The following is a 49,092-nucleotide window of genomic DNA, read 5'->3' on the forward strand; positions in this document are numbered from 1 at the left end:
CCTGATCGTCTGTACCGGTGGAATGAGTGTGGATCCGGATGACAGGACTCCGCTTGCAATCAAAAATGCCTGTACGGAAGTGGTGACTTATGGGGCACCGGTTCTTCCGGGAGCTATGTTTATGCTTGCTTATTATGAAAAAGAAGGCAGGCAGATTCCGGTCATAGGTCTTCCGGGATGCGTGATGTATGCAAAACGGACGATTTTTGATCTGGTTCTTCCAAGGATTATGTGTGATGAAAAGCTGCATGAAAAAGATTTCCAGATTCTTGGACAGGGAGGACTTTGTCTGTCCTGTCCGGTGTGTACGTTTCCAAACTGTGGATTTGGAAAAGGAGGATATTAAAATTATGAGAAAGAATAATTTATTTAAGAAAACAGTGGCAGCAGGTCTGGTTCTGCTGATGACAGCATCACTTGCTGCATGTGGCGGTAAAAAGACCGACACAAAAACAGAAGACAAAAAGACAGAAACAAAGGCTGATAAAGAAGAGGATGTAGAGCTTCAGGTATTTATCGCAGCCAGCCTGAATACAGCAATGACAGATATTGCAGAGCGTTATGAAAAAGAGCATCCGAATGTGAAGATCGTCTATAATGCAGACAGTTCAGGAACTCTGCTGACACAGATCGAAGAAGGATATGAGTGTGATCTGTTCTTTTCCGCAGCACAGAAACAGATGGATCAGCTTGAGGCCGATGGACTGGTAGTAGAAGGAACCCGCCATAATGTAGTGAACAATCAGGTAGTTGTTATCACATTAAAGGACAGTGGTACAGCAGTAACCGGGCTTGAAAACTTAAATGAGGCAAAGAGCATTGCACTTGCAGGCGGAAGTGTACCAGTTGGAAAATACACCCGTCAGGCGTTGATGAATCTCGGAATTCTGGACAAAGCAGACGATGCGTCTACCATTACAACAGAACAGGTTTCTGAAGCTCTTGGTGGAGCAGAGATCAGTGAGCAGGCAAATGTAAGCAAGGTGTTGATCGCAGTTACAGAGGGTGCATGCGAAGTTGGAACAACTTATTATTCAGATATATACGGATACGAGGATCAGATCAAGATCCTTCAGACAGTAAGCTATGATCTGACAGGTAACGTGATTTACCCGATCTGCCGTGTAGAAAATAAAGAGGCAGATGATGCAAAGAAAAAAGCAGCCGATGATTTCCTTGCATATGTAACATCCGATGACACAAAGAAGATCTTTGACAGCTACTATTTCGATACAAACGTAGAGTAAAAGAGGAACGATATGGAAGAAATAAGACAGATCCTTGCAGGGCTTGACTGGAGTCCGCTTTTCATTTCAATCAAAACAGGAATCGCAGCAACGATCGTGTCATTCTTCCTGGGAATATGGGCAGCAAGAAAGGTGCTGAAAGCGAAGACGGGCCTCAGGGCAGTGCTGGATGGAATTCTGACACTGCCGCTGGTGCTCCCGCCGACGGTTGCAGGATTTTTCCTGCTGCTCATTTTCAGTACGAGAAGAACCGTTGGATCGTATCTTTATACGACATTTGATATCAAGATCGTACAGTCCTGGGCAGGATGCGTGATCGCGGCAACGGTGATTGCATTTCCACTGATGTACCGGAATGCAAGAGCAGCATTTGAACAGGTGGATGTGAATCTGATCTATGCGGCGCAGACGCTCGGTATGCCGGAATGGAAGATTTTCTGGAGAGTGATCATGCCGGCGGCAGGTCCTGGAGTTGCATCCGGTACAATTCTTGCATTTGCAAGAGCACTTGGAGAATACGGTGCGACCTCCATGCTTGCGGGTAATATTCCCGGAAAGACGGCAACCATTTCCCAGAGGATTGCAATGGTCATCCAGGACGGTGATTATCAGACGGCAGGCGTGTGGGTCGGAATTGTAATCCTGATCGCATTCGGAATAGTAGTACTTATGAATCTGGCATTTGGAAAGGGAATGAAACATACAAAGCAATGGTAGAACTTGAGATAAAAAAACAGTATGGAAAATTCAGGCTGGATGTTGCCTTTAAAAGTGAAAAAAAGCGGATCGGCATTCTGGGTGCTTCCGGATGTGGGAAAAGCCTGACCTTGAAAAGTATTGCCGGGATCGAAAGACCGGAAAAAGGGCGGATCGTGATCGATGGAGTTACTCTTTTTGATGCCGGAAAAAATATTTTTCTGAAGCCGCAAAAAAGGAAAGTCGGTTATCTTTTTCAGAACTATGCGCTGTTTCCGAACATGACTGTGGAGCAGAATATCGGGATTGGATTTACCGGGAACAAAGAAGACAAGCAGAAAATGGTAGAACAGCTGATCCATCATTTCCAGCTTGACGGACTGGAAAAACTTTATCCGTCAAAGCTTTCCGGCGGACAGCAGCAGAGAACGGCACTGGCACGGATCATGGCATATGAACCGGATGTGATCCTTCTGGACGAACCATTTTCAGCACTGGATGCGTATCTTCGGGAGCGGATGCTGACCGAGCTGATGGAAATGCTGAGTGATTATGAAGGTACGGTGATCATGGTGTCCCACAGCAGGGATGAAATCTACAGCTTCAGTGAAGATGTTCTGGTAATTGAAGATGGACATGGGATCTGCCTGGGCTCGGTAAAAGAAGTATTTAATGCACCGCGCTATAAGACAGCGGCAAGACTTACCGGCTGTAAAAATATTGCAGATGTTTGCCGGATGGATGCGCAGACGGTGTATGTGAAAGACTGGGATGTGCAGCTGACTTTTAAAGAACGCACTGTGCCGGAGAATGTGAAGGCAATCGGGATCCGAGCTCATGATCTGATTCCGGTGTATGGAACGTTATCCGTGGCTATGTTGAAAGTCAAAGAATGGAAAAGTGTGGATTATCCATTTGAACGAAAATATTTTATCCAATGCGAGTCGGGATGTGAGGACTTCTGCTGGTTTGTCCAAAGAGAGATTTCTGCCACTCTGGAAGAAAAAGGAATGCCGGATGCACTAGCATTTCCGGAAGAAAAAGTGCTGTTCCTTGAAGGATAGCGTTACAGATGCTATAATGGACAAATAGAGAAAACGGGCAGAAGGTGACAGCATAAATGCAGAAAGAACGAGACAGGGAAGCGATTTACCGGAGCATTTTCTTCTGTGATATGGATCGGAAGAAGGCGGATGAGATCATTAACCGGTTAGGCGGCAGAACCGTAACCTATGACAAGGGCGAAATCATCATAAGAGAAAGAGAAAAACTGAACAATATCGGAATCCTGCTTGACGGGGTGCTCTGTAAAGTGCAGTATTACCGGGATGGAACCGAACAGCTGGTCCAGAAGCTGGTCAGCTCGTTTGTTGTGGGAGTGGAGATTGCGGTCAGTGAAAAAAAGACGAGTCCTTATAATATTTATGCATCGGAACAGGCGCACATTTTCTGGTTCCCTGTACGGGCGATGGAAGAAGAGGGTGTTCTGGATCTGCGTGAGAGGATTGAGTTTTATAAGAAGACGGTTCATTTCCTTGCAAATGAAGATATCCGCAAGTGCAGGAAGATCGAACTGCTGTCGATCAGAGGAATCCGGGAAAGAATCGAGCAGTATCTGAGAATTCAGCAAAGCCGCCACAAAAGCAATGCCTTTGATATTGAATTTAACAGAGAACAGATGGCGAATTATCTGGGGATCAACCGGAGTGTGCTGTCACATGAGTTGAAAAAAATGGAAAAAGAGGGGATTTTGAAGGTCAGAAAGAATCATTTTGAGCTGACTGATAAAGAATAAAACAGAATTTCTGCTGAAAATATCGAAAAATGGTTGGTTTTTATCAGAATATAGTTTATAATGAGAAAAGGATTAGGCGGCAAGGAGGTTCTTTATGGCATCGTCAAAAAATTATACAGAAGTTTTGATAGGCGGCAAAGTATTCACCCTGAGCGGATTCGAGAGTGAAGATTATCTGCAGAAGGTATCCACCTATCTGAACCATAAAATCGAGGAATGTACAAGCAGCGATGGATACCGCAAGCAGAGTGCGGAAGCCAGAAGTGTGCTTCTTGCTTTAAATATAGCAGATGATTATTTTAAAGCCAAGAAACAGGGCGGCGCATTAGAAAGCGACATCGAAGCAAAAGACAAAGAAATGTACGATTTAAAGCATGAACTGATCTCAGTTCAGATCAAGTATGAGAATGCAGAGAAAGCACTGGATAAGTTAAAAGCAGAGAACCAGGAACTGCAGATGAAGATCGTACAGCTTGAAACAGAAATGAAAAATCACCACAAAAAATAGACTGTCCTGAGGCAGTCTATTTTTGATACCGGAGTATTTGATGAAGCTGCAGGTGGCAGCCCTCGGATATGCATGCCGGTTTGGAATAAAGGAGTTATATGAAAGACAGAGTTGAGATTCTTGCACCGGCGGGAAGTATGGAGTGTCTGAAAGCAGCGGTCGCGGCAGGAGCGGACGCGGTATACACTGGCGGCGCTCATTTCGGGGCACGTGCCTATGCCCATAACCTGACGGAGGAAGAACTTTTAGAAGCAATTGATTATGTGCATCTGCACGGGAGAAGACTGTATCTGACGGTAAATACACTGATCAAGGACCGGGAGATGGAAAGACAAATGTATGATTATCTGCTTCCTTATTACAGACAGGGACTGGATGCGGTGATTGTACAGGATATCGGACTTTTCCGGTTTATCCGGAAGCATTTCCCGGATCTTCCGATCCACGCAAGTACCCAGATGACACTTGCGGGAGTTGATGGAGCAAAGTTTCTTGAAAAAGAAGGCGCACAGCGCATTGTTACTTCCAGAGAACTGAGTATGGCAGAGGTGAAGAAGATTGCCGGTGAGACGGAGCTTGAGATCGAAAGCTTTGTCCATGGGGCACTCTGCTACTGTTATTCGGGACAGTGCCTGTTCAGCAGCTTTATCGGTGGCAGAAGCGGTAACCGGGGACAGTGTGCGCAGCCGTGCAGACTGCTCTATCAGACACCGGACGCCAAGAAACCGCAGTATCTGCTGAGTCTTAAGGATATCTGTACTCTGGAACTGATCCCGGAGATGATCGAGAGCGGGATTTATTCCTTCAAGATTGAAGGACGGATGAAGAAGCCGGAGTATGCGGCGGCAGTTGCGTTCCAGTACCGGAAGTATGCAGATCTTTATCTGAAATATTATGAAGAATGCCCGGAGGGAGAAGATCCGGCTGAGTATGCGAAAAAGAGGTACCGTGTCCGTGAGGAAGACAGGCAGATGCTTCTGGATCTCTACAACCGTGGCGGTTTCCATACGGGTTATTATCATACACAGAATGGACGGGAGATGGTTTCCTTAAACCGTCCGAACCATGCAGGAGTGCCGGCAGTAAAGGTACTTGCTAAAAAAGGCAGAACTGTGACGGCAAAAGCACTGACGGATCTGTATCCACAGGATATCATTGAGCTCCCGATGCGCAGAGGCAGGGAAAAGGCAGATAATTATACCTGTAAGGATGCAGTCAGAAAAGGAATGAATGTGCAGATCCCGGTATTTGCAGACACGCCATTCAAGAAGGATGAGATCTGGATGCGTACAAGGAACAGTGCGCTGATCGGAAGACTGCATGAAGAATTTGTGGATGCAAAAGTAAAAGAGCGGATCCGGGGAACTTTCCGGCTGTATCCGCAGGAGACGGCAGAGCTTACTGTACGGTGCCGTGACACAGAAATTACGGTTACGGGCGAGAAAGCACAGGAAGCCTTAAGTCAGCCGATGAGCAGAGAACGGATCGAGAAGCAGCTCCGCAAGACAGGCAATACAGAGTTTGAATTCTCTTTTTTAAAAGTGGAGATCGGAGAGAAAGTATTTCTTCCGATGCAGAGCCTGAATGAGCTTCGCAGGGAGGCTCTGGAAGTGTTGGAGAATGCGATCTGTGAGAAATACCGAAGAGGCAGAGAAGTGGAAGATCCGGAAGAAGACCAGAATGTATTCGCAAAAGAGGAGCCATCTCTTTTGGGATGGACAGCATCGGTAAGAACGGCAGAGCAGATGAAAGTGCTTGTGGAAGAAGAAGCAATCGGAAGAATCTATGCGGACTGTACCATGTTCCCACGGATCTGGGAGAAGGACAGCTATTTGGAATGGATTGCAAAAGCACATGCAGCAGGAAAAGAACTTTATCTGGTAATGCCTTATATTTTCCGGGAGAGAACCAGGAAGCAGTACGAAGGTGCGTATGACCGGATCTTCGGAGCCGGATGGGATGGCGTCCTGATCGCAAATTATGAAAGCTATGCCTTTCTGAAAGCGCATGGCTATACCGGAAAGATCATGACGGATTATAATCTTTATGAATTTAACCAGGAGAGCCGGAAATTCTGGAAGGAAAAAGGTGTTTCTGAATTCACAGCTCCGGTGGAACTGAATGAAAGAGAACTTCAGGATCTCCGGGTGAAAGACGGGGAAGTCATCGTGTACGGTTATCTTCCGATGATGGTTTCCGCAGGCTGCATCCAGAAGACAATAAAGGGATGTCAGCAAAAATCCGGACAGACGACAATAACTGACAGATATCGTAATCCGTTTGTGGTAAAAAATGAATGTGATTACTGTTATAATATCCTTTACAATTATGTGCCGCTGTATCTGGGTGACCGGATGGAGGAGGTATACCGGACTGGTCCGGGACGGATCCGTCTGATGTTTACTACCGAAAGACAGCAGGAGGTAAGACAGATTTTAAGTGCGTACTTTGAAGGAAAAGAGCTTCCGGAGGGAACGTATACCAGGGGACACTGGAAAAGAGGAATAAAGTAGGTGGAATTTTGGTCAATATAATTGTAGAACTGTCAAAATATCTGATGATAGCCCTGATGCTGGTCTATACATTTGAATGTTTTGCGGTGTTTAATTATGCAGATGAGTATACACAGAGAAGTATTTTCCGGAAGCAGAATGTGCTGATGTTTCTGCTTCATATGATCGCATTTCTGGTGATGTATCTGCAGACAAATGAGACAAAGATGGTTGGCTTTTACGGGATGCAGGTGGTTCTGTTCCTGGCGGTCATTTTGCTGTACACAAAAATTTACCCGCGTGTATCACGGCTGGTCGTGAATAATATGTGTATGCTGATGGCGGTCGGTTTTATTATGATCACAAGGCTTTCGTATTCGCTTGCGGTGAAGCAGTTTATCATTGTCAGTATATCGGTTGCACTGAGCCTTGTGATTCCGGTGATTATCCGGAAAGTGAAGGTTCTGTCAGAATGGAAATTATTTTATGCGATCGCCGGTGTTGTCATGCTGGGTGTTGTTATCGTGGTAGGACGTGTGACCGGAGGCGCAATGCTGAACGTGGCGATCGGAGGATTTACCCTTCAGCCATCCGAGCTGGTAAAGATCATTTTTGTATTTTTTGTTGCAGCGAGTCTTAAGGAAGATACTTCCTTTAAAAATATTGTGATCACAACGGCAGTTGCAGCCATGCATGTACTGATTCTGGTCGTATCCAAGGATCTAGGTGCGGCGCTGATCATCTTTGCCGTATATCTGGTGATGCTTTACGTGGCGAGCAGACAGCCCCTTTACGTGCTTGCGGGACTGCTTGCGGGAAGCGGGGCATCGGTTGTGGCGTACAAGCTATTTAACCACGTCCGTGTGCGTGTACTGGTATGGAAGGATCCATTTGCCATTTACAACGAGGGTGGCTATCAGGTGGCGCAGTCTCTGATGGCGATCGGCACGGGAAGCTGGTTTGGAATGGGACTTTTTCAGGGGGCGGCAGATCAGATACCGGTTGCAGAGTCGGATTTTATCTTTTCGGCAATCGCGGAAGAGATGGGACTGATCTTTGCACTCTGTCTGATTCTGGTATGTGTCAGCGTTTATATGATGTTCCTGAATATTGCGATGCAGCTTCGGGACAGCTTCTATAAACTGGTGGCACTGGGACTTGGAACCTGTTATATTTTCCAGACATTTCTGACGGTCGGAGGCGTGACCAAATTCATTCCGTCTACCGGAGTGACACTTCCACTGGTAAGCTACGGCGGAACGTCCGTCCTCAGTACGATCATTATGTTTGCGATTATTCAGGGACTGTATGTATTAAGAGAAGACGAGGAAGAGGACATTGAAAGAAAGAAATTACAGAAACGGCGAACTTCCAGATCTGGATCAGCAGCTGGAGAGTCTGCCCGACGAGAGCGGACATCGCGACCAAAAGAAGAAGGAACAAGGAAAAAGCCGCAGCAGACGACCGGACGGCGAACCGAAGAGAAAGGCCGCACGCAGCAGTCAAAGAGACGGACAGGGGCGTCAGAAGGAAGCACAGGCAGAAAGAAGCGGAGCCAGTAAGAAAAAAGAAAAACGGATGACCAACAAGGAACTGACGAGGGTTACTTATATTTTCGTGACACTGTTTCTTGTGCTGATGGGATATCTGGTTTATTTCAATGTGGTAAAAAGCAAAGAGGTTGTCAACAGCACTTACAATATCCGTCAGGATCTTCTTGCGGATCGTGTGCTGCGCGGCAGTATTACGGATAAAAATGGAGAAGTGCTTGCACAGACTGTGACGAATGATGATGGCTCGGAGACCCGGGAATATCCGGAAGGAGAAGAGTTTGCACATGTTGTCGGATATGCCGCAAAAGGAAAATCCGGACTGGAATCTTCACAGAATTTCAATCTTCTGACTTCAAATGCCTTTTTCCTGGAAAAGCTGGCGAATGAATTTAAAGACCAGAAGAATACGGGAGATACGGTGGTCACAACCCTGGATGTGAACCTGCAGAATGCAGCATATAATGCACTGGGAGATAACAAAGGTGCAGTTGTCGTGATGGAGCCAAGTACAGGGAAGATCCTGGCAATGGTATCGAAGCCGTCTTTTGATCCGAATAATGTTTCGGAAAACTGGGATGCACTGAACAATGACGAGAACAGTTCGCTTCTTAACAGGGCTACACTTGGACAGTATACACCGGGGTCGACATTCAAGCTGGTGACAACACTTGCTTTTATGCGGCAGAATCCAGATTATAACAATTATTCGTTTGAATGTAACGGAGAATTTTCACAGAATGGGGCGACGATCCACTGTTATAACAGTACTGCCCATGGGGAAGAGAATCTGACGGATTCGGTTGCAAATTCCTGCAACTCTTCGTTTTCGAATATCGGGCTGCAGCTGGATAAGGCAGAATGGAGAAAGACTGCCAAACAGATGCTGTTTAACAGCAAGCTTCCGGGTGATGTGAAATATAATGAAAGCAGTTTTCGCCTGAAAACAGATGCAGGAGATGCAGATACGATGATGACTGCAATTGGTCAGGGAGAGACACAGGTCAGCCCGTACCATATGGCGATGATCGTATCGGCGATCGCAAATGGTGGAAAGCTGATGAAGCCGTATCTGGTAGACAAGATCACCAACTATGCCGGAACGACTGTGAAGAAATACATGCCGGAAAGCTGCAAAGAGCTGATGACATCTTCTGAGGCTGCACAGCTTACCGAATATATGAAGGCGGTTGTGGATTATGGTACAGGAGCTGCGCTTTCAGGTGCGTCTTATACTGTGGCAGGGAAAACCGGAACTGCCGAGGTCAGTGAAGATGGAAATACAGTACATTCCTGGTTTGTCGGATTTTCCAATGTGGATAATCCGGAGCTGGCGATCAGCGTCTGTGTCGAGGATGCGGATACGGCGACCATTACTGGTGTCAGTGTCGCAAAGCAGGTGTTTGATTCTTACTATAATAATTAAAGGTCAAGGTGACAGCGCACATGAGGTTTTACAAAAATCTTTATGTCAGCGAGAGCATGACAAAAAAGAAAGAAAAAGTGATTGCAAAACTGAATAAAAAAAAGTATCCGTTGAATACTTATGTGATCACGCTGATCGAAGAAGGGGAAAATCAGCTGGAATTTTATTCGACGTTGATGTTCCGCCAGGGAAGTGTGATCGATGATGACATTTTCGTTGTCGGCATAGCGGGTGGATATGATGATGCGCTGTATCTGGTAGAAGAGATCGCGAAGGAAGTTTATGAAAAAACAGGGGATCTGGATATCCGGTCCTACATCAGAGAGCGGGAGAGGGAAGAAGCATGATTCTACATATCATTGGATTGATTTCGAAGATTATCGGGATTCTTCTTCTGGTGATTCTTGGAATTCTGCTACTTGTGATCGGTGTCCTTCTCTTTGTACCGCTGAGGTATGAACTGCGTGCCGAGTTTCCGGGGAAGCTGGAAGATGCGGAGGGGAATCTTAAGATTTCATGGCTGCTTCATCTGATTGCAGGAAGAGTGGAGTATCGGAACGGCGATGTGAAATGGCAGGGGCGGATTGCCTGGAAGAAGTTGGGAGATGTTCTGGAAGCGGAAGATAAACCGGTGAGAAAGAAGGAGAAAAAGCCGAATGGCAGGAAAAAAGCCGGTGCGGAGAATGCCAGTGAGAGAACGGCGGAAAGAAATGATGCGGTAGATGTAAAGAAGCCGCAGACGCTGCCGGAAAAGAAAGCCGAAAGCGGAACGTATGCAAAGCCAGAGCATGCGGACGTGAAAGATGAGAAGTCCAAAACAGAAACACAAGGAAATCCTGACACGAAGGTGAAAACATTTTTAGAAAAAAAAGAAGAGAATGCTACACCGGAAAAGGAAAGTGAATCCAGAGAAAAAAAGGATGTTCATGACGAGAGAGAATCCGGAAAAGCTCACAAAACTCCACGAAAGCGAAAGAAACCGGTCAAAGCATTTGGAAAAATGATCCGGAGGATCAGTCAGAAACTCCGGAATTTTCTGGAAAAGATCAAATGTACATGGAAGAATTTATGTGATAAAATAAAAAATATCGCAGATAAAAAAGACAAAATTCTGGAGTTTCTGGAAAAAGAAAACCATAAGGCAGCTTTTGCGCATGGCAAAAAAGAGCTGGTATGGGTGAAACGTTTTCTAAAGCCGAAAAAGCTTCGCGTAAAACTGCATTTCGGTTTTGAAGATCCTTATCATACCGGACAAGTACTTGCGCTTTGCGGAATGCTTTACGCGTTTGTTGGAGAAAATATGGATCTGGAACCGGATTTTGAAAAACGGGTACTTGATGGTACAGTTTATATAAAAGGCAGGATCAGGGCAGTTCATATGGCAATATTTGCAGTGAAATTGCTTCTGGATAAGAATATCCGCAGCACCTATCATGATATCAGGGCGTTTAAGTGGTAAATGTTTCGACAGAGAATAACAGGAGGAATCGAAAAGATGGCAGCAGACAATCAGTTTAAAGAGACAGTAGATGCATTATTTAAAGGGATGAACGGAGTGGTTTCATCCAAGACCGTTGTGGGGGATCCGATCCACATCGGGAATACGATCATTCTTCCACTGGTGGATGTATCCTTTGCAATTGGTGCAGGTGCATTTCATGCAGATAAGAAGGACAGAGGAGCAGGCGGACTTGGCGGCAAGATGATTCCAAGTGCAGTGCTTGTGATCCAGAACGGGACAACAAAACTGGTCAATATCAAGAATCAGGATACCATGACGAAGATACTTGATATGGTTCCGGATGTGATCGACCGTTTTAAATCTCCTTCTGAGGATAAGATGACGGAGGAGGATGTGGCAGATCTGTTAAATGAAGCAGATACTCCGGAAAATCAGGAATAGGCGTAAGTTTCCGGCATATATTTATTGTAAAGAAGAGGAAAAAGCAGGAACGAAGATGAAACGGGTATGTGGATTTGCGCTGTTTTTTGTGGCACTAGGTATGGTGATCATGATGTTTATTCCGAGCATATTTATCGGAATCCTGATCGTTCTGCTGTGCCTCCTTGTAGGATATCAGCTTTTTTGCTGCTGATTCTGAAAAAATATGAGAATTGCAGGGAAAACCCTGAAAAAAGCCTTGCGTATGCAGGGCTTTTATGATACAATGCTAACGTTGCAAAAAAACACGTGTGTGGTTTATCCCGGTGGTGCCAAAGCTGAAAAGCATGGTTCGCGGACATAAGCACACGGAAGTAAAAAACCAATGGAGGAAAGAAACATGAGCGTTATTTCAATGAAACAACTTTTAGAAGCAGGTGTTCATTTCGGACATCAGACAAGAAGATGGAACCCTAAGATGGCAGAGTACATCTACACAGAGAGAAATGGTATCTACATCATCGACCTTCAGAAATCTGTAGGTAAAGTAGATGAAGCTTACCAGGCAGTATCTGACATCGCAGCAGAAGGTGGAAAGATCCTCTTCGTAGGAACAAAGAAACAGGCTCAGGACGCTATCAAGACAGAAGCAGAACGTTGCGGAATGTACTATGTTAACGAAAGATGGCTTGGAGGAATGCTTACAAACTTCAAGACAATCCAGAGCAGAATCGCTCGTCTGAAAGAAATCGAAGCTATGTCAGAAGACGGAACATTCGATGTACTGCCGAAGAAAGAAGTTATCGAAATCAAGAAAGAATGGGAAAAGCTTGAAAAGAACCTTGGCGGAATCAAAGAAATGAAGAGAATCCCGGACGCTATCTTCGTAGTAGATCCTAAGAAGGAAAGAATCTGTGTTCAGGAAGCTCACACACTTGGAATCCCGCTGATCGGTATTGCTGATACAAACTGTGATCCGGAAGAACTTGACTATGTAATTCCAGGAAATGATGACGCAATCAGAGCAGTAAAACTTATCGTATCTAAGATGGCTGATGCTGTAATCGAAGCAAACCAGGGCGAAGCTGAAGAAGTTTACGAAGGCGAAGACGTAGAAACAGCTGAAGAAACAACAGAAGAATAATTCGAACAATCCGAAAGATCATATTAAAAGATGGAGGAAAAAATCATGGCAATCACAGCAAGCATGGTAAAAGAATTAAGAGAAATGACAGGCGCTGGTATGATGGACTGCAAAAAAGCTCTGAACGAATCTAACGGAGATATGGATGCAGCAATCGAATACCTCAGAAAGAACGGCGAAGCTAAGGCTGTTAAGAAAGCTGGACGTATCGCAGCTGAAGGTATTGTTATGGCAGACGTTAAAGAAGATAAGACAGCAGCTATCGTAGAAGTTAACTCTGAGACAGACTTTGTTGCTAAGAACGCTGATTTCCAGGCATTCGTAAAAGCAGTTGTTAATCAGGCACTTACTACAAAAGCTACAGATATGGAAGGATTCATGGCTGAAGCCTGGAACGAAGATGCTTCTAAGACAGTTAACGATGCACTTACAGAAAAGATTTCTGTAATCGGAGAAAAGCTCAGCATCAGAAGATTCGAAAAGATCGTTACAGACGGTTGTGTAGTATCTTACATCCACGGTGGCGGACGTATCGGTGTTCTTGTAGAAGCTGATACAGCAGTTGTTAACGACGCTGTTAAAGAAGCTCTGAAAAACGTAGCTATGCAGGTAGCAGCTTTAAATGCTAAGTATGTAAGCCAGGCAGACGTAGATGCTGATTACATCGCACATGAGAAAGAAATTCTTCTTGCTCAGATCATGAACGATCCGAAAGAATCTCAGAAACCGGAAAAGGTTATCCAGGGAATGATTTCCGGACGTATCAACAAAGAGATGAAGGAAATCTGTCTGTTAGATCAGGTATATGTAAAAGCTGAAGACGGAAAACAGTCTGTAGCTAAATACCTTGACGAAGTTGGAAAAGCTAACGGAACAACTATCACTCTGAAGAAATTCGTTCGTTTCGAGACAGGTGAAGGTCTTGAAAAGAAAAATGAAGATTTTGCAGCTGAAGTTGCAGCTCAGATGAACGCATAATCTTACAGTTCGCATAAGAATTTGAACCGTATTATTATCATGTAAATCAACGAAAAACCTTGAATTTCCTATGAAAATGGGATAATTCAAGGTTTTTTTGCGTGTTGGGGAGTAGTGTAACTCCCCAATATTTCCCCAACTTTTGATGTATCATAGCGTGAGACTTCTCAGCTTTCCGTAAAGTGTTATACGGAAAAATTGCTGATTGCTGAAAACGTGTAAGAAGAATATAATAAAAACATTAGATGGACTGAACAGAAAGCATGTAATCGCGGTAATTAAAGAATAGTTATAGAAGAATAAAATATTAACAATACTTATAGGAAAAAACAATTAGACTTATAAATATAGTTGATGTATACTACAAAAGGTGTTAATTATATGACAATTTTAGGAGGAAAGAATTAATGAAAAAGAAAACACTTTCACGTGTTCTTGCTTTCTCTTTATGTGCAGCTCTTCTTGCAACAACAGGTTGCGGGGGATCAGACAAGAAAGATGGCAGCACAGATGCAAAGCAGACAGAAGCAGCAGCGGCAAAAGATGAAATGCACATTGCAGTATCAGCAAACCCGCCAACACTTGACACACAGATCAGCAACTCCAACATTGTAGGACAGATTGCGTATCATATTTTTGAGCCACTGTTTGCAATGGATGAAAACTATGAGCCGCAGCCGGTTCTTGCAGAATCTTACGAAGTAAGCGAAGATGGTCTTGAATATACCATTAAACTTCGTGAAGGTGTGAAATTCCATAACGGCAACGAGATGACTGCAGATGACGTTGTTGCATCTATGAACCGTTGGATAGAAAAATCACCAAAGGCAAATACATTGATCGGTGGATCTACATTTGAAAAAGTGGATGATTATACAGTGAAGATGACAGCTAACCAGGCTTCTTCTGATATTATTACCGTTCTTGCTAACCCGATCATGTTCGCAGCTATTTATCCGGCAGAGATTGTTGAAGCTGCTACAGATGAAGGAATCAGCGAATTCATCGGTACAGGTCCGTATAAACTTGCTGAGTGGAAACAGGATCAGTACATTAAGTTAGAGAAGAATGATGATTACCAGGGAAATGAAAATGCAACATCTGGTCTTGCAAGCGAAAAAACCGCTGCAACAAAGACATTGGTATTTGATTTCGTTACAGATGCATCTACACGACTCGCAGGTGCACAGAACGGACAGTATGATGTTGTTGAAGAAATTCCGTTGGATAACTATGATGATCTGGCAAATGCTTCTAACGTAACACTTAGCATTACAAAGGGTGGTACACTTAACCTTTTCCTTAATACAACAGAAGGAATCATGGCTAACCAGGATATGAGACAGGCCGTGCTTGCTGCACTTAACTGTGACGATATTCTTCTTGCATGTTACGGTAACGAAGACCTCTACGAAGAAAATCCGGGATGGTTCAACCCGTCAGATACACAGTGGGGAACAGATGCAGGAAAAGAATATTACAACCAGAATGATGCGGATAAAGCAAAAGAGCTTCTTAAGAAAGCAGGATATAATAACGAAAAACTTGTACTTGTAACAACACCGGATTATCCGGAAATGTACAGTGCAACACTGGTTGTTCAGGAACAGTTAAAGAAAGTTGGAATCAATGCTGAAGTTGAAAGCTATGATTTCAGTACTTTCATGGAACATCGTGCAGATCCGAAACAGTTCAGCATGTATGTGACAAGTAACAGCTACAACGTACTTCCGATCCAGTTATCCGTGCTTGATAAAGGATGGGCAGGACTTGATGCACCGGAAGTTACAGATGGAATTACAGCGATCCGTTCTGCTGCATCTACAGAAGATGCTTCTGCTGCATGGGCAGATCTACAGGAATTTCTTTATGAATATGGTGCAGCATCTGTTATCGGGCATTACACAGGTGTAAATGCTCTTAGCACAAAAGTAGAAGGTTATGATTACTTAAGATTCCCGATTTTATGGAACGCAACAGTTTCAAAATAATCCGGAGATGGTAACGGCGAGCAGCAGATGCGGCTCGCCGTTTTTTAAAGAAGGAGTACAGTATGTTATCTTATATCGGAAAAAGACTTTTATCACTGATCCCGGTTATGTTTGTCGTATCAGTTGTTGCTTTCCTGGTAGTTTACATGATCCCGGGGGGACCTGCAACGGCAATTCTTGGTATGGAAGCAACTCCGGATCAGATCAGTGCACTCAATGCACAGCTTGGTTTTGACAGACCATTTCTGGTACAGTATCTCGATTGGTTTGGAAATGTGTTACACGGGGACTGGGGAAATTCTTATTTTCTTCAGACATCTGTTCTTTCGGCAATCGGAGAGTATTTTGGACCAACCTTAAGTCTGGCAATTCTTGCACAGATTTTTGCACTGATCCTTTCCGTACCGCTTGGAATCCTTGCGGCTTACAAAAGAGGAACAGCCATTGACGTAACAGCCGTTTCAATTTCACTTCTCGGTTCTGCACTTCCGGGATTTTTGCTCAGTATGTTTCTGATGCTTGCTTTCAGTGTGTATAACCACTGGTTCCCGGTTGCAGGCTATGCCACACTTTCTGCAGGATTTGGCGAACATCTGAAATATCTGTTTGTTCCGGCTCTGTCCCTTGGAATCGTACAGGCAGCATATCTTACCAGAATGACAAGATCTTCCCTTCTGGATGTGCTTTATAAAAACTTCATCCATACAGCCCGGGCAAAGGGACTGAAAGAGATGAAAGTGGTTCTGGTCTATGGACTTAAAAATGCAGCGCCGATTATTTTAACAGTGGTGGGACAATCATTCGGAAGTCTGATCACAGGTACTATCGTCACAGAAACGTTGTTTAACATACCGGGGCTTGGTATGCTGACCATGACTTCCATCAACAGAAGAGATGTCTTTGTAATTCAGGGAGTTGTACTATTTGTAACCATGTTGTATGTACTTGTCAATCTGGTGGTGGATGTTCTTTACGGTTTCGTAGATCCAAGACTCCAGCCAGGACGCAAATAGGAGGAAAAAAAGATGTATTTTACAAGAAAAAGTATGTCTGAAGCCAGTGAAGCGATTTTTAAAGAGCAGAGACAGCTTCGGAAAGAAAAACTTCTTGCAAATCCGGCACTGATCATCGGTGCAGTCGGATTTGTCGTAATTCTTATTGTAGCTGTCCTGGTTCCGCTTCTTAGTAAGGTTGATCCAAATGCCATGACGGTCACAGAACGTTTTAAAGCGCCGTGTGCAAAATATATTTTCGGAACAGATGAATATGGCCGTGATATATTCATCCGTCTGATGTATGGAGCCAGAGTATCCCTCTGGGTAGGCGGATGTGTTGCTGCTTTTTCCTGCATCCTTGGCACGATCATCGGTGTGTATGCAAGCTATTTCAAAATTCTTGACCAGATCCTGATGAGAATCAGTGATGGTCTGATCGCCATTCCGGGAATTCTTCTTGCAATCGCCCTGATCGCAGCACTTGGTACTTCCAGCTGGAATGTGGTGCTTGCCCTGACGATCGTTTATACACCGAGTGTGGCGCGTACTGTCCGTGCAAGTGCGATGGTCATCAAAGAGCAGCCGTATGTGGAGGCTGCAAAGGTGCAGGGGTTCAGTAACTTTAAAATCCTCTGGAAGCTGATCCTTCCGGGCGTTATTTCACCGCTTACCGTGCAGGCCTCTTTCATTTTTGCACAGGCAATCATTTCCGAAGCATCCTTAAGCTTCTTAGGTGCTGGTATTCCGGCTCCGGCAGCAAGCTGGGGAAATATGCTGCAGGACAGCAAGCTGGTATTTTCAAAGGCACCGTGGACCATGATCTGCCCTGGTATTGCAGTAGTAGTCTGTGTACTCAGTCTGAATCTTCTGGGCGACGGTCTCCGGGATTTCCTTGATCCGAGAGTAAAAGGAGGAGCGAAGAAATAATGGAAAAGCAGTGTAATGAATGTAAAAATCCAATTCTGGAAGTCAAAGATCTGCGGGTAAAATTCTCCGTTCATAAGAAATGGCTTCCTGCAGTAGACGGAGTAAATCTCTGTATCCAGCCGGGTGAGATCATCGGAGTTGTAGGAGAGTCCGGATCCGGAAAAAGTGTCATGTCACAGTCCATTCTCCGTCTTCGTGATCACGACACCGCAGTGCAGTACGAGGGAGAGATCCTGTTTGAAAATGAAGACCTGTTAAAGCGACCGCTTTCCAAGATGAGAGAGATCCGTGGAAATGATATTTCTGTTATTTTCCAGGATCCGCTGAACTCTTTAAGCCCGGTACATACCGTTGAAAAGCAGCTCAGCGAAATCGTGCTTCTTCATAAAAACGTAACAAAGGCAGAGGCAAAGGCACGTTCAATCGAGATGCTGAAGCTGACCGGGATTCCGAATCCGGAAGACTGCATGAAAAAGTACCCGTTTGAATTATCCGGTGGTATGCAGCAGCGAGTGATGATCGCAATGGCACTTGCCTGCGAGCCGAAGCTTCTGATCGCAGATGAGCCGACGACTGCCCTGGATGTAACAATCCAGGAACAGATCCTGCATCTGATCAAAGAGCTGAATGAAAAGCTTGGTATGTCCGTGCTCTTTATCACGCATGACATGGGGGCGGTTGCGCAGCTCTGTCATAGTGTGAAGGTTATGTATCTGGGACAGGTAGTAGAAGATACTACGACAGAAGAACTTTTTGCCAATCCACTGCATCCGTATACGGAAGGGCTTCTTGCCTGTATCCCGCATCTTGGAGTGGAGAGAGGTAAAGAACTTCCAACTATTCCGGGAACCGTACCGCCGCTGACCAAGATCCCAGTCGGATGTCATTTCTGTACCAGATGCAAATACGCGGATGACCGCTGCAAGAACACACAGCCGCCGCTTGTGGAAGCAAGAAAAGGGCATCTGGTAAAATGTTGGAAATATGCAGATCAGGCAGTGAAAGAGGAGGTATAGACAGATGAGTGAATATTTACTGGAAATTAAAAACTTAAAAAAGTCTTTCCCTCTGAAAACCGGAAAGAGTAGCCTTTTCGGGAAAACATCCCGGATGTGTGCAGTAGATAATATGTCCCTTTCCATAAAAAAGGGTGAGACATACGGACTGGTTGGGGAATCCGGATGTGGAAAATCTACCACAGGACGTGCAATTGTAGGTCTGACAAAACCAGACAGTGGTTCCATTCTTTACGATGGAAAGGATCTTTGCAAATTAAGTGACAAAGAGTTCAAACCACTTAGAAAAGAATTGCAGATGGTATTCCAGAATACCCTTTCTGCACTGAATCCGCGTCAGAGAATCGGAGATATCCTGGAGGATATCCTGAAGATCCACAGCAATCTGGATGCATCAGAAAGAAGAGAAAAGGTAGTAGAGGTCCTGAAGAAGGTAGGGCTTTCCGAAGACCATTATTTCCGTTTCCCGCACGAGCTTTCCGGTGGGCAGGTACAGCGTCTCGGTATTGCAAGTGCCCTTGTTATCGGGCCAAAACTGATCGTCTGTGACGAACCGGTATCTGCACTTGACGTATCCATTCAGGCACAGATCCTGAATATGCTGATGCAGCTTCAGAAGGAACTGGGACTCAGCCTTTTATTTATTTCACACGATATCGGTGTTATCCGTTTTATCTCAGACCGTATTGGGGTTATGTATCTGGGGACACTGGTAGAAGAAACCGATACCGAAGAATTGTTTGCAAATCCACTCCATCCGTACACTAAAGGACTTTTTGCTTCTGTGCCGGATCCGTATATTGAGAGGGATGGATTTTCAGAGCTTTCCGGAGAACAGCCGGTCAGAACCGAAGATTTTAAGGGTTGTGCGTTCTCTACACGTTGTCCGCATGCGACAGAAAAATGCAGACAGGAAGCACCGGTCTTCAGAGAGGTGAAACCGGGACATAAAGTAGCTTGTCATATGGTAGAAGAATAGAGGTATGTAAAAGAGTACACCGCGGGAGATGGGGAATCCTGCGGTGTTTTTTATGCAAGGGGACGAAGGGCAAGTAGGAGAAGGTTGTGAGGTCGACCGGACGAAAAGAATTTTCATAGATTCCATTACGCAAACCATTCTGATGAACCCCTTAGGGCGGGAATCGTGTTCAGCAGAGGCTTCCACGATTCCTGGGTTTCATCTCCATTGCGTAATAAGTGAATCTACGACAATTCTTTTCGCCCGGTCGACCATTCTACTTTGCTGGCGTTGCCCTTCTGTGTGTTCAAAAAAGACAGGGATTCCTTGAGGGGAAGTGAGCGGTGTACTTTTTTGGGGGAAGGGGATGCTGTGGCGAGTTGGAGGGGATGGGTGAAGTTTAGAGGAATGGAAGATGTATCTAGTTACTGGTCTAATGTGTTTGGATAAGGGATGTATATATAAAGAATGAAAATTCAGTCAAAAACAAAATGATACAAAAAATGAATGAAAATTAAGAAAAAATAAATAGTATTCAACATTGTTTTCCAGTATACTGAATATATGATTGAATATCAGAAAGAAGTTATGGGGCGATGGTATAGTGCGATAACTTGGAGGGACAAAGTGTATATAGAAAGTGCTGCGGCTTCCTTATTGAGGCAATGGAGAGGAAACTCAGGAATCGTGGAAGCCTTTGCTGAACACGATTCCCGCTTTCAGAGGTTCCTCGGAATGGTTTGCCGAAGGGAAGCCGCAGCACTTTCTATATACACTTTGTCGGACTAACTTCAACAAACTTTTACACCTTAAAAGTAGAATGATGAGGAGGGAATGAGAATGAATTTCAAAGAAAATCTGACGGGGAAGAAAAAGGTGATTTTTATTGTATGCTTTATTTTAGCAGTCGCTCTGATTGCCGCAATCCTGCACATGGTTTCGGGAGGGGGAAAGGATTCCGCGAAGAACATCCTCTACGCGGATAAGGTCAGCGTGATCACCGGCAACGGAAGCGGAACCGTGAACCGCTTTGCAGGTGTTGTGGAGGCGCAGGATACTTTGAAAATCTCACTTTCAGAAGGACAGAAAGTGAAAGAGATTTTCGTGGAAAAAGGGCAGGAAGTGGAGCCTGGGACGAAACTCTTTGAATATGATACAGAGGAGCTTGCAATGACACTGGAGCAGGGGAATCTGGAGCTGGAGAAGATAGGGAACAGTATTTCCAATCTGAATTCACAGATTGCGGCTTTAACGACAGAGAAAAAGAATGCACCGGCAGGTGAGCAGCTTTCTTATACAACGCAGATCCAGGAGCTGCAGACGAATGTAAAACAGGAAGAATATAATTATAAAGTAAAAGAACTGGAAGTGAACCGGACGAAGAAGAGTCTGGAATCATCCACGGTGACATCCACGATTGCAGGAATCATCCAGGAGATCAATCCAGATCCTGGTTATGATGATTACAGTGGAGAAAAGCAGGCATTTATGAGCATTCTTTCTACTGGAAAATACCGAATTAAGGGAAAAATCAGTGAACAGAATATCGGTGAGCTTCAGCCGGGAATGGATGTGACGGTGCGGGCAAGGAATAACCAGGAGGAGATCTGGAAAGGATCTGTGGATGTGATTGACACGGAAAAACCGGAGAGCAGTTCACAAAGCGAGATGTATTCCGGTTCAGATTCTTCTGCCCGGGCAACTAAGTATCCATTTTATGTAACGCTTGAAACCAGTGATGGTCTGATGCTGGGACAGCATGTATATATCGAACCTGGAACCGGCGTAAATACAGAGGGATTACATCTGATGACTGCTTATATTGTAGATGCAGATGGGAAAGAGCCTTATGTCTGGGTAGCAAATGAAAAGGACAGACTGGAAAAGAGAAATGTAAAGCTTGGTGCTTATGATGAGGAGCAGGATACATGGGAGATCACGGAAGGACTGAAAGAGACGGATTACATTGTCTGGCCGGATGGAGAATGTAAAGAAGGAGCAGCCGTTCAGAAGAACGAAAATGTACAGGCAGGAGGCACGGAAGAGGGGGAATAAAGGATGGCTTTTCAAAAAAGAAATAAGAAAAAAATTCTTCAGATCGGGATTGCTGTGGCTGTCTGTGTATGTGTCATTGGAGGCGGCACTTTATTTGCAATGAAAAAAAGCGAAAAAGCGGTCAAGGTTGCACCGGTAGCCAGTATGAGTAATGGTGGATGGTATTCAGAATCGGATATTTATGATTATGCGAAGGTGCAGGCAGGTGCGAGCCAGGACATTTACCATGATGATACCCTTACGATTAAAGAGATTTATGTCAGGGCAGGGGATACAGTGAAGATCGGTGATCGTCTGGTTGCTTATGATACCACGCTTGCAGGACTTGAGCGGGAAATGAAGCAGATGGAGATTCAGGGGATTGAACTGAATATTCAGAATCAAAAGGCAGAATTAGAGCAGCTGAAAAATGCAAAGATTGTTGCGTCTGTTGAAAGAAGCCAGGATGAGCTACGAAAAATGACTGCAAAAGGAACCAGACCTGGAATAATGTGGACTGCGGATGCAAAGAAAAATGAAGGGGAAAATCCGGATACTTCCGAAAATCCGGAGCAGCCGGAGACACCAGAGAATCCGGAAGGACCGGAAAAACCATCAATCGGGAAACCGTTTCCTGAAGAACTGAAGGACAAGATTATTTATAAAGAGATTACAAAGGACGCAGCTCCTTATAATGAGGATGGGGATGGAACAAAAGAAAAGCCGTATCGCTATCTTTGTGCGCCGGGGGCAACGGTGAATGCGGAGTTCATGCTGAAAATGCTGGAAGAGAGGGCTGTCTGCGTATTTGATGTAGTGGATCAGGAGAAGGAACCGACGCTTCTTTTATATTCCTGGACGCTGGACGGAAAGACCGGACAGGTGATAAAGCCCGAAAATCCGGAACAGCCGGTGACACCGGAAGAGCCGAAAATTCCGGACGAACCGGATAACCCTGGTGGAGATGAAGAGCCGGATCCGGGAGATTCAGATGGAATGACCAGGGAAGAGCAGGCAAAGCAGATCCAGGAAAAAGAACAGAAGATCAAAGATCTGGATCTGGAGAAGCGAACAGCACAACTGGAATTGAAAAAGCTGGATAAAAAAGTAAATAATGGTGTTGTAAAGAGTACAGTGGAGGGAACGGTAAAAGCTGTACTTGACGAAGAAGAGGCAAAGCTGGAGAATAAACCGGTTATATCTGTGACCGGAAAAACCGGTTATTATGTAATCGGAGGGATTGCCGAAAGCAGTTATGATAAATTAAAAGAGGGTATGACTGTGATGGTGACTTCCTGGAATACGGGGAACTTTTATGAGGCAACGATCACCAGTGTCGGTAATTCACCGGTTGAAAGTATGAAGAGCAGCGAGAATCCTAATATGTCCTACTATCCGTTTACTGCAGTGGTTGAGAAAGATGCAGACCTTTCATCTGGTGAGGGTGTCAGTATTTCCGTAGACGGACTTTCGGGTGACAGTGGAGATTTGATTTACCTGGAACAGATGTTCATAAGAGAAGACGGAAACCGCTCCTATGTATACAAGAAAGGAAAAAATGGAAGGCTGGAGAAGCAGTATGTAGAGGTTGGGAAAAATATGTACGGTTCCATTGAAATTGTTTCCGGACTTACCATGGAGGATGAGATTGCATTTCCGTATGGAAGAAATGTAAAAGAGGGTGCGAAGACAAAGACAGTGGAGTCACTGTATGATTATAATTAATGAGGGGGTGAGGAGATGCTTGAAGATATCAGGCTGGCATTTCAGGGAATCTGGAGCCATAAGCTGCGGTCTGCGCTGACGATGCTTGGTATTATTATCGGAATCGGATCAATCATTGCAATTGTTTCGACAATCAAAGGAACCAATGAGCAGATCAAGAAAAATCTGGTTGGCGCGGGAAATAATGCGGTCAATATCCAGCTTTATCAGGGAGACTGGACACTGGATCTGTCTTATCAGGAGGTTCCAGATGGAATACCGGAGATTTCAGATCAGGCACTTGGTGAGATCCAGGCACTGGATGAGGTGGAAAGTGCAGCCCTTTATCACAAACGGAATGAATATGATGCTGTATATGCAGGCAGTCAGAAGCTGGCAAGCTGTAATATTCTTGGGATAGATTCCAATTATCTGAATGCCTATGGATTTCAGATCACAAAAGGGCGTGGCTTTTCCGAAAAAGATTTTACTGCAAACCGGAAAGTTGTGCTGCTTGATAAAACGACAGCCACAGCTCTATTCCCGGATGGAAATGTGATCGGAAAGATTATTGAGGTTAAAGGGGAGCCATTTACTGTGATCGGTATGATGGCGAGAAAAGAAAATTCGCAGCCGGTGATTAATTCGATGGAAGACTATTACCGTTATGTATCCACGGATGGAAGCGGAACGATCTGTATTCCGGATACACTGTGGCCGATTATTTATCAGTATGATGAACCGCAGAATCTGGTTGTCCGCGCGACAAGCACAGATGAGATGACAGCGGCAGGAGAAAAGGCGGCAGATATCCTGAACAGTTATCTGACGGTGTCCGATGATACGATCAAATATAAAGGGGAGGATCTTCTGGAACAGGCAAACCAGATCCAGGAGATCAGTAATTCTACGAATCAGCAGCTGATATGGATCGCAAGTATTTCCCTGTTGGTTGGCGGAATCGGTGTCATGAATATTATGCTGGTATCCGTAACAGAAAGAACTAGGGAGATCGGACTGAAGAAGGCGCTTGGCGCGAGAAAAAGAAGGATCCTGACGCAGTTTCTGACGGAAGCGGCAGTGCTTACCCTTCTCGGAGGTCTGATCGGTGTGGCAGGAGGGATTGCGCTTGCCTATATTATTTCCGCAGTCTCGGCAGTTCCGGTGGCAATCAGCGGAGTGTCTATTCTGGTCGGAGTAGTATTTTCCACACTGATCGGAATTATTTTCGGACTTCTTCCGTCGGTGAAGGCGGCGAACATGAATCCGATCGATGCACTCAGAAGTGAGTAGGTTTATGTAGAGTAGAAATATTTGTCGGATCCAAGATTGCAGATGAATACAAAGTATCTGTTCTACAGTCAAGTGGCGTGCCTTACTGGCACGCCATTTTTAAAAATTCTTCCATTGCTCTTGTCTGGTAGCGACCATTTTTCCAGTAGAACCGGATGTCACGGCTGCTTTCGCCTGCAGGAAGCTTATAGTACACCACATCAGAGGTAAGAGGTACTTTTGAGAGCATGATATCTCCGATAAAAGAGATCCCCATGCCGGAGCAGGTGATGTTGTAAGAAGTCATCTGCTGATCCATTTCCAGGATGATATTTGGTTCAAAGAGATTGTTCTGACAGATCATACGGGCACGTTTCCCTGTGTCGTTTTCCGGTTTCAGCATAATAAATGGCTCACTTTTAAAGCGTGTCAGAGGAACGGGAGGACAGGATTCTTCCAGAAATTTTTTGCTCAGGATATCTTCTACAGGAAGCTGATAGGAGCGCAGCCTATTATTGATCGGGAATGCTCCCGGAACAGCAAGGATCAGGTGCTCTTCCTGAAATTTACGGCAGCTGTAGATGGCGGCATCCAGAACGCTGCTGTCCAGCATCAGATCCAGTTGCCCGTGTCGCAGCATACGGGCAAGATTGGCAGTGGTTTCTTCAATCAGGCTGATCTGGATCAGAGGATATCTGCGGGCAAAATCCGCAATCAGCGGAGGCAGGATCCAGGAGGAAAACAGGTTGCTTCCTCCGAGGATGAGTGTTCCTTTTCTCAGATCGCCCCAGTCGTTTACAAATCCTTCAAATTCATTCTGGATACTTTTTATTTTTTCTATCGCTTTGATATACTGTACCCCACATTCGGTAAGGGACAGTGGTTTGGTACTCCGGTCAAAGATCGGATATCCGATGTGGTGCTCGACACGCTTTACGTTGGCACTGAGTGAAGGCTGTGAGATAAATAACTTCTCAGCTGCCTTGGAAAAGCTTTTTTCCAGATAAACTTCATAGACATATTCCATTCCCTGAAACATAGGTATTCTCCTTTGATATAGTTTTAAAATTATAGTTACTATAAAAATATATGTATTAGATTATATTATAACACAGAGCTATAATGAGAACAACAAAGGCAATACGCCAGAGAAAAATGAAAAATTGAGGGATTTTTGAGATGGAAAAAGGAAAAGAAAACAAGACAGGTTATCGTGTAGAACAGGATTCAATAGGGGCAAAGGATATTCCGGGAGATGTATATTACGGGGTACAGTCCCTGCGTGCTGCGGAGAATTTCCGCATTACCGGGCTGAATATGCATCCGGAGATCATCAACAGTCTTGCGTACATAAAGAAAGCATCTGCGATCACCAACTGCGAGAGTGGGATTCTGGAAAAGAAAAAGGCAAAAGCAATCGTACAGGCATGTGATGAGATCCTTGCAGGAAAGTTGCATGAGTACTTTATCGTAGATCCGATCCAGGGAGGTGCGGGAACTTCTCTGAACATGAATGCAAACGAAGTCATTGCCAACCGTGCGATTGAGATTCTTGGCGGAAAAAAAGGAGATTATTCAGCAGTAAATCCGAATGATGATGTAAACTGCGGACAGTCCACAAATGATGTTATTCCGACAGCCGGCAAGATGACTTCACTCAGACTTCTTCAGAATCTGAAAAAAGAACTGCTCAGACTTCACGGAGCACTCTGCAAAAAGGCAGAAGAATTCGACCATGTGATCAAAATGGGACGCACCCAGATGCAGGATGCAGTTCCGATTCGTCTGGGTCAGGAATTTCAGGCGTATTCCGATGCCATCATGCGTGATATCCACCGTATGGATAAGGCGATGGATGAGATGCGTACTGTCAACATGGGTGGAACGGCAGTCGGAACCGGAATCAATGCAGATGAAGCCTATGTAAGCCGCATTGTTCCGAATCTTTCAAAAATATCTGATATTCAGTTTGTCCAGGCCTTTGATCTGATTGATGCAACCCAGAACCTGGATCCGTTTGTGGCAGTATCCGGTGCAGTGAAAGCATGTGCAGTCACACTTTCCAAGATCGCCAATGACCTGCGTCTGATGTCATCCGGACCAAGAGCCGGATTTGGCGAGATCAACCTTCCGGCAAAGCAGAATGGTTCTTCGATCATGCCGGGAAAGGTGAATCCGGTCATCCCGGAAGTAGTGAACCAGGTCGCATTTAACATCATTGGAAATGATGTGACGATCACGATGGCAGCAGAGGGCGGACAGCTGGAACTGAATGCGTTTGAACCAATCGTATTCTACTGCCTGTTCCAGTCCATCGATACCCTGGCTTATGCAGTCCAGACTTTCGTAGATAACTGTGTGACAGGAATCACAGCCAATGAAGAGAGATGCCGTCAGCTGGTAGAGAACAGCATTGGCGTAATTACTGCAATCTGTCCGCATGTAGGCTATGAGAAAGCAGCGGAGATTGCGAAAAAAGCAATGAAGACCGGAGAATCCATCCGTAATCTGATCCTCAGAGAAGGGCTTTTAAGTGAAAAAGAGATGGAAACCGTTCTGGATCCGGTCAATATGACAGAGCCAGGTATTTCAGGAAAAGAACTTCTCAGAAAATAAAGACTAAAAAGAATTAAATTTTTCTAAAAGACATGATTTTCTCCTTTTAAGGGTGTACAATGAAACATACGTGTTTCATGAGTTACAACTTAAAAGGAGAATTTTTATGCTTCAAATTCAACATATCTGCAAAGAATACCGTACAGGTACGCTGGTACAGAAGGCACTGGATGATGTAAGCCTGAATCTCAGGGACAATGAATTTGTTGCGATCCTGGGACCGAGTGGTTCGGGAAAGACGACGCTTCTTAACATCATCGGTGGACTGGATCGGTACGATAGTGGTGATCTGATCATCAACGGGATTTCCACGAAAAAATATAAAGACAGAGATTGGGATTCCTATCGGAATCATACCATTGGTTTTGTATTTCAGAGTTATAATCTGATTCCGCATCAGACAGTGCTTGCCAACGTGGAGCTGGCACTGACTATTTCCGGGATCGGGAAGGAAGAACGGAAAAAGAGAGCGATCGAGGCTCTGAAAAAAGTTGGTCTTGGAGAGCAGTTGCATAAGAGACCGAGCCAGATGTCAGGCGGACAGATGCAGAGGGTGGCAATCGCCCGTGCACTGGTCAACGATCCGGATATCCTGCTTGCTGATGAGCCGACCGGGGCACTGGACACGGCGACCAGTGTGCAGGTTATGGAACTTTTAAAAGAGGTGGCAAAGGACCGGCTGGTTGTGATGGTCACACATAACCCGGAGCTTGCCGAAGAATATGCAACCCGTATTGTCACACTCAAGGACGGAAAGATCCGCTCGGATACGGACGAATTTTATGTCAATGAAGCGGTCATGAAGGAGCCGGAGCATAAGAACATGGGGAAATCATCGATGTCCTTTCTGACGGCACTTTCCTTAAGTTTTAATAACTTAAAGACAAAGAAAGCAAGAACCCTTTTGACTTCGTTTGCCGGATCCATCGGAATCATAGGAATTGCACTGATCCTGGCACTTTCCAATGGAGTGAATGCCTATATTAAGTCGATCGAGGAAGAGACCCTTTCCGAGTATCCGCTTCAGATCCAGAGCACCGGATTTGACATGACTTCCATGATGGTGGGGAATATGGACAGCGGTTCGGGCAGTACTGATAAAAAGGAGACAAAAAAAGACGGGGAAGTCAAGGTCATGCAGGTGATGACCAATATGTTTTCCACGATGGATTCCAATGATCTGAAATCCCTGAAAGAATACCTGGATGACGGCAAAAGCGGGATTGAGGATTACACCAGTGCAGTGGAATATTCCTATAGCATTTCCCCGCGGATCTTCCGGCAGAATAAAGATGGTTCAGTCCGGCAGGTGAATCCGGACAAATCCTTTGAAGCACTGGGAATCGGTTCCGGTGCAAGCACCAGCAGTCTGATGTCGTCTATGATGAGCACCAATGTGTTCTATGAGATGCCGAAGACAGAAAGCCTGTACGAGAATCAGTATGATGTGAAAGAGGGACGCTGGCCACAAAGTTATAACGAATGTGTGCTGGTGCTGACTCCAAATGGAGGCATGAGTGATTTCCTCCTCTATACACTGGGACTCAGGGATCAGATGGAACTGGACGAGATGATCCAGGAGTTTATCAACGAGGAAGATGTAAATACGCCGGCGGATATTGGCGATTACACATATGAGGATATTTTAGGGAAGACCTTCAAGCTGGTCAACGTATCGGATTGCTACGAATATGACAGCCAGTATAAGGTCTGGAAGGACAAATCCGATAATACGGATTATATGAAAAAGCTGGTTGATAACGGGGAAGCCCTGAAAATTGTCGGTATCGTGCAGGCATCGGAGGATGCAAATGCGTCTGCCCTGACACCGGGGATTGGTTATCCACAGAGTCTGACAGAGCATGTGGCAAAAGAGGCGGCAAAAAGTGAGATTGTCAAAGACCAGCTGAAAAATCCGTCAAAGAATGTCTTTACCGGAGAGCAGTTTGGAAGTACAGAAGAGAAGAACGGACTGGATGAGAACAGCCTGTTTACGGTCGATGAGGATGCACTTCAGAAAGCCTTTGGATTTGATGACAGTGCGCTTTCAGATGGATTTTCTGGTAATCTTTTAGCGGCAGACTCCCTGAATCTGGGAAATGCATTCCAGATGGGCGGAAATTCCCTGGATCTGTCCGGTATGGTGAATCTGGATCAGATCGATCTGGATGTGTCCGGGATGCCGCAGATGAATCTGGGAGATATGATCGGTAGTCTGGATCTTACCGTGAAACCGGGCGGGATGCAGAAGCTGTCCGCAAGCGTTCTGGAAGGGTATCAGGAGTATGTAAAATCCCATCCGGAGGCAGATTATTCCAATCTGGCAGGGGATTTTATGGATTATCTGACCACAGATGATGCACAGAAGATCCTGAAAGAAAATTTAAGAGAAATCATTGAAAATGCTGGTGGTTTTCAGATTACGACTGATCAGATGCAGGAGCTGGTACGGCAGGTAATGGCTGGTTATCAGGAATATGCGAAAGCGAACGGCTATACGGATCCGGATACCTTTGCAGAGCATCTGATGGAATATCTGCAGACACCAGAAGCCAAAGCGATTATGGATGCATGGCAGCAGGAGACGTTCGGGGATACGGTGGTAAATATTACTTCGGATCAGCTGACAAAGCTGGCAAGAGAACTTGCCGGCGGTTATTCGGCATATGCTGCGGCAAATGGAAAGGCAGATCCGACGAAGATGGGAGAGCATTTTCTGAATTATCTTGCCACGGCAGATGGAAAGCAGCGTCTGATGAGCGGGCTTTCCGAAGTGATCGACCTGAATCAGCTGGAGAGTCAGCTTGGTGCGGCGATGGGAAGTTACATGTCAAAGGTAATGGGAGCTTATACCGGAGCGATTTCCGGTGCGATTGAAACGCAGATTACTTCAGCAATGAACCAGATTGTCACCCAGATCACAGGTGGAATCGGAAACGCCATGCAGGCGGCAATGGGAAATGTAGGAACCCAGCTGCAGAATATGCTTGGAAGCTCGATGAAAATTGATACGGAAGCATTTGCAAAGGCATTCCAGATGAATATGACGACGGATGATCTGGCAGAACTGATGACATCGATGACGATGAGTGCAACTGCTTCTTACGACAATAATCTTCAGAAGCTGGGATATGCGGATTTTGACAATCCAAGCCAGATTTCCATCTATCCGACAGATTTTGAGAGTAAGGAAGAAGTAGTAAAGATTCTGGATTCCTATAACAGTCAGATGGAAAAAGAAGGGAAAGAAGAACAGGTGATTACCTATACCGATATCGTCGGAACGCTGATGTCCTCGGTGACGAATATTGTGGATATCATCAGTTACGTGCTGATTGCGTTTGTGGCGATTTCCCTTGTCGTATCTTCGATCATGATCGGAGTGATCACCTACATCAGTGTACTGGAGCGAAAGAAAGAGATCGGAATCCTGCGTGCGATCGGGGCATCCAAGGGAAATGTGTCCCAGGTATTTAATGCGGAGACCTTTATCATCGGGCTTTGTGCCGGACTGATCGGGATTGGACTGTCACTGTTGCTTCTGATCCCTGGAAATATGATCATCCATGCGGTGGCAGATAATAACAAAGTCAATGCGTTTTTACCGGTACTTCCGGCGGTGGTGCTGATTCTTTTAAGTATCGGACTGACTCTGCTTGGCGGAATCATCCCTTCAAGAAAGGCGGCAAAAAGTGATCCGGTGACAGCACTTCGGACAGAATAAAAGGGAGAATGAAGGAAAAAGGAAGATGGATAAAGAGAAAAATACAAAAGCGGTGAGAGAGGAAAATATTTACTGTCTGAACGGAAGAGTGCCGGTTAAAAAGGCGATTCCGTTCGGACTCCAGCATGTGCTGGCAATGTTTGTGTCGAATCTGGCACCGGTACTGATCGTGTGCAGTGCGGCATTTGTGAGAGGATCGGAGAATCACTTAAGTGCTGCTGAAATTACACAGCTTCTGCAGTGCGCGATGTTTGCGGCGGGGATCGGGACCTGTCTGCAGCTTTACCCGGTATGGAAGATTGGTTCCAGACTTCCGATCGTTATGGGAGTCAGTTTTACCTTTCTTGGGAGTCTGCTGATGATCTGTACCAATCCGGAACTTGGATATGAAGGAATGGTTGGTGCGGTGATCGCCGGAGGTATTTTTGAGGGACTGGTAGGAATGAGTGCCAAATACTGGAAACGGTTCCTGACGCCGGTAGTATCGGCATGTGTGGTAATTGCGATTGGACTTTCCCTTCTGTCGGTAGGAATGGATTCCTGGGGCGGTGGAAATGGGGCAGAAGATTTTGGAGCGTGGTACCATCTTATGGTCGGATTTTTCACACTGGTTGTGTGTCTGGCTGCCCGTTATCTGTTAAAAGGCGTATACAAGAACCTGAACGTACTGGTTGGTCTGGTCTGCGGTTATCTTCTGTCAATTGTATTTACTGTGGTGGGGATTGCGCCGATGGTCGATTTCTCAGGAATTACAAAGACGATTGAACAGGTCGGTGTGTTCAGCCTTCCAAAGCTTGTATTTTTTACTTCCCATAAACCGGTCTTTGATCTGGGAGCATTCTTTACCATTGCAATTGTTTTCCTGGTATCGGCAGCAGAGACAACAGGTGCAACTACCGCAGTGTGTACCGGTGCGCTGGGGCGGGATATCAAGATGGAAGAACTGCAGGGGTCTCTTGCCGTGGATGGATTCTCCAGTGCGATTTCAGGATGTTTTGGCTGTCTGCCGCTTACTTCTTTCAGTCAGAATATCGGGCTTGTCACGATGACAGGAGTCATTAACCGTTTTACCATTCTGATGGGCGCGCTGATCCTGATCCTCGCCTCTTTGTTCCCACCACTGGGTGCATTTTTTAACTCACTTCCGCAGGCAGTGCTTGGAGGCTGTACGGTTATGATGTTCGGATCGATCATGTATGAAGGGATCAAGATGCTCAAAGAGTGTGTGTTTGATGACAGAACCATGATCATCGTATCGCTGGCATTCTGTATCGGTGTCGGACTGACACAGACTTCCGGAAACTTCTTTTCCGCATTTCCGAAGGAGGTAGGAGATATTTTTAATGGAAATGCAGTTGCAGGTGTGTTTGTGGTGTCATTGATCTTAAGTCTCTGTCTTCCGAAGAAAAAAACAACAGATTTGTAAACGTGATAAAATATCCCCTATCCAATCTGCACAGTCGCAGGCACCATTTGCAAAGCATTCCCGGTTGTAGGAATGATGTGTATATTGAAAAGTCAGACCGGAATGTGATGGCAAAAGAACTGAAAAAACGGTTTGAACCGGTAAGGTTCTGGAACGATTTTTTTATGTAAAAAAGGACGGATGCTTATGATTGTAAGAATAAAAATGAATGCTATACTTACGACAGACAAAACTGAGGAAATGAGACAGCAAAGGAGAGGCATATGAATTCGAATTTTGAATATTATAAAGTTTTTTATTATGTGGCAAAGTATGAGAATCTTACGAAAGCATCCAGCGTATTAAAGACAAGCCAGCCGGCGGTGACGAGAACGATACACAATCTGGAAAATGAATTGGGCTGCCGGTTATTTACCAGAAGCAAATCCGGAATGAAGCTGACACCGGAGGGAAGAACCTTCTACAGCTATGTGGCGGCAGGATGTGCCCAGTTCTTTAAAGGGGAGAGTGATCTGAGCAATCTGATCAGCCTGGAGAATGGAACGATCTATATCAGTGCGACCGAGACAGCCCTGCATTGTTTCCTGTTCCGGGCAATGGGGGAGTTCAACAGCATTTACCCGAACGTGCATTTCAAAATCTTAAATAACAGTACCATGGATTCGGTGAACGCTGTAAAAGAAGGAAAGGTAGATCTGGCGTTTGTGTCAACGGATCTGCAGGTGAATAAGCCGCTGCGTATGAAGAAACTGCGGGAATATCATGAGGTTCTGATCGGAGGGAGTCGTTATACAGAACTGAAAGGGAGAAAAGTTTCTTTGGAAGAATTGTCGGCGTATCCCTGGATCAGTCTGACTTCGGAAGCACTTACGAGAAAATTCCTGAATGATTATTTCGCAGAACATGGCCTGCAGTTCTCACCGGATATGGAGCTTGCGACGACAGACCTGATCTTACCGGCAGTCCGGCATAATCTTGGGATCGGTTTTGTTCCGGAAGAATTTGCCGAAGAAGAAAAACGGGCGGGAAATGTATTTGAGATTGAGGTGGAAGAAAAGCTTCCGACCAGAAACATCATTCTGATCTATGATATGGAGTACCCGCAGAGTATTGCATCGAAGGAGTTTCAGAAGTTCTTAAGTAGTCAGAACTAAGAGAAAAGGGAGTTCAAAGCAGATGTCTGCCGTGTGGGTGTGGCAGCATGTAAAGAAAGGTAACGCTAAGAAGAATGCCCCGGAATTTTATGTGTGGATCATAAAATTCCGGGGCATTTCTATATTTGTAAGTATAAAGTAGAATTTTGGATTGAAAAACGATTGGTGTTATTTATGCCATTCCCAGTTTCTGATTTCTTCCAGATCCTGTCCGTATTCAGCAATGTACTGTTTGTGTTCAACCAGTTTGTCGTTCATCTTCTGAATCAGGAATGAGCCCTTGTTACCAAGCTGTGGCAGATGCATGATTGCATCTTTTACCAGGTTGAAACGGTCGATCTGGTTCTGTACACGCATATCGAATGGTGTTGTGATCGTACCTTCTTCCTGATATCCATGAACGGAAATGTTGTGGTTATGACGTTCATAAGTGAGCTCATGGATCAGTGTCGGATATCCGTGGAATGCGAAGATAACCGGTTTGTCTTTTGTGAAGATTGCATCGTATTCTGCATCACTTAATCCATGTGGATGTTTGTGGTCAGATTCCAGTTTGAACAGGTCGACTACATTGACAACGCGGATCTTGAGTTCTGGCATTTCATCGCGAAGGATGGTAACAGCAGCCATGATTTCAAGTGTCGGTGTGTCACCGCAGCAAGCCATAACAACATCCGGTTCTTCACCGCAGTCATTACGTGCCCATTCCCAGATACCGATACCCTGTGTACAATGCTTAACAGCCTGTTCCATAGTCAGCCACTGGCAGCTTGGATGCTTAGATGCTACGATTGCATTGACATAGTTCTTACTCTTGATGCAGTGGTCGAAGCATGAGAGTAAGCAGTTCGTATCCGGTGGTAAATACATGCGTACAACGTCTGCCTTTTTGTTGGCAATGTGATCCAGGAATCCCGGATCCTGATGTGTAAATCCATTGTGATCCTGCTGCCATACGTTGGATGTCAGGATAAAGTTCAGAGAAGCAATTGGCTGTCTCCATGAAAGCTGGTTGCAGACTTTCAGCCATTTTGCATGCTGTGCTGCCATAGAGTCAACGATACGGATGAATGCTTCGTAGCTTGCGAAGAATCCGTGACGTCCTGTCAGAAGATATCCCTCTAACCATCCTTCACACATATGTTCACTTAACATACCATCCATGATACGTCCGTCTCTTGCAAGACAGTCGTCTGTGTCAAGCCAGGTGTTTTAGTGAAAAAGGTTAATTTATCGATTGAAAAGAAAAGCTACGGGGTGCGTGAAGCAATCCGGACATTGCGTACCAATCTGCAGTTTTGCGGAGATGATAAAAGAGTCATTCTTGTAACAAGCTGTGTGCCGGGAGAGGGGAAAAGCTCTGTTTCTGTTGCGCTGGCAGAATCAATTGCAGACATGGGAAAATCTGTGATCCTTGTTGATGCGGATATCCGGAAATCTGTTATGACATCGAAACTTCAGATTACCGGTGCAGATAAAGGGCTGTCACACTTCCTCTCCGGACAGTGTGTGCTTGCAGATGTGATTATGGCGACAAATATTCCGAAATTTCATATTCTTCTTTCCGGACCGGAGGCTCCGAATCCGACAGAGCTTCTGGAATCCAAACGTTTTACCGGTATGTTGGAGTCCATGAAGAATGTCTATGATTATATTATCATTGACTGCCCGCCGCTTGGTCTTGTTATTGATGCGGCAATCATTGGACGGCAGAGTGATGGCGCTATTATTGTTGTCGAAGCAGGTAAGACAAAATACCGTCTGGTGCAGAATGTAAAAGACCAGCTGGAAAATTCGGGAGTTTCCGTTCTTGGTGTTGTCCTTAACAAGGTAGAGCGTAAGAACCAGAAGGGATATTATAACAAATATTATGGCTCACAGAAGTATGAGGGCTATTATGGACACAATGAAGAAACAAAAAATGCATAAAAGTGAAAATAACACTTGCAATTGTTAAAAGTTTCTGTTAAAATAATTATTGTTGTGAGTCTGCAAGATATGTAAGCAGACATTTCAGATCGTTAGGAGGTGCAATCATGGGTAAATGTGCTATTTGTGAAAAGGGTGCTCATTTCGGAAATAACGTAAGTCACTCTCATAGAAGATCATCTAAGATGTGGAAATCTAACGTAAAATCCGTTAGAGTTAAAACGGAAAACGGCGGAACACAGAAAATGTACGTATGTACAAGCTGCCTGAAATCCGGACGCGTTGAAAGAGCTTAATCTGAGCGGAATGATGAGAACCGAAGCTTTTAAGCTTCGGTTTTTTGCGTATATGATGAGCCAAATACAAATCCGGATTTGTATTTGGCGAATGTACGACAGTGAGCTGTTAAGCGAGCTGCCGTACATTCAGGATGCATTGGTTGTAAAAGCATTGGAAATAGAGTATAATATTTTCAACGTTTAAAAATAGATTTATTGATATGAATTTTGAGAATTGGAGGATGGCATATGAAGGGAAGTATGAGTACTGATTTAGGAATCATCACGATCGATCCGGAAGTGATCGCAAAATATGCAGGATCTGTAGCAGTTGAATGTTTTGGAATTGTCGGTATGGCAGCTGTCAGCATGAAAGATGGTCTGGTAAAACTTTTGAAAAAAGAAAGCCTTACGAAGGGAATCCAGGTTGGAATCTCTGATGAGAATAAGATTACACTTAATTTTCATGTGATCGTAGCTTACGGAGTAAGTATTTCAGCAGTAACAGACAATCTGATCAGCAACGTGAAGTATAAAGTTGAAGAATTTACAGGTATGAGCGTCGATAAGATCAACATCTATATCGAAGGCGTCCGCGTGATCGACTAATTAAGGAGGAACTTGTTGTGGCAACAAAGAGTATCGATGTAGAACTGCTTGCGAAGATGTTTCTTGCAGGCGCACAGAATATAGAAGCAAAAAAGGAATATATCAATGAACTGAACGTGTTCCCTGTACCGGATGGTGATACAGGAACCAATATGTCTATGACAATTATGGCGGCAGCGAAAGAAGTAACTGCACTGGAAGGCATGGATATGGCTTCTCTTGCTAAGGCAATTTCATCCGGTTCTCTCCGTGGTGCAAGAGGTAACTCCGGTGTTATTCTTTCCCAGCTGCTTCGTGGATTCACAAAATCCATCAAGACGGAAAGTGAAATTGATGTACCTGCACTTGCAAGAGCAGCTGTACGTGCAAAAGAGACAGCGTATAAGGCTGTTATGAAGCCGAAGGAAGGTACGATTCTTACCGTTGCAAAAGGGGTGGCTGAAAAGGCTCAGACACTTGCAGAGGAGACAGATGATCTGGAAGAATTTCTTCCGAAGCTGATTGAAGAGGCAGAGACTGTTCTGGCAAAGACTCCGGATATGCTTCCGGTATTAAAGGAGGCAGGTGTTGTAGATTCCGGCGGACAGGGACTTCTGGAAGTACTGCGCGGGGCATATGATGCATTCCTCGGCAAAGAGATTGACTACAGTGCACTTGCACCGGCTTCTCCGGCTGTTAATGCAACAAAGGTTGAAACTGAGAGTACAGTGGATATCAAATTTGGATACTGTACCGAATTTATTATTCTCCTGGACAAAGAATTTACAGATAAGGATGAAGTAGAATTTAAGGCTTATCTGGAATCGATTGGTGATTCTATCGTATGTGTAGCTGATGAAGACGTTGTTAAGATCCATGTTCATACGAACGATCCGGGACTTGCAATCCAGAAAGCACTTACTTATGGACAGTTATCCCGCATGAAGATTGATAATATGCGTGAAGAGCATCAGGAAAAGCTGATCAAAGATGCAGAAAAGCTTGCAGCAGCCCAGAAAGAGAAAGAAAAAGCCAAAGAGCCACGTAAAAAAGTCGGATTTATTGCTGTTTCGATCGGAGAAGGATTAAATGAAATCTTCAAAGAACTTGGCGTGGACTACATTATCGAGGGTGGTCAGACCATGAACCCGAGTACGGAGGATATGCTGACAGCGATCGATCATGTAAATGCAGACTATATTTACATTCTTCCGAATAATAAGAATATTGTAATGGCTGCAAATCAGGCGCGTGATCTGACAGAAGACAAGGATATTATCGTAATTCCGACAAAGACCGTTCCGCAGGGAATCACAGCAGTTCTGAATTACAATGCAGAAGAAGATGTAGATACAAATGAAGAGACGATGCTGGAAGCAATCAAATGTGTAAAGACAGGTCAGGTAACTTATGCTGTCCGGGATACCCACATCGATGATAAAGAAATCCATGAAGGTGATATCATGGGAATTGGTGATGCAGGTATCCTTGCAGTTGGCAAGTCTGTCGATGGCACTACAAAGGACATGCTGGCACAGCTGGTAAATGATGATTCTGAACTGATCAGTCTCTATTATGGAGAAGAAGTTTCCGAAGAAGAAGCAGAAAAGCTGACAGCAGAGATTGAAGAATTATATCCGGATATGGACGTAGATGCACACATGGGCGGACAGCCGATTTACTACTATGTGCTGGCGGTAGAATAGGCTTATGAATGAGCAGTCAGAAATCCGTAACTTGAAAGGAATCGGGGCAAAAACCGAGGAACTGTTTCACAAGATGGGAATTTTTACCATCGGTGATCTGCTCCGTTATTATCCCAGAGGATATGATGTATATGAAGAGCCGGTAAGCGTAGGAGAGCTGGAAGAAGGAAAGATCAGCACGGTAAAAGGCGTGATATACGGAAGAGTACAGGTTGGAGGAGAAAAGCGTATGCAGATTACGACAGCATACGTAAAAGATCTGACTGGTACTTTGAAGGTGATCTGGTTTCGGATGCCATTTCTGCGCAATTCATTGAAGCCAGGAATGCCGGTTATCATAAGAGGACGGGTAGTTTCCAAAAAGGATCAGCTGATTATGGAGCATCCAGAGTTATTTTCACCACCGGAGAGTTACGATAAAAAGTGCGGAACTCTTCAGCCGATTTATCCGTTAACTGCCGGTATGACGAACAATGCAGTAGCAAAAGCGGTTAAAGGTGCGATGGAATATCTGGATCTCGTCTCCGATGATCTACCGAAAGATCTGCGCTTTCGATATCATCTGGCTGAGTATAACTATGCGATCCGCGGGATACATTTTCCATTGGATAAGGCAGAATTTTACCATGCAAGAGAGAGACTTGTATTTGAAGAATTTTTAATTTTCGTGCTTGCTCTTCGCAGGACGAGAGAGCGAAATGAGCGTGCAGAAAACGGATTTGTGATAAAAAGGCGGTCGGAAATCGACCGCTTTCTTGCAAATCTGCCATATGAACTGACCGGAGCACAGAAGAGAGTCTGGGAACAGATCCAGGAGGAGATGTGCGGAAAACTTGTGATGTCACGCCTGATCCAGGGGGATGTTGGCTCAGGTAAGACAATAGTAGCGCTTCTGGCTCTTCTTCTGGCGGCACTGAACGGTTATCAGGGCGCAATGATGGCTCCGACAGAAGTTCTGGCCAAGCAGCATTACGAATCAATCACAGAGATGCTGGAAGAGTATCAGATTCCGGTGAAAACAGAGCTTCTGACCGGGTCGATGACAGCAAAGGAAAAAAGGGAAGCTTATCAGAGGATTGCTGCGGGAGAAGTGCAGATTGTTCTGGGAACCCATGCACTGATCCAGGAGAAGGTGGAATACCAGAATCTGGCACTTGTTGTTACCGATGAACAGCACCGATTTGGTGTCCGTCAGAGAGAGGCACTTGCAGGAAAAGGACAAATTCCTCATATTCTTGTTATGAGTGCGACACCGATTCCTCGAACACTGGCAATCATTTTATATGGGGATCTGGATATTTCGGTGATTGATGAACTTCCGGCAAACCGTCTGCCAATCAAGAACTGTGTGGTAGATACCAGTTACCGGCCGACTGCCTACCGCTTTATGCAAAAGCAGGTCGCCGAAGGAAGACAGTGCTATGTGATCTGTCCGATGGTAGAAGAGAGTGAGGCAATGGATGCGGAGAATGTCCTTGACTATGCACAGCTTCTTCAAAGTGAGATGGGTGACCAGATCCGGATCGCTGCGCTTCATGGGCGGATGAAACAGGCAGAAAAAGACGAGATCATGGGAGCATTTGCAAAGAATGAGATTCAGATCCTGGTGTCAACAACAGTTATCGAGGTTGGCATCAATGTGCCGAATGCCACGGTGATCATGGTGGAGAATGCTGAGCGTTTTGGACTGGCACAGCTTCATCAGCTCCGCGGGCGCGTAGGACGTGGCAGACATCAGTCCTATTGTATTTTTATGAGTGGTTCGAAGACGAAAGAGACAAAAAAGCGACTTGAGATCCTGAACAAATCCAATGATGGATTTTTTATTGCGAATGAAGATCTGAAGCTTCGGGGACCAGGAGACCTTTTTGGAATCCGGCAGAGCGGACTGATGGATTTCCGGATCGGAGATGTGTTCCAGGATTCGGAGCTTCTGAAAAAAGCAGGGGAAGCAGCGGGTGAAATCCTGAGTGATGATCCACTGTTAGAAGGCGAAAAATATAAACTGCTGGGTGAAAAGCTTGCGGCTTACATTTCGGGAAGCAATCTGGAAACGACGCTGTAGATAAAAAGATAGTGGGCAATTGTTCTGCCCACTATCTTTTTATTCATAAAACCAGTAAATAATAAATTTGTTAAGGGATGCTTCTTCACTGTATGAATAAGAAACCTGCCAAAGTCCATACAGCTCACCCAGGTATCCTGCACCTTGTTCCATGAGGTTTTCGTGCATTTCATCCACAACCTGCTGATAGACTGCATCATCTGACATTTTAAATATCGTATAAGCCTCCTGGTGCTCAATCGATCTGTCGATCACTTCCCGCAGCATATCAGGCTCATAGGTATCATAATACATGCCGTTCAGCTGATAATAGTTCAGATCTTCAGACTGACATGCCGGATATAAATAGTCCGTGCTGATCGTATGTGTTTTTTTAAGCTCTTTTTCACTGCAGCAGAGATAATCGTAAGCAATCAGGTTCGGTATCTGATAGCCATTAGCTTCGCCGAGAAATATCGGATCTCCCCAGGTTGCATCTACATAATAATACTGACCATTGCACTGAACAATATTCCATGCATGGTCTGCGACACCTCCATTTGGATCTGTAGTCTGTCCGGTTACATAGATACAGGAAATACCCAGTTGCTGCAGCAGATACTGGCAGCTTTTTGCATAGCCGGCACAAACCGATCTTTTTCCGACAAGAGCACTGTAAATGTTCTGGTTATCCGGTGCATCAAGATCATAATCTACGTTATCTATGAGATAGGTGTAAATGTATTTGATCTTTTCATATTCATCTGAAAGGTCTGAAATGCCAGAAAGACAGGTGTCTCTTGCCGATTCAATCTCCTGATTCCGTTGTTCTTTTTCTTCTCCCTCATAAAGATAATTGGGTTCTATTACTACATATCGGCTCTGTCCTTCAGACTGAGAATATTCTGTGGAAGTTGCATTTCCATCACACCAGAAAATTTCCGGTCTGTCATTTAACACATTCTGAAATACTTCATTTGCAGTATCCGCGTTGCTGCAATGCAGATAAATTTCTTTTTTATTTTCCTGGATACCCTGAAGAATTTCCCGATAAACCGTTTGCTCTTCATCAGAAAGCTGTTCATAGTAGAATTCTCCGGTGACCTCTGCATCCGTAATTTTTTCCTGTTCGTAAGGAACTTTTTCCCGCGCGGAACTCTCTGCCTTCGGATTGGCTGACATTTGTCTGCCGATCAGGATTCCTCCGGATATAAGACAGAGACAGCCAAGCCCCAAAAGAATGAACGAAAAAATTTTTCCGGTTTGATGCCTCTTTTTTCGCATAATCTATTCAATTCCTCCAAATACTCATCTGTATGTTTCATCATAACATACCCTTCATTTTTGCACAACAAGGATATTTTTTGCATATAGTGTTTCTGACAGTATAAAAAGCCTTGAGGATATCAGCTATGAGATTTTTGAAAGCCATGCAGACTTCTGACCGGGGGAAGTTGCAGATACAGATTACTTCGTCTATTGATTCTTTTCCCGTTCCAGATGCGTCAATCCGTATTTCCTATACAGGTATTCCGGAAACCCCCCTGGAAGAACTGACAACCGACAGCTCCGGACAAAGTGAAACCATTGAGCTTGACGCACCGCCTGTGGAGTATAGCCTGGATGTGACAAATGAAGAACAGCCATATGCGGAATATACCCTGGAAGTAAACGCTCCGGGATTCGAGCCGGTCAGCATCGCAGGAACGGAGATACTGGCCGGTGTGACGGCAATTCAGAAGATTCGTCTGCGTCCACTTGTCCCGGAAGACCAGACCCCGGAAATCTTTGTGATTCCTGCACATACTCTGTACGGTGTGTATCCGCCGAAAATCCCGGAAAATGAGATTAAACCAGTAAACGAAACCGGTGAGATTGTGCTAAGCAGAGTTGTCGTGCCGGAATACATCGTTGTGCACAATGGCTCACCACGCGATTCTACCGCACAGAATTATTATGTAAAATATAAAGATTATATCAAAAATGTTGCTTCCAGTGAAATCTATGCAACCTGGCCGGAAAATACGATCCGGGCAAATGTACTGGCAATCATGTCTTTTACGCTGAACCGGGTTTACACCGAATGGTATCGCAATCAGGGCTATGATTTCACAATTACATCTTCTACGGCTTTTGATCACAAATGGATTCCGGAACGTAATGTTTTTGACTCCATTTCTACAGTGGTGGACGAACTGTTTGCAGATTATCTTTCCAGACCGAATGTAAGGCAGCCGATTCTGACACAATACTGTGACGGAAGACAGGTTCAGTGTCCGAACTGGATGACCAAATTGTTACAACCTATAAAGTAGCCGGAAAGCCCGTAAATACGAGGGTTTCCGGCATTATGAGTGGTATAAAAAGAAATGAATTTTCAGAGTATCGGATTCCCGATCGTAAACAATCTTATCTATAATCTGCTTTAAAGCTTCATTTTTCTGGACAAGAGAGTAAGAATCAGAAACCAGAATATCATGGACGGAGCTTACCCGATCCAGCATTTTAGGAGTAGGATCATCCAGAATCTTATCCGGCGTATTTTCTTCCAGCTCTGCAAGCTGCCGTTCCAGAGAGTCTCTTTCTTTGGCAATCAGAGCTTTATTTTCTTTATATTCTTCCAGTGTATCAATACCCTCTCTGTATGACGCACGTATCCTGTCCTCTTTGCCTTTCAAACTGGCAAGGCGTTCACTTATAAGGGTACGCTCATTAGAAAGCTCCTGTGGGCGAATTTCGCGCATTTCATAAACAATCGAATTGGAACCAAGAGCTTCTTCTAATGCTTTCAGGACTTCTTTTTCGATCACCAGAGAGCTTACACCGTGTGGTTTATCGCATTTTCCTTTGCTGTATCCGTAGCAGGAGAAGTACGCATACTTTTCCCCGTTGGCACGCTTCATGGTCGTAGCGGTCAGTGTGCGCCCGCATACCGGGCATTTCAGCAGTCCGGACAGCCAGTGCTTATATGTAGAAGAGGGGCGCTTTCCAACCGGTTTATAGATCTTTTTCAGGCGTTCCTGGGCGGCATCGAAGAGTTCTTTACTTATAATCGCCTCCTGCATTCCGTCAGCAATGATCCACTCGTCCTGGTCTTTGATCCGGTTGGTGGCGTTTTCTATCCGGTTCCATCGGATCATACCGCAGTAGGATGGATTTTGAATAATATATTCGATACTGCGCCGTTCAAAAGCTTTCCCGTGGGATGTTTTCAGTCCGAGAGAGTTCAGATGTCGGGCAATATCAAAGAAACTCATTTTCCCATTTACATATTTATCAAAGATCATACGGACAATTGCAGCTTCTTCCGGAACGATAACCGGAGGCTTGCCACGTTCTATAACTTTATAGCCAAGTGGCGGTCTTGCCTGGTATGCACCGCGGGTGGCGTTTTCTTTCATGCCACGGAATACCTCGCCGGATAAGCGAATGGAGTAGTATTCATCCATCCACTCTATGATACGTTCGATCAGAGAGCCGAACGGACCGTCTGCCAGTGGCTCGGAGATACTGATCACATCTACATTATGTTGCTTCTTTAAAAGAGATTTATACACAATGGACTCTTCCTGATTCCGGGCGAACCGACTGAATTTCCATACCAGGATGCAGTCAACCGGATGATCCGGACCTTTGGCCAGACCAATCATTTCTTGAAATCCTGGGCGTTTATCCGCTTTTCTTCCAGAGATACCGAGATCCGTGAAGATCTTCAAGATTACAATATTATTTTTGGCTGCATAATCCCGGAGGAGATGCTCCTGGGAATCCGGAGAGATTTCTTCCTGATCGTGGGTGGATACACGGATATATCCGTATGCATATTTTAGGCTCATTGTATCAGCTCCTTTGTATTTTATGTAAAAAAGGGTACAAAAATAACAGCCCGAGAACTTTTGTTCTCTTGCGTGGCTGCTCCGAAGATGATACAATATTATTTGGAAATTGGGTATCTCTTCGGAGTACTTAATAGAGAAACATATTGGCGTATGTTTCATCGCTCGACCGTTCCTGTTGGCGCAGGAGCGGTTTTTATTTATTTACCAGCCTTGTACGGAAATAACGTATTCGTCATGTTCTGGAAGGTTGTATTCGGATAGTTCAAAAGGTTTTGTTGTGCCAGCTGTCATGTTGTCTACATAAGTAGTATCTCCATAAACGATGGAACCATTGCTTTTCAACAGGACAGTGACGGCAACCATGTCAATATCGGAATCACTGTTATTTGCAACTTCTCCGGTATAAGAAACAGCGCCATAATCCTGAACTATTTCACTTGTATTGGAAACCGAGAATGAAGATACCGGAATGATTCCCGATGTATCCCCAGGAACGAAAGTTCCAGAGTGAATCGAAAATTCTACAGTGGCAGGCACCTTTCCGTTACAGTCGATAACACTTCCAAAAGAAATAGTGTCGTTTGGCGCGATATAGAAGAGTGTCTGATCAGAAGTTCCAACAATAGAACCATCCTCTCCTTTGGCTGTGATGGTTAAAACCGGAAGCTGCATCGCCCAATCAGCATTTGGATTGTTTAAAGTTACGCCATAATAAGCATAGACATCGCCCATTCCATCATCACTGATATAGTACCCACTTTCTGCAATAGATGCTTCCTGCTTTTCGGCCTCTTTCTTCTCTTCTTTTTTCTGCGATACAGAATTACTGTTTGAAGTTTTCTGCGAACTAGAGTCACTTGCAGAAGAACCTCCACACGCAGTAAAAGATGTTGCCATAACTCCAGCCAACATTAGTGCTACAATTTTTCTTCTCATAAAGTTTGTCCTCCTTCTTATGGAATGTAGTATTTATATAATCACAAAAGCGCGGTCATATATTAAAATTAGTCTGTTTCGCTAAGTGCTATAGTTTTTGTTATTCCGGAAACTGTTACCTGATAGGTAATCTGTTTGCTTGAATCAGAATAAGAAAACTCTTTTGTATCATCCAGAGAAGCAAGAAGAGCGGAATCGGTTGCTTCTTTGTCTCTGGTAGATGTCCAAGTATATTCTTCAGAATATTCTGTAGGAGCAGTATAGGTTCCAACCCAGTAAACAGCAGTCGTGTTTCCTTCATCCATGATCCAGTTTATTGTGATGGTATCCTCTGTAATATCTGCCTGCATCCAAGTACCGTCATCATCTTTGTACTCCCATTTTCCAGTAAGCACAACAGGTTCTTTGACTTCTTCCTTTGCTTCCTCTTTTGGAGTTTCGGTAGATGCTTCTGTCTTCTTGGATGATTCCTTTGCTTCTTTTGATGAAGCGGAGCTATTGCCGCAGGCTGTAAATGACAGTGCCATGCTTCCAATCAGAATCAATGCTACAAGTTTCTTTTTCATAATTTTTCCTCCTCATAAAAAGTGTTTCTATATAATCGCATATGCGGTTATACCAATTTCATCACAGACAACTGTGGTATAAAATACACCACATAATTATCTACCCGTTTACAAATCCCGTACTTATTCCGGTAACATTCAATACATTCTTCCAGAAATTCTTCTGTCACTTCCAGGTATTCAGCGATTTCAAACCGGTTCTGGCAGCCATGCTCAAAGGCTCGTACCAGTCCGATCAGACCGATCTGCTTGTTGTACGCCCAGAGTCTTGCCTGACGTTCCTGTTTTCGGTTGGCAGCAGATGTCATATCAAGAATATTGCCAACGGAAGTGTAGTGGTGTCCGAGTTCTTCGGCAAGGACACAGGATTTTTCTGTGGTTGTAGTAATATCCTGCCGGATTGCAATTCGACTACCTTTGATTCGACCATTATTATATTTTAGAGGTTTTTCTTTTACTGTGAGACCAATATCGCTGGCCTCATCTAAAAGTGCTTCATAAGTGTTTATTGCTAACACCCCCTAAAGATCAATTTTTCTTTTTCAAAGTATAATTTTCTTTTATAAAATATCCATTACCGCCCTGCCAACAATAGATTTCGACTTTGCCAATACTACCATCCGCAAGATAATATATCCGTCCATGTATAGTTTTCCCTGTTTTTGAAGATTCGCGTTTCCAAACCTCATCCGAAGATAATGGGGCAATTCTCATACTTAGAGGAAATTTAGCGGGTTTACCACTCTTGGTAGTAGGAGAACAAAACAAACAGCAAAAGTCATCGTGTCCAGATTTCATGCCTTCAGATGAAAATCGAGCAGTTGCAACATCAATACTGAAACGAGAAAAAATTTTATCCGTTTTGGCATGTTCTTTGATTATACTATTGATTTTTTTCAAGTCCTCTCTTGCCTTATTAAGATTTATTCCTTCAATGAGATAACACGGATCGGAATTAGGAGTATGTTTATAAACTTTAATGTTTGTAAAATCATATCCTATATTAGGGAAGAGCTTCATATCTTCGACAGTCACAGTTTTAACAGCAGGAACAGTAGGTTTTGGCTTTGGTACTTCTTTTTTGAAAAAATTGAAAAATCCCATAAATTATCTCCTTAAAAATTATCATCATCCATAACATCATTATCTGATGTATCTGTTCCTTCAGGAATATTTATATCTGTACGTGTGTGCGCAGCATTAAGTTGTGGACTTGTTTGCATTTCCTGAAGTGATAGCAACTGAGTAGTGTATTTGTCAATATCCTTTCGGTTTATTTCGTGTAAGTGTAAATAATTTTTAAAATGTTCTTTTTCGGAAGGTGAAAAATCTTTTATGCTATCAATTATATCTTCCAAATTATCATTGATAAAAGCATTTGCAATATCACCATCACTAACAGTCCATCCCATCAGATACGCTGGAGAAACGTTGCCGAGATGAGCAGCAGCCTCTATTTTGTCAGAGGGAATATTTGTAATGATATTATTTTCATACTTATATAGTGTTTGTTTGGATACATTTATTTTGTCAGCAAAATCAACCTGACTCATTCCTAGTTTGTTCCTAATTTCTTTTATACGTTCACCAACAGTCATGTTTAGTTCCTCCTTTATGAAGTAACTTTATAATAGCACAAAAATGTTGTAATTGCAATAAAAAATATCTTGACAAGTTACCGAAATGTGATATACTAAGAGTAACTTAAAAAGATACGGAGGTGAAAGTGTGATAAAGACAAATGAACTGAGAGGGATAATTGCTAAAAATGGATTATCTCAAACAGATGTTGCCAAAATGATAGGCGTTACGCCAAAAACATTTTATGAAAAGATGAAAAATGGTGTTTTTGGTAGTGATGAGATTCAAATTATGATTGATGAACTACATATAGATGATCCAATGCCTATTTTTTTTGCACATGAGTAACTTTCGAAGATACTAAAGGAGGCGTAAATGAAAGAATTACAAATTTTCAATTCAGAAGAGTTCGGGGAAATCCGAACAGTACAACTTAATAATGAAACATATTTTGTAGGAAAAGACGTGGCAACAGCACTTGGTTATGCAAATCCTAAAAATGCAGTTCCAACTCATGTAAGTGAGGAAGATAAGCTGAGTACCCAAATCGAGTACGCAGGTCAGAGAAGAGAAGTAACGGTCATCAACGAGTCTGGCTTATATGCTTTAATCTTCGGAAGTAAGCTGGAGTCAGCTAAGAGATTCAAACGCTGGGTGACAAGCGAGGTGCTTCCAGCTATCAGAAAGACTGGTTCTTATCAGAAGCCGCTTACACCACAGGAGATGTTGCGTATTCAGCTTGGTATGATCGATAACCACGAAGACAGAATCGCTGATCTTGAGCAGAATATGACTATTGATTACGGTCAGCAGATGGCGCTTGGCGATACAGTCAGCAGAGTGGTTATTGATGCACTTGGCGGGAAAGAAAGTAATGCCTATAAAGAAATCAGTAAAAAGGTATTTGCGGAATGCAACAGAGATTTGAAACATTACTTTAATGTCAATGCGAGAAATAATGTTCCAAAAAAGAAATTCGATGAAGCTGTGCAGTATGTAAAGAATTGGCAGCCGTGTACAAATACAAGGATTATGATTCAAGAATACAACGCCCAGTTATCTATGGAGTGTGATTAAAATTATGAATCAAGATGTAGGCGAGACACAAATCGCAAGAAAGCTTGTTAATCAGTATCCAGAGCTATCTGACCGCATTAGTTTCCGAGGACTGCAAAAGTTAGCACGGAGAGCATTGCTTAGGGGATATTCAGAGAAAATGGTAATATTCGGGTTAGATACGGTTATCAAAAAAAACTATAAGCGAGACGAATATCACGGAAATGATGCGCTTGATGAGAAACGCTTCATATTGGACGCCGAGTTTCGATCCGTTATGAAAGGACAGGATGAGACAAAAATATTGTGGTGTTAAAGGGAAATAAGAAGAATTCAACAGGGTAAATCAACAAGTACAACCAGCATCGCATAGTTTAAAGAGAGGTGGTGGATTTGCAACATATTTTTATTGCAGAAATTGATGGAAAAGAAATTGACATGGCAACCATGATGCCGGAGGAAAAGCAAAAGGCAGTCATGGAAATGACCAGAAAGTTTGTAGAGCATTTTGGGTACCAGCAGGAGAAAACCGCGTAAGCGGAACCAGTTGGACAAGCAAAGGAGGGATAAGAGATGTTTTACAAGATCGCAAAGACACTTAGCGTAACGGCAAGCATTACCGGAATCTTGATGATGGCTGGTGCGTGCTCAGTGAAAAGTCAGGAGCTGTTTTACTTATATGCAGCACTTGGAATCACAACACTTACTACTGGAGCATTTGCACTGGAATATTTCCGGATACGGGAATGGCAGTACCGGAAAAGGAAAATAAGGGAGGCGAGAGAGCATGCCAGAAGAGAAGCAGCGTAAGAGCATGAGAACGTCAGAGATTGATAAGATGATCAACAAACTGCAGTCGCTGGAAAGGGTTGACGGTACATCCGAGTATTACAAGAATAATGCGATTGCATACTTGTCGGATCTGGCAAATCATTTGGATAGGATAGGCGTAAAGACAATAAAAATGCGCCCGGAAGTTGCAGCTTCCAGTGGCGCACATAACAAAAAACTCAACTAAATTATAGGAAAGTCGG

47 protein-coding genes and 2 pseudogenes (1 of these 49 cut by a window edge) are annotated in these 49,092 nt (G+C 44.2%); 39 read left to right on the plus strand and 10 right to left on the minus strand.

Annotated elements, in window-relative coordinates:
- The 23 genes from ACYQ5K_RS15120 to ACYQ5K_RS15230 form a co-directional block, all read left to right on the plus strand.
- Window positions 1–346, plus strand: partial view of a molybdopterin-binding protein gene (locus ACYQ5K_RS15120; RefSeq protein WP_459777864.1) — the final stretch only. 692 nt of this gene lie to the left of the window's left edge; the window shows 346 of its 1,038 coding nt (coding positions 693–1,038); its start codon lies beyond the left edge, outside the window; its stop codon occupies window positions 344–346.
- Between the two features lie 4 nt (window positions 347–350).
- Window positions 351–1,247, plus strand: coding sequence for a molybdate ABC transporter substrate-binding protein (gene modA, locus ACYQ5K_RS15125; RefSeq protein ID WP_330585925.1), 897 nt, complete (start codon window positions 351–353; stop codon window positions 1,245–1,247).
- Between the two features lie 12 nt (window positions 1,248–1,259).
- Window positions 1,260–1,964 carry a molybdate ABC transporter permease subunit gene (gene modB, locus ACYQ5K_RS15130; RefSeq protein WP_117556011.1) on the plus strand — a complete coding sequence of 235 codons (705 nt, stop codon included), beginning with the start codon at window positions 1,260–1,262 and terminating at the stop codon, window positions 1,962–1,964.
- The gene (locus ACYQ5K_RS15135; protein ID WP_178024418.1) at window positions 1,958–3,007 is read left to right on the plus strand and encodes a sulfate/molybdate ABC transporter ATP-binding protein; all 1,050 of its coding nucleotides are present in this window, start codon (window positions 1,958–1,960) and stop codon (window positions 3,005–3,007) included. Before modB ends, ACYQ5K_RS15135 begins: the two co-directional genes overlap by 7 nt.
- 56 nt (window positions 3,008–3,063) lie before the next feature.
- Window positions 3,064–3,738 carry a Crp/Fnr family transcriptional regulator gene (locus ACYQ5K_RS15140; protein WP_178024420.1) on the plus strand — a complete coding sequence of 225 codons (675 nt, stop codon included), beginning with the start codon at window positions 3,064–3,066 and terminating at the stop codon, window positions 3,736–3,738.
- A gap of 94 nt (window positions 3,739–3,832) precedes the next feature.
- Window positions 3,833–4,246, plus strand: a complete 414-nt coding sequence (gene zapA / locus ACYQ5K_RS15145) for a cell division protein ZapA (protein WP_173687604.1) — start codon at window positions 3,833–3,835, stop codon at window positions 4,244–4,246.
- 98 nt (window positions 4,247–4,344) lie between these two features.
- Window positions 4,345–6,759: a U32 family peptidase gene (locus ACYQ5K_RS15150; RefSeq protein ID WP_173687603.1), complete on the plus strand. Its 2,415-nt coding sequence runs from the start codon at window positions 4,345–4,347 to the stop codon at window positions 6,757–6,759.
- An 8-nt stretch (window positions 6,760–6,767) separates the two neighbouring features.
- Complete coding sequence (locus ACYQ5K_RS15155; RefSeq protein WP_459777865.1) at window positions 6,768–8,300, plus strand: FtsW/RodA/SpoVE family cell cycle protein; 1,533 nt, start codon at window positions 6,768–6,770, stop codon at window positions 8,298–8,300.
- Between the two features lie 76 nt (window positions 8,301–8,376).
- A complete protein-coding gene (locus tag ACYQ5K_RS15160) occupies window positions 8,377–9,714 on the plus strand; it encodes a peptidoglycan D,D-transpeptidase FtsI family protein (protein ID WP_459777881.1) in 1,338 nt (445 codons plus the stop codon).
- Between the two features lie 20 nt (window positions 9,715–9,734).
- Complete coding sequence (locus ACYQ5K_RS15165; RefSeq protein ID WP_459777866.1) at window positions 9,735–10,061, plus strand: hypothetical protein; 327 nt, start codon at window positions 9,735–9,737, stop codon at window positions 10,059–10,061.
- Window positions 10,058–11,173, plus strand: a complete 1,116-nt coding sequence (locus ACYQ5K_RS15170; RefSeq protein WP_459777867.1) for a DUF2953 domain-containing protein — start codon at window positions 10,058–10,060, stop codon at window positions 11,171–11,173. Before ACYQ5K_RS15165 ends, ACYQ5K_RS15170 begins: the two co-directional genes overlap by 4 nt.
- 36 nt (window positions 11,174–11,209) lie before the next feature.
- Window positions 11,210–11,617 carry a GerW family sporulation protein gene (locus ACYQ5K_RS15175; protein ID WP_173687599.1) on the plus strand — a complete coding sequence of 136 codons (408 nt, stop codon included), beginning with the start codon at window positions 11,210–11,212 and terminating at the stop codon, window positions 11,615–11,617.
- A 55-nt stretch (window positions 11,618–11,672) separates the two neighbouring features.
- Window positions 11,673–11,810, plus strand: a complete 138-nt coding sequence (locus ACYQ5K_RS15180) for a hypothetical protein (RefSeq protein ID WP_173687598.1) — start codon at window positions 11,673–11,675, stop codon at window positions 11,808–11,810.
- 186 nt (window positions 11,811–11,996) lie between these two features.
- The gene (gene rpsB, locus ACYQ5K_RS15185; RefSeq protein ID WP_044999249.1) at window positions 11,997–12,740 is read left to right on the plus strand and encodes a 30S ribosomal protein S2; all 744 of its coding nucleotides are present in this window, start codon (window positions 11,997–11,999) and stop codon (window positions 12,738–12,740) included.
- Window positions 12,741–12,785: 45 nt separating this feature from the next.
- Window positions 12,786–13,718 (plus strand): translation elongation factor Ts, encoded by a 933-nt coding sequence (tsf, locus tag ACYQ5K_RS15190; RefSeq protein ID WP_044999250.1) that lies wholly within the window; start codon window positions 12,786–12,788, stop codon window positions 13,716–13,718.
- Window positions 13,719–14,125: 407 nt separating this feature from the next.
- The gene (locus ACYQ5K_RS15195) at window positions 14,126–15,709 is read left to right on the plus strand and encodes an ABC transporter substrate-binding protein (RefSeq protein WP_459777868.1); all 1,584 of its coding nucleotides are present in this window, start codon (window positions 14,126–14,128) and stop codon (window positions 15,707–15,709) included.
- 62 nt (window positions 15,710–15,771) lie between these two features.
- Window positions 15,772–16,722 (plus strand): ABC transporter permease, encoded by a 951-nt coding sequence (locus ACYQ5K_RS15200; protein ID WP_459777869.1) that lies wholly within the window; start codon window positions 15,772–15,774, stop codon window positions 16,720–16,722.
- A gap of 12 nt (window positions 16,723–16,734) precedes the next feature.
- Complete coding sequence (locus ACYQ5K_RS15205) at window positions 16,735–17,631, plus strand: ABC transporter permease (RefSeq protein ID WP_459777870.1); 897 nt, start codon at window positions 16,735–16,737, stop codon at window positions 17,629–17,631.
- On the plus strand, window positions 17,631–18,647 hold the full coding sequence (locus ACYQ5K_RS15210) for an ABC transporter ATP-binding protein (RefSeq protein WP_117824729.1): 1,017 nt from the start codon (window positions 17,631–17,633) through the stop codon (window positions 18,645–18,647). Before ACYQ5K_RS15205 ends, ACYQ5K_RS15210 begins: the two co-directional genes overlap by 1 nt.
- Window positions 18,648–18,651: 4 nt before the next feature.
- Window positions 18,652–19,626 carry an ABC transporter ATP-binding protein gene (locus tag ACYQ5K_RS15215; RefSeq protein WP_459777871.1) on the plus strand — a complete coding sequence of 325 codons (975 nt, stop codon included), beginning with the start codon at window positions 18,652–18,654 and terminating at the stop codon, window positions 19,624–19,626.
- Window positions 19,627–20,445: 819 nt separating this feature from the next.
- The gene (locus ACYQ5K_RS15220; RefSeq protein WP_173687597.1) at window positions 20,446–21,660 is read left to right on the plus strand and encodes an efflux RND transporter periplasmic adaptor subunit; all 1,215 of its coding nucleotides are present in this window, start codon (window positions 20,446–20,448) and stop codon (window positions 21,658–21,660) included.
- Window positions 21,661–21,663: 3 nt separating this feature from the next.
- Window positions 21,664–23,364: an HlyD family secretion protein gene (locus ACYQ5K_RS15225; RefSeq protein ID WP_173687596.1), complete on the plus strand. Its 1,701-nt coding sequence runs from the start codon at window positions 21,664–21,666 to the stop codon at window positions 23,362–23,364.
- 15 nt (window positions 23,365–23,379) lie between these two features.
- A complete protein-coding gene (locus tag ACYQ5K_RS15230; RefSeq protein WP_178025822.1) occupies window positions 23,380–24,636 on the plus strand; it encodes an ABC transporter permease in 1,257 nt (418 codons plus the stop codon).
- A gap of 82 nt (window positions 24,637–24,718) precedes the next feature.
- Here the strand turns inward: ACYQ5K_RS15230 and ACYQ5K_RS15235 are convergent, their stop codons facing one another.
- On the minus strand, window positions 24,719–25,654 hold the full coding sequence (locus ACYQ5K_RS15235; RefSeq protein ID WP_178025821.1) for a LysR family transcriptional regulator: 936 nt from the start codon (window positions 25,652–25,654) through the stop codon (window positions 24,719–24,721).
- 140 nt (window positions 25,655–25,794) lie between these two features.
- Here ACYQ5K_RS15235 and ACYQ5K_RS15240 point away from each other — a divergent pair, with 140 nt between their 5' ends.
- The 4 genes from ACYQ5K_RS15240 to ACYQ5K_RS15255 all read left to right on the plus strand — a co-directional run bounded on the left by ACYQ5K_RS15240 (window position 25,795) and on the right by ACYQ5K_RS15255 (window position 33,535).
- A complete protein-coding gene (locus tag ACYQ5K_RS15240) occupies window positions 25,795–27,231 on the plus strand; it encodes an aspartate ammonia-lyase (protein WP_173687593.1) in 1,437 nt (478 codons plus the stop codon).
- Window positions 27,232–27,337: 106 nt separating this feature from the next.
- Window positions 27,338–30,955 carry an ABC transporter ATP-binding protein/permease gene (locus ACYQ5K_RS15245; RefSeq protein ID WP_173687592.1) on the plus strand — a complete coding sequence of 1,206 codons (3,618 nt, stop codon included), beginning with the start codon at window positions 27,338–27,340 and terminating at the stop codon, window positions 30,953–30,955.
- Between the two features lie 25 nt (window positions 30,956–30,980).
- The gene (locus ACYQ5K_RS15250; protein WP_173687591.1) at window positions 30,981–32,381 is read left to right on the plus strand and encodes a uracil-xanthine permease family protein; all 1,401 of its coding nucleotides are present in this window, start codon (window positions 30,981–30,983) and stop codon (window positions 32,379–32,381) included.
- A gap of 263 nt (window positions 32,382–32,644) precedes the next feature.
- Window positions 32,645–33,535, plus strand: a complete 891-nt coding sequence (locus ACYQ5K_RS15255) for a LysR family transcriptional regulator (RefSeq protein ID WP_173687589.1) — start codon at window positions 32,645–32,647, stop codon at window positions 33,533–33,535.
- Window positions 33,536–33,703: 168 nt separating this feature from the next.
- On the opposite strand, the gene ACYQ5K_RS15260 is transcribed toward ACYQ5K_RS15255, so the two are convergent.
- Window positions 33,704–34,354, minus strand: a complete 651-nt coding sequence (locus tag ACYQ5K_RS15260) for a phosphoketolase family protein (RefSeq protein ID WP_459777882.1) — start codon at window positions 34,352–34,354, stop codon at window positions 33,704–33,706.
- Window positions 34,355–34,357: 3 nt separating this feature from the next.
- Window positions 34,358–34,720, minus strand: a pseudogene (locus ACYQ5K_RS15265) (phosphoketolase); the annotation flags it as partial.
- 30 nt (window positions 34,721–34,750) lie between these two features.
- Between ACYQ5K_RS15265 and ACYQ5K_RS15270 the strand changes: the two are divergent.
- The 5 genes from ACYQ5K_RS15270 to recG all read left to right on the plus strand — a co-directional run bounded on the left by ACYQ5K_RS15270 (window position 34,751) and on the right by recG (window position 40,101).
- Complete coding sequence (locus ACYQ5K_RS15270) at window positions 34,751–35,464, plus strand: CpsD/CapB family tyrosine-protein kinase (protein ID WP_173687588.1); 714 nt, start codon at window positions 34,751–34,753, stop codon at window positions 35,462–35,464.
- A 107-nt stretch (window positions 35,465–35,571) separates the two neighbouring features.
- Window positions 35,572–35,760, plus strand: coding sequence for a 50S ribosomal protein L28 (rpmB, locus tag ACYQ5K_RS15275; protein WP_459777872.1), 189 nt, complete (start codon window positions 35,572–35,574; stop codon window positions 35,758–35,760).
- Between the two features lie 231 nt (window positions 35,761–35,991).
- Window positions 35,992–36,351, plus strand: a complete 360-nt coding sequence (locus tag ACYQ5K_RS15280; RefSeq protein WP_173687587.1) for an Asp23/Gls24 family envelope stress response protein — start codon at window positions 35,992–35,994, stop codon at window positions 36,349–36,351.
- A 17-nt stretch (window positions 36,352–36,368) separates the two neighbouring features.
- Window positions 36,369–38,036 (plus strand): DAK2 domain-containing protein, encoded by a 1,668-nt coding sequence (locus ACYQ5K_RS15285; RefSeq protein ID WP_173687586.1) that lies wholly within the window; start codon window positions 36,369–36,371, stop codon window positions 38,034–38,036.
- A 4-nt stretch (window positions 38,037–38,040) separates the two neighbouring features.
- Complete coding sequence (gene recG / locus ACYQ5K_RS15290) at window positions 38,041–40,101, plus strand: ATP-dependent DNA helicase RecG (protein WP_173687585.1); 2,061 nt, start codon at window positions 38,041–38,043, stop codon at window positions 40,099–40,101.
- A gap of 39 nt (window positions 40,102–40,140) precedes the next feature.
- On the opposite strand, the gene ACYQ5K_RS15295 is transcribed toward recG, so the two are convergent.
- A complete protein-coding gene (locus tag ACYQ5K_RS15295; protein WP_173687584.1) occupies window positions 40,141–41,364 on the minus strand; it encodes a transglutaminase domain-containing protein in 1,224 nt (407 codons plus the stop codon).
- Between the two features lie 128 nt (window positions 41,365–41,492).
- Here ACYQ5K_RS15295 and ACYQ5K_RS15300 point away from each other — a divergent pair.
- Window positions 41,493–42,374 (plus strand): annotated as a pseudogene (locus ACYQ5K_RS15300) (carboxypeptidase-like regulatory domain-containing protein); the annotation flags it as partial.
- Between the two features lie 54 nt (window positions 42,375–42,428).
- Here the strand turns inward: ACYQ5K_RS15300 and ACYQ5K_RS15305 are convergent.
- The 6 genes from ACYQ5K_RS15305 to ACYQ5K_RS15330 form a co-directional block, all read right to left on the minus strand.
- Window positions 42,429–43,916, minus strand: coding sequence for a recombinase family protein (locus ACYQ5K_RS15305; protein ID WP_459777873.1), 1,488 nt, complete (start codon window positions 43,914–43,916; stop codon window positions 42,429–42,431).
- Window positions 43,917–44,120: 204 nt separating this feature from the next.
- Entirely contained in the window at window positions 44,121–44,855 is a 735-nt protein-coding gene (locus ACYQ5K_RS15310) for an FxLYD domain-containing protein (protein ID WP_173689407.1), read from the minus strand.
- A 68-nt stretch (window positions 44,856–44,923) separates the two neighbouring features.
- Window positions 44,924–45,421 carry a hypothetical protein gene (locus ACYQ5K_RS15315; protein WP_459777874.1) on the minus strand — a complete coding sequence of 166 codons (498 nt, stop codon included), beginning with the start codon at window positions 45,419–45,421 and terminating at the stop codon, window positions 44,924–44,926.
- Window positions 45,422–45,468: 47 nt separating this feature from the next.
- On the minus strand, window positions 45,469–45,930 hold the full coding sequence (locus tag ACYQ5K_RS15320; protein WP_277286078.1) for an ImmA/IrrE family metallo-endopeptidase: 462 nt from the start codon (window positions 45,928–45,930) through the stop codon (window positions 45,469–45,471).
- 19 nt (window positions 45,931–45,949) lie between these two features.
- On the minus strand, window positions 45,950–46,525 hold the full coding sequence (locus ACYQ5K_RS15325; protein ID WP_055260619.1) for a hypothetical protein: 576 nt from the start codon (window positions 46,523–46,525) through the stop codon (window positions 45,950–45,952).
- Between the two features lie 11 nt (window positions 46,526–46,536).
- Window positions 46,537–47,019, minus strand: a complete 483-nt coding sequence (locus ACYQ5K_RS15330; RefSeq protein WP_055260621.1) for a helix-turn-helix domain-containing protein — start codon at window positions 47,017–47,019, stop codon at window positions 46,537–46,539.
- Window positions 47,020–47,149: 130 nt separating this feature from the next.
- On the opposite strand from ACYQ5K_RS15330, the gene ACYQ5K_RS15335 reads away from it, so the two are divergent.
- The 6 genes from ACYQ5K_RS15335 to ACYQ5K_RS15360 all read left to right on the plus strand — a co-directional run bounded on the left by ACYQ5K_RS15335 (window position 47,150) and on the right by ACYQ5K_RS15360 (window position 49,076).
- Window positions 47,150–47,350, plus strand: coding sequence for a transcriptional regulator (locus ACYQ5K_RS15335; protein WP_055260623.1), 201 nt, complete (start codon window positions 47,150–47,152; stop codon window positions 47,348–47,350).
- Between the two features lie 27 nt (window positions 47,351–47,377).
- A complete protein-coding gene (locus ACYQ5K_RS15340; RefSeq protein ID WP_459777875.1) occupies window positions 47,378–48,079 on the plus strand; it encodes a BRO family protein in 702 nt (233 codons plus the stop codon).
- Between the two features lie 4 nt (window positions 48,080–48,083).
- Window positions 48,084–48,374 (plus strand): hypothetical protein, encoded by a 291-nt coding sequence (locus ACYQ5K_RS15345; protein WP_459777876.1) that lies wholly within the window; start codon window positions 48,084–48,086, stop codon window positions 48,372–48,374.
- A gap of 77 nt (window positions 48,375–48,451) precedes the next feature.
- Window positions 48,452–48,595, plus strand: coding sequence for a hypothetical protein (locus ACYQ5K_RS15350; protein ID WP_173825994.1), 144 nt, complete (start codon window positions 48,452–48,454; stop codon window positions 48,593–48,595).
- Between the two features lie 36 nt (window positions 48,596–48,631).
- Entirely contained in the window at window positions 48,632–48,868 is a 237-nt protein-coding gene (locus ACYQ5K_RS15355; RefSeq protein ID WP_346997661.1) for a hypothetical protein, read from the plus strand.
- Entirely contained in the window at window positions 48,846–49,076 is a 231-nt protein-coding gene (locus ACYQ5K_RS15360; RefSeq protein ID WP_459777877.1) for a hypothetical protein, read from the plus strand. The genes ACYQ5K_RS15355 and ACYQ5K_RS15360 overlap by 23 nt, the downstream gene beginning before the upstream one ends.
- Window positions 49,077–49,092: the final 16 nt, after the last annotated feature.

The sequence above is a fragment of the Allocoprococcus similis genome, assembly GCF_054660775.1.

Coding starts and splice junctions, on each gene's coding strand:
- zapA (WP_173687604.1), top strand. CDS start 3,833: ATGGCATCGTCAAAAAATTATACAGAAGTTTTGATAGGCGGCAAAGTA.
- recG (WP_173687585.1), top strand. CDS start 38,041: ATGAATGAGCAGTCAGAAATCCGTAACTTGAAAGGAATCGGGGCAAAA.
- ACYQ5K_RS15295 (WP_173687584.1), bottom strand. CDS start 41,364: ATGCGAAAAAAGAGGCATCAAACCGGAAAAATTTTTTCGTTCATTCTT.
- ACYQ5K_RS15215 (WP_459777871.1), top strand. CDS start 18,652: ATGAGTGAATATTTACTGGAAATTAAAAACTTAAAAAAGTCTTTCCCT.
- ACYQ5K_RS15160 (WP_459777881.1), top strand. CDS start 8,377: ATGGGATATCTGGTTTATTTCAATGTGGTAAAAAGCAAAGAGGTTGTC.
- ACYQ5K_RS15245 (WP_173687592.1), top strand. CDS start 27,338: ATGCTTCAAATTCAACATATCTGCAAAGAATACCGTACAGGTACGCTG.
- rpmB (WP_459777872.1), top strand. CDS start 35,572: ATGGGTAAATGTGCTATTTGTGAAAAGGGTGCTCATTTCGGAAATAAC.
- ACYQ5K_RS15240 (WP_173687593.1), top strand. CDS start 25,795: ATGGAAAAAGGAAAAGAAAACAAGACAGGTTATCGTGTAGAACAGGAT.
- modB (WP_117556011.1), top strand. CDS start 1,260: ATGGAAGAAATAAGACAGATCCTTGCAGGGCTTGACTGGAGTCCGCTT.
- ACYQ5K_RS15230 (WP_178025822.1), top strand. CDS start 23,380: ATGCTTGAAGATATCAGGCTGGCATTTCAGGGAATCTGGAGCCATAAG.
- ACYQ5K_RS15305 (WP_459777873.1), bottom strand. CDS start 43,916: ATGAGCCTAAAATATGCATACGGATATATCCGTGTATCCACCCACGAT.
- ACYQ5K_RS15255 (WP_173687589.1), top strand. CDS start 32,645: ATGAATTCGAATTTTGAATATTATAAAGTTTTTTATTATGTGGCAAAG.
- ACYQ5K_RS15225 (WP_173687596.1), top strand. CDS start 21,664: ATGGCTTTTCAAAAAAGAAATAAGAAAAAAATTCTTCAGATCGGGATT.
- rpsB (WP_044999249.1), top strand. CDS start 11,997: ATGAGCGTTATTTCAATGAAACAACTTTTAGAAGCAGGTGTTCATTTC.
- ACYQ5K_RS15330 (WP_055260621.1), bottom strand. CDS start 47,019: ATGACTGTTGGTGAACGTATAAAAGAAATTAGGAACAAACTAGGAATG.
- ACYQ5K_RS15235 (WP_178025821.1), bottom strand. CDS start 25,654: ATGTTTCAGGGAATGGAATATGTCTATGAAGTTTATCTGGAAAAAAGC.
- ACYQ5K_RS15325 (WP_055260619.1), bottom strand. CDS start 46,525: ATGGGATTTTTCAATTTTTTCAAAAAAGAAGTACCAAAGCCAAAACCT.
- ACYQ5K_RS15355 (WP_346997661.1), top strand. CDS start 48,632: ATGTTTTACAAGATCGCAAAGACACTTAGCGTAACGGCAAGCATTACC.
- ACYQ5K_RS15165 (WP_459777866.1), top strand. CDS start 9,735: ATGAGGTTTTACAAAAATCTTTATGTCAGCGAGAGCATGACAAAAAAG.
- ACYQ5K_RS15220 (WP_173687597.1), top strand. CDS start 20,446: ATGAATTTCAAAGAAAATCTGACGGGGAAGAAAAAGGTGATTTTTATT.
- ACYQ5K_RS15200 (WP_459777869.1), top strand. CDS start 15,772: ATGTTATCTTATATCGGAAAAAGACTTTTATCACTGATCCCGGTTATG.
- modA (WP_330585925.1), top strand. CDS start 351: ATGAGAAAGAATAATTTATTTAAGAAAACAGTGGCAGCAGGTCTGGTT.
- ACYQ5K_RS15180 (WP_173687598.1), top strand. CDS start 11,673: ATGAAACGGGTATGTGGATTTGCGCTGTTTTTTGTGGCACTAGGTATG.
- ACYQ5K_RS15175 (WP_173687599.1), top strand. CDS start 11,210: ATGGCAGCAGACAATCAGTTTAAAGAGACAGTAGATGCATTATTTAAA.
- ACYQ5K_RS15345 (WP_459777876.1), top strand. CDS start 48,084: ATGAATCAAGATGTAGGCGAGACACAAATCGCAAGAAAGCTTGTTAAT.
- ACYQ5K_RS15170 (WP_459777867.1), top strand. CDS start 10,058: ATGATTCTACATATCATTGGATTGATTTCGAAGATTATCGGGATTCTT.
- ACYQ5K_RS15205 (WP_459777870.1), top strand. CDS start 16,735: ATGTATTTTACAAGAAAAAGTATGTCTGAAGCCAGTGAAGCGATTTTT.
- ACYQ5K_RS15150 (WP_173687603.1), top strand. CDS start 4,345: ATGAAAGACAGAGTTGAGATTCTTGCACCGGCGGGAAGTATGGAGTGT.
- ACYQ5K_RS15195 (WP_459777868.1), top strand. CDS start 14,126: ATGAAAAAGAAAACACTTTCACGTGTTCTTGCTTTCTCTTTATGTGCA.
- tsf (WP_044999250.1), top strand. CDS start 12,786: ATGGCAATCACAGCAAGCATGGTAAAAGAATTAAGAGAAATGACAGGC.
- ACYQ5K_RS15280 (WP_173687587.1), top strand. CDS start 35,992: ATGAAGGGAAGTATGAGTACTGATTTAGGAATCATCACGATCGATCCG.
- ACYQ5K_RS15135 (WP_178024418.1), top strand. CDS start 1,958: ATGGTAGAACTTGAGATAAAAAAACAGTATGGAAAATTCAGGCTGGAT.
- ACYQ5K_RS15340 (WP_459777875.1), top strand. CDS start 47,378: ATGAAAGAATTACAAATTTTCAATTCAGAAGAGTTCGGGGAAATCCGA.
- ACYQ5K_RS15360 (WP_459777877.1), top strand. CDS start 48,846: ATGCCAGAAGAGAAGCAGCGTAAGAGCATGAGAACGTCAGAGATTGAT.
- ACYQ5K_RS15140 (WP_178024420.1), top strand. CDS start 3,064: ATGCAGAAAGAACGAGACAGGGAAGCGATTTACCGGAGCATTTTCTTC.
- ACYQ5K_RS15315 (WP_459777874.1), bottom strand. CDS start 45,421: ATGAAAAAGAAACTTGTAGCATTGATTCTGATTGGAAGCATGGCACTG.
- ACYQ5K_RS15250 (WP_173687591.1), top strand. CDS start 30,981: ATGGATAAAGAGAAAAATACAAAAGCGGTGAGAGAGGAAAATATTTAC.
- ACYQ5K_RS15310 (WP_173689407.1), bottom strand. CDS start 44,855: ATGAGAAGAAAAATTGTAGCACTAATGTTGGCTGGAGTTATGGCAACA.
- ACYQ5K_RS15210 (WP_117824729.1), top strand. CDS start 17,631: ATGGAAAAGCAGTGTAATGAATGTAAAAATCCAATTCTGGAAGTCAAA.